Annotated in this window: 53 protein-coding genes and 10 pseudogenes (2 of these 63 only partly in view); 15 read left to right on the top strand and 48 right to left on the bottom strand. The window is 61.3% G+C overall.

The genetic code is table 11. The features are described from left to right. The 10 genes and pseudogenes from A2G06_11100 to A2G06_11145 all read right to left on the bottom strand — a co-directional run. A protein-coding gene (locus A2G06_11100) for a tyrosine--tRNA ligase (GenBank protein ANA40734.1) crosses the window boundary here: on the bottom strand, positions 1-350 show its start. It extends 862 nt beyond the left edge of the window; only the first 350 of its 1212 coding nucleotides appear in the window; its start codon is at positions 348-350; its stop codon lies off the left edge, out of view. Positions 351-367: 17 nt separating this feature from the next. After that, on the bottom strand, positions 368-1156 hold the full coding sequence (locus A2G06_11105; protein ID ANA40735.1) for a metallophosphoesterase: 789 nt from the start codon (positions 1154-1156) through the stop codon (positions 368-370). Beyond that, positions 1146-2708, bottom strand: coding sequence for a ribonuclease Y (locus A2G06_11110; GenBank protein ANA40736.1), 1563 nt, complete (start codon positions 2706-2708; stop codon positions 1146-1148). Before A2G06_11110 ends, A2G06_11105 begins: the two co-directional genes overlap by 11 nt. A 27-nt stretch (positions 2709-2735) precedes the next feature. Beyond that, positions 2736-3299 (bottom strand): 5-formyltetrahydrofolate cyclo-ligase, encoded by a 564-nt coding sequence (locus tag A2G06_11115; GenBank protein ANA40737.1) that lies wholly within the window; start codon positions 3297-3299, stop codon positions 2736-2738. A gap of 179 nt (positions 3300-3478) precedes the next feature. Continuing rightward, positions 3479-3582 (bottom strand): annotated as a pseudogene (locus A2G06_11120) (hypothetical protein). 97 nt (positions 3583-3679) lie between these two features. Continuing rightward, on the bottom strand, positions 3680-3967 hold the full coding sequence (locus A2G06_11125; protein ANA40738.1) for a cell division protein ZapA: 288 nt from the start codon (positions 3965-3967) through the stop codon (positions 3680-3682). Then, entirely contained in the window at positions 3967-4143 is a 177-nt protein-coding gene (locus A2G06_11130) for a cell division protein ZapB (protein ID ANA40739.1), read from the bottom strand. The genes A2G06_11125 and A2G06_11130 overlap by 1 nt, the downstream gene beginning before the upstream one ends. 61 nt (positions 4144-4204) lie before the next feature. Then, positions 4205-5256, bottom strand: a pseudogene (locus A2G06_11135) (signal recognition particle-docking protein FtsY). Between the two features lies 1 nt (position 5257). After that, positions 5258-5617: a GTPase gene (locus A2G06_11140; protein ID ANA40740.1), complete on the bottom strand. Its 360-nt coding sequence runs from the start codon at positions 5615-5617 to the stop codon at positions 5258-5260. Between the two features lie 20 nt (positions 5618-5637). Beyond that, positions 5638-9164 (bottom strand): annotated as a pseudogene (locus tag A2G06_11145) (chromosome segregation protein SMC). A gap of 149 nt (positions 9165-9313) precedes the next feature. Here A2G06_11145 and A2G06_11150 point away from each other — a divergent pair. Then, positions 9314-10675 carry a Fis family transcriptional regulator gene (locus A2G06_11150; protein ID ANA40741.1) on the top strand — a complete coding sequence of 454 codons (1362 nt, stop codon included), beginning with the start codon at positions 9314-9316 and terminating at the stop codon, positions 10673-10675. A gap of 155 nt (positions 10676-10830) precedes the next feature. Here the strand turns inward: A2G06_11150 and A2G06_11155 are convergent, their stop codons facing one another. The 3 genes from A2G06_11155 to A2G06_11165 all read right to left on the bottom strand — a co-directional run bounded on the left by A2G06_11155 (position 10831) and on the right by A2G06_11165 (position 12457). Beyond that, positions 10831-11274, bottom strand: a complete 444-nt coding sequence (locus tag A2G06_11155; GenBank protein ID ANA40742.1) for an acyl-CoA thioesterase — start codon at positions 11272-11274, stop codon at positions 10831-10833. A gap of 64 nt (positions 11275-11338) precedes the next feature. After that, positions 11339-11719 (bottom strand): hypothetical protein, encoded by a 381-nt coding sequence (locus A2G06_11160; GenBank protein ID ANA40743.1) that lies wholly within the window; start codon positions 11717-11719, stop codon positions 11339-11341. A gap of 6 nt (positions 11720-11725) precedes the next feature. After that, positions 11726-12457, bottom strand: a complete 732-nt coding sequence (locus A2G06_11165) for a uracil-DNA glycosylase (GenBank protein ANA40744.1) — start codon at positions 12455-12457, stop codon at positions 11726-11728. Between the two features lie 45 nt (positions 12458-12502). Here A2G06_11165 and A2G06_11170 point away from each other — a divergent pair, with 45 nt between their 5' ends. Beyond that, positions 12503-13408, top strand: coding sequence for a hypothetical protein (locus A2G06_11170; GenBank protein ID ANA40745.1), 906 nt, complete (start codon positions 12503-12505; stop codon positions 13406-13408). Positions 13409-13426: 18 nt separating this feature from the next. Here A2G06_11170 and A2G06_11175 read toward each other — a convergent pair. The 17 genes and pseudogenes from A2G06_11175 to A2G06_11255 form a co-directional block, all read right to left on the bottom strand. Continuing rightward, a pseudogene (locus tag A2G06_11175) lies at positions 13427-14625 on the bottom strand (phosphopantothenoylcysteine decarboxylase). 44 nt (positions 14626-14669) lie between these two features. Next, entirely contained in the window at positions 14670-15299 is a 630-nt protein-coding gene (locus A2G06_11180) for an MBL fold metallo-hydrolase (GenBank protein ID ANA40746.1), read from the bottom strand. 30 nt (positions 15300-15329) lie between these two features. Next, on the bottom strand, positions 15330-16457 hold the full coding sequence (locus A2G06_11185; protein ANA40747.1) for an HD family phosphohydrolase: 1128 nt from the start codon (positions 16455-16457) through the stop codon (positions 15330-15332). Then, positions 16454-18055, bottom strand: coding sequence for a hypothetical protein (locus A2G06_11190; GenBank protein ANA40748.1), 1602 nt, complete (start codon positions 18053-18055; stop codon positions 16454-16456). The genes A2G06_11185 and A2G06_11190 overlap by 4 nt, the downstream gene beginning before the upstream one ends. 9 nt (positions 18056-18064) lie before the next feature. After that, positions 18065-18469, bottom strand: coding sequence for a histidine kinase (locus A2G06_11195; protein ID ANA40749.1), 405 nt, complete (start codon positions 18467-18469; stop codon positions 18065-18067). A 76-nt stretch (positions 18470-18545) separates the two neighbouring features. Next, a complete protein-coding gene (locus tag A2G06_11200) occupies positions 18546-19733 on the bottom strand; it encodes a hybrid sensor histidine kinase/response regulator (GenBank protein ANA40750.1) in 1188 nt (395 codons plus the stop codon). 134 nt (positions 19734-19867) lie between these two features. Further along, positions 19868-20317: a universal stress protein gene (locus A2G06_11205; GenBank protein ANA40751.1), complete on the bottom strand. Its 450-nt coding sequence runs from the start codon at positions 20315-20317 to the stop codon at positions 19868-19870. A 25-nt stretch (positions 20318-20342) separates the two neighbouring features. Then, complete coding sequence (locus tag A2G06_11210; GenBank protein ANA40752.1) at positions 20343-20726, bottom strand: two-component system response regulator; 384 nt, start codon at positions 20724-20726, stop codon at positions 20343-20345. A 63-nt stretch (positions 20727-20789) separates the two neighbouring features. Beyond that, a complete protein-coding gene (locus A2G06_11215) occupies positions 20790-21527 on the bottom strand; it encodes a histidine kinase (protein ID ANA40753.1) in 738 nt (245 codons plus the stop codon). A 58-nt stretch (positions 21528-21585) separates the two neighbouring features. Then, positions 21586-22443, bottom strand: coding sequence for a DNA-binding protein (locus A2G06_11220; GenBank protein ANA40754.1), 858 nt, complete (start codon positions 22441-22443; stop codon positions 21586-21588). A 9-nt stretch (positions 22444-22452) separates the two neighbouring features. Next, complete coding sequence (locus A2G06_11225) at positions 22453-23196, bottom strand: hypothetical protein (GenBank protein ANA40755.1); 744 nt, start codon at positions 23194-23196, stop codon at positions 22453-22455. Between the two features lie 124 nt (positions 23197-23320). Beyond that, complete coding sequence (locus tag A2G06_11230; protein ANA40756.1) at positions 23321-24262, bottom strand: sugar kinase; 942 nt, start codon at positions 24260-24262, stop codon at positions 23321-23323. A gap of 10 nt (positions 24263-24272) precedes the next feature. Further along, positions 24273-25133, bottom strand: a complete 861-nt coding sequence (locus tag A2G06_11235) for an S-methyl-5'-thioadenosine phosphorylase (GenBank protein ID ANA40757.1) — start codon at positions 25131-25133, stop codon at positions 24273-24275. A 1-nt stretch (position 25134) separates the two neighbouring features. Continuing rightward, on the bottom strand, positions 25135-26217 hold the full coding sequence (locus A2G06_11240; GenBank protein ANA40758.1) for a 23S rRNA (adenine(2503)-C(2))-methyltransferase RlmN: 1083 nt from the start codon (positions 26215-26217) through the stop codon (positions 25135-25137). Positions 26218-26282: 65 nt separating this feature from the next. Beyond that, complete coding sequence (locus A2G06_11245; GenBank protein ID ANA40759.1) at positions 26283-26696, bottom strand: nucleoside-diphosphate kinase; 414 nt, start codon at positions 26694-26696, stop codon at positions 26283-26285. A gap of 140 nt (positions 26697-26836) precedes the next feature. Next, complete coding sequence (locus A2G06_11250; protein ID ANA41664.1) at positions 26837-27034, bottom strand: hypothetical protein; 198 nt, start codon at positions 27032-27034, stop codon at positions 26837-26839. A 185-nt stretch (positions 27035-27219) separates the two neighbouring features. Next, the gene (locus A2G06_11255) at positions 27220-28647 is read right to left on the bottom strand and encodes an aldehyde dehydrogenase (GenBank protein ANA40760.1); all 1428 of its coding nucleotides are present in this window, start codon (positions 28645-28647) and stop codon (positions 27220-27222) included. A 137-nt stretch (positions 28648-28784) separates the two neighbouring features. On the opposite strand from A2G06_11255, the gene A2G06_11260 reads away from it, so the two are divergent. Continuing rightward, positions 28785-29324, top strand: coding sequence for a hypothetical protein (locus tag A2G06_11260; GenBank protein ID ANA40761.1), 540 nt, complete (start codon positions 28785-28787; stop codon positions 29322-29324). Positions 29325-29449: 125 nt separating this feature from the next. Here the strand turns inward: A2G06_11260 and A2G06_11265 are convergent. The 4 genes and pseudogenes from A2G06_11265 to A2G06_11280 all read right to left on the bottom strand — a co-directional run bounded on the left by A2G06_11265 (position 29450) and on the right by A2G06_11280 (position 34197). Then, positions 29450-30774: pseudogene (locus A2G06_11265) on the bottom strand (type I citrate synthase). A 378-nt stretch (positions 30775-31152) separates the two neighbouring features. Continuing rightward, on the bottom strand, positions 31153-32346 hold the full coding sequence (locus tag A2G06_11270) for a peptidase M24 (protein ID ANA40762.1): 1194 nt from the start codon (positions 32344-32346) through the stop codon (positions 31153-31155). Between the two features lie 32 nt (positions 32347-32378). Further along, positions 32379-32525, bottom strand: a complete 147-nt coding sequence (locus tag A2G06_11275; GenBank protein ANA40763.1) for a hypothetical protein — start codon at positions 32523-32525, stop codon at positions 32379-32381. 13 nt (positions 32526-32538) lie between these two features. Then, positions 32539-34197 (bottom strand): AMP-binding protein, encoded by a 1659-nt coding sequence (locus tag A2G06_11280; GenBank protein ID ANA40764.1) that lies wholly within the window; start codon positions 34195-34197, stop codon positions 32539-32541. A gap of 453 nt (positions 34198-34650) precedes the next feature. Here A2G06_11280 and A2G06_11285 point away from each other — a divergent pair, with 453 nt between their 5' ends. The 11 genes and pseudogenes from A2G06_11285 to A2G06_11335 all read left to right on the top strand — a co-directional run bounded on the left by A2G06_11285 (position 34651) and on the right by A2G06_11335 (position 45516). Further along, positions 34651-35328, top strand: coding sequence for a DNA-binding response regulator (locus A2G06_11285; GenBank protein ID ANA40765.1), 678 nt, complete (start codon positions 34651-34653; stop codon positions 35326-35328). Further along, positions 35328-37097: a PAS domain-containing sensor histidine kinase gene (locus A2G06_11290; protein ID ANA40766.1), complete on the top strand. Its 1770-nt coding sequence runs from the start codon at positions 35328-35330 to the stop codon at positions 37095-37097. The genes A2G06_11285 and A2G06_11290 overlap by 1 nt, the downstream gene beginning before the upstream one ends. Positions 37098-37285: 188 nt before the next feature. Next, positions 37286-37723, top strand: coding sequence for a hypothetical protein (locus A2G06_11295; GenBank protein ANA40767.1), 438 nt, complete (start codon positions 37286-37288; stop codon positions 37721-37723). A 165-nt stretch (positions 37724-37888) separates the two neighbouring features. Then, a pseudogene (locus A2G06_11300) lies at positions 37889-38916 on the top strand (protein sphX). 123 nt (positions 38917-39039) lie between these two features. Next, the gene (locus A2G06_11305) at positions 39040-40017 is read left to right on the top strand and encodes a phosphate ABC transporter permease subunit PstC (protein ANA40768.1); all 978 of its coding nucleotides are present in this window, start codon (positions 39040-39042) and stop codon (positions 40015-40017) included. Next, a complete protein-coding gene (locus A2G06_11310; protein ANA40769.1) occupies positions 40017-40937 on the top strand; it encodes a phosphate ABC transporter, permease protein PstA in 921 nt (306 codons plus the stop codon). Before A2G06_11305 ends, A2G06_11310 begins: the two co-directional genes overlap by 1 nt. Before the next feature lie 56 nt (positions 40938-40993). Then, positions 40994-41773 carry a phosphate ABC transporter ATP-binding protein gene (locus A2G06_11315; GenBank protein ANA40770.1) on the top strand — a complete coding sequence of 260 codons (780 nt, stop codon included), beginning with the start codon at positions 40994-40996 and terminating at the stop codon, positions 41771-41773. Between the two features lie 31 nt (positions 41774-41804). Beyond that, positions 41805-42490: pseudogene (locus A2G06_11320) on the top strand (phosphate transport system regulatory protein PhoU). Positions 42491-42662: 172 nt separating this feature from the next. Further along, positions 42663-42794: a hypothetical protein gene (locus A2G06_11325; protein ANA40771.1), complete on the top strand. Its 132-nt coding sequence runs from the start codon at positions 42663-42665 to the stop codon at positions 42792-42794. A 30-nt stretch (positions 42795-42824) separates the two neighbouring features. Next, a pseudogene (locus A2G06_11330) lies at positions 42825-43909 on the top strand (hypothetical protein). Continuing rightward, positions 43906-45516, top strand: coding sequence for a hypothetical protein (locus tag A2G06_11335; protein ID ANA40772.1), 1611 nt, complete (start codon positions 43906-43908; stop codon positions 45514-45516). Before A2G06_11330 ends, A2G06_11335 begins: the two are co-directional and overlap by 4 nt. Here A2G06_11335 and A2G06_11340 read toward each other — a convergent pair. Next, complete coding sequence (locus A2G06_11340) at positions 45461-46408, bottom strand: transporter (GenBank protein ANA40773.1); 948 nt, start codon at positions 46406-46408, stop codon at positions 45461-45463. The two genes, A2G06_11335 and A2G06_11340, sit on opposite strands and share 56 nt — an antisense overlap. A 198-nt stretch (positions 46409-46606) precedes the next feature. Continuing rightward, positions 46607-47344: a histidine kinase gene (locus A2G06_11345; GenBank protein ANA40774.1), complete on the bottom strand. Its 738-nt coding sequence runs from the start codon at positions 47342-47344 to the stop codon at positions 46607-46609. 162 nt (positions 47345-47506) lie between these two features. On the opposite strand from A2G06_11345, the pseudogene A2G06_11350 reads away from it, so the two are divergent. Then, positions 47507-48612, top strand: a pseudogene (locus A2G06_11350) (4Fe-4S ferredoxin). A gap of 7 nt (positions 48613-48619) precedes the next feature. Here A2G06_11350 and A2G06_11355 read toward each other — a convergent pair. The 12 genes and pseudogenes from A2G06_11355 to A2G06_11410 form a co-directional block, all read right to left on the bottom strand. Then, positions 48620-50305 carry a ubiquinone biosynthesis protein UbiB gene (locus A2G06_11355; protein ID ANA40775.1) on the bottom strand — a complete coding sequence of 562 codons (1686 nt, stop codon included), beginning with the start codon at positions 50303-50305 and terminating at the stop codon, positions 48620-48622. Beyond that, positions 50299-50616 carry a phasin superfamily protein gene (locus A2G06_11360; protein ANA40776.1) on the bottom strand — a complete coding sequence of 106 codons (318 nt, stop codon included), beginning with the start codon at positions 50614-50616 and terminating at the stop codon, positions 50299-50301. The genes A2G06_11355 and A2G06_11360 overlap by 7 nt, the downstream gene beginning before the upstream one ends. Positions 50617-50699: 83 nt before the next feature. Next, positions 50700-51353: a hypothetical protein gene (locus A2G06_11365; GenBank protein ANA40777.1), complete on the bottom strand. Its 654-nt coding sequence runs from the start codon at positions 51351-51353 to the stop codon at positions 50700-50702. Further along, the gene (locus A2G06_11370) at positions 51346-52323 is read right to left on the bottom strand and encodes a hypothetical protein (GenBank protein ANA40778.1); all 978 of its coding nucleotides are present in this window, start codon (positions 52321-52323) and stop codon (positions 51346-51348) included. The genes A2G06_11365 and A2G06_11370 overlap by 8 nt, the downstream gene beginning before the upstream one ends. Next, positions 52324-53043: a hypothetical protein gene (locus A2G06_11375; protein ID ANA40779.1), complete on the bottom strand. Its 720-nt coding sequence runs from the start codon at positions 53041-53043 to the stop codon at positions 52324-52326. A gap of 3 nt (positions 53044-53046) precedes the next feature. Further along, positions 53047-54105, bottom strand: a complete 1059-nt coding sequence (locus tag A2G06_11380; GenBank protein ANA40780.1) for a virion core protein (lumpy skin disease virus) — start codon at positions 54103-54105, stop codon at positions 53047-53049. 115 nt (positions 54106-54220) lie between these two features. Then, complete coding sequence (locus A2G06_11385) at positions 54221-54433, bottom strand: hypothetical protein (GenBank protein ANA41665.1); 213 nt, start codon at positions 54431-54433, stop codon at positions 54221-54223. Next, positions 54433-54975, bottom strand: a complete 543-nt coding sequence (locus A2G06_11390; protein ID ANA40781.1) for a hypothetical protein — start codon at positions 54973-54975, stop codon at positions 54433-54435. The genes A2G06_11385 and A2G06_11390 overlap by 1 nt, the downstream gene beginning before the upstream one ends. Positions 54976-55023: 48 nt before the next feature. Continuing rightward, positions 55024-55155, bottom strand: coding sequence for a hypothetical protein (locus A2G06_11395; GenBank protein ID ANA40782.1), 132 nt, complete (start codon positions 55153-55155; stop codon positions 55024-55026). A gap of 10 nt (positions 55156-55165) precedes the next feature. Next, a pseudogene (locus A2G06_11400) lies at positions 55166-55881 on the bottom strand (PEP motif-containing protein exosortase substrate). A 288-nt stretch (positions 55882-56169) separates the two neighbouring features. Continuing rightward, positions 56170-56898: a DnaA regulatory inactivator Hda gene (locus A2G06_11405; protein ANA40783.1), complete on the bottom strand. Its 729-nt coding sequence runs from the start codon at positions 56896-56898 to the stop codon at positions 56170-56172. A gap of 13 nt (positions 56899-56911) precedes the next feature. Further along, positions 56912-57671 carry the 3' portion of a Holliday junction DNA helicase RuvB gene (locus tag A2G06_11410; GenBank protein ID ANA40784.1) on the bottom strand. 257 nt of this gene lie beyond the right edge of the window, so the window shows 760 of its 1017 coding nt (coding positions 258-1017); its start codon lies off the right edge, out of view; the stop codon is at positions 56912-56914.

Raw genomic sequence — 57671 nt, forward strand, 5'->3', positions numbered from 1 at the left:
GGATCGAGGATCTTGAACACCTGTTCTTTGTAGGTTTCGGCGTTGCGCAGAACATCCTCGCGGCTGAGCGCCTTGCGCGTTTCGGACTTGCCGGTCGGATCACCGATCATGCCGGTAAAATCGCCGATGAGGAAAATAACCTCGTGTCCGAGCTGCTGGAATTGACGCATCTTGTGCAGAAGAACCGTATGCCCCAAGTGAAGATCGGGCGCAGTGGGGTCGAAGCCGGCCTTTATCGTGAGGGGCACTCCGGTTCTGGCCGACTTCTCAAGTTTTTCCTCAAGTTCCTTCTCTACCAGTATCTCTACTGCGCCCCGCTTGATGAGCGCCATTTGATCGGCAACGGACATGGCCTGGGCAATCCTCCTCACGAACAGATTAGTGAAATGCGCTCAATGGAGAGTGCCCGACCACTGACCGGATCGACACCAATGACAACTCCGTTGAGTCGCACGTCCTTCTTTGCAACCTCGAACCTGACCGGCATCTGCGTGACAAACCGCTCCAAGGCCAGCTCTTTGCGAACCCCGATGACCGAGTCGAAGCTTCCCGTCATGCCCGCATCGGTAATATACGCCGTGCCGCCGGGCAAGATACGTTCATCGGCGGTCTGAACATGGGTATGCGTTCCAACGACCGCACTGACCTTGCCGTCGAGATGCCAGCCAAGGGCGATTTTTTCCGATGTGGCTTCTGCATGGAAGTCGACGAAAATGAGCGGCGTCGACTCCCTCAGCCTCTCGATTTCCTGGTCAGCGACACGGAACGGGCAATCCAGATTGTTCATGAATACCCGCCCCTCAAGGTTCAGGATGCCAACCGGAACTCCTCCGGCAGTGCGGACCACGGTTGCTCCGCGCCCCACGGTGCCGGGAGGGTAGTTTGCCGGGCGTACCAGCCGTTCTTCCCGGCCGATGAAGGAAAAGGAATCGCGCTTGTCCCAAATGTGGTTGCCGCTGGTCAGGACGTCGATCCCGAGCGAGAAGAGCTCCTTTGCCGTCTCCTCGGTAATCCCGAAGCCTCCGGCCGAATTTTCGCCATTGGCCACGACAAGATCCACCCGATAATGATCCACGAGCCGATGAAGTTCGCGGACAAGAGCCTGGCGCCCCGGGCTCCCGACAATGTCGCCGATAAAGAGGATGTTAACGGGCATACTCTATGGCGCGGGTTTCCCGGATGACATTCACCTTGATCTGGCCGGGATAGGTCATCTCGGCCTCGATTTTCTTGGCGATGTCCTTGGCCAGCAGAACGGCCCGCTCGTCGGACACCTCCTCGCTCGACACCATGACGCGGATTTCTCTGCCGGCCTGAATGGCAAAGGAGTTGTTTACACCGCCAAAGGAGCAGGCGATCCGCTCAAGGTCCTCGAGCCGCTTCACGTACGTTTCCATCATTTCCCGGCGCGCCCCCGGCCGTGCGCCGGAGAGGGCGTCGGCGGCCTGAACGAGAACGGCGAGGATCGAATTCGGCTTCTCATCCTCGTGATGGGCCATGATGGCGTGGACAATCTTGGGCGACTCGCCATATTTACGCGCAAGTTCGGCGCCGATGACCGCGTGGGATCCTTCGACCTCGTGGTCCACCGCCTTGCCCAAGTCGTGGAGCAGACCGGCGCGCTTTGCCTGCTTGACGTTGACGCCCAGTTCCGAGGCCATGATGCCGCAGAGAAAGGCGACCTCCAGCGAGTGCTGGTATACGTTCTGGCTGTAAGATGTACGGTATTTCAACCGACCGATGAGTTTGAGGATCTCAGGGTGGATGCCGTGCACGCCAAGGTCGAAGGCCGCCTGATCGCCAGCCTCCTTGACGGCCTGTTCCACTTCTTCCTCTGCCTTGGCCACCACCTCTTCAATGCGGCCGGGGTGAATCCGTCCGTCCGCGATGAGTTTTTCAAGGGCGATCTTTGCCACTTCGCGGCGAACCGGGTTGAAGCCTGAAAGGATGACCGCCTCGGGGGTATCGTCGATAATGAGGTCGATGCCGGTGGCAGCCTCAAGGGCGCGGATATTGCGACCTTCACGGCCGATGATCCGGCCCTTCATTTCGTCGGAGGGCAAGGCAACCACTGATACGGTCTTTTCGGCAACATACTCGCCCGCATACCGCTGGACGGCAAGTGATATGATTTCCTTGGACTTCTTGTCCGCGGTCTCGCGTGCCTCCTCTTCGATGGCCTTGATCCGCTTGGCGGCATCAAGCTTGGCCTCGCTCTCCATGGCATCCATAAGAATCTTTTTCGCTTCGGCCGAGGTCATGCCGGAGATTTGCTCCAGCTTGGTCCGCTGCTCGGCCGCGAGCGCATCAAGGGAGTCCTCTTTTTTTGCGAGCGACTGCTCGCGTGCGAGGATGCCCTGCTCCTTCTTGGTCAGGTCGGCATCGCGCTGATCGAAGAGGTTCATCTTTTTGTCGAGGTTCTCTTCCTTCTGCTGGAGGCGCTTTTCCAGGCTCTGAAGATCCTTGTGTTTTTCCTTTGCTTCCCGCTCGAAGTCGGCCTTGGCCTGATAGACGACATCCTTGGCCTGGAGAGCGGCTTCCTTGCTGATCGTCTCCGCTTCGCGCTTGGCATCGTCAACGATGCGGGAGGCGAGTTCTTCGGCCTTGCTTACCAGAGAATCAGAGAGTTTCTTGCGCAGCAGGTTTCCGATCAGAAATCCCGCTCCTGCCGCGAGGACGATGAAAATAATTGCCAGTTCTATCTTCAATGTTCCGGTACCTCCTCAGGTATATTTCTAACCGAGAGGACGAATGATCCTCTTCTCGGTAACGATCAGATCGAGCGCCACATCATGGGGCTCTCCCCGTATTTCATCAACAAGCTGGAAATCGTAACAAAAGCCGACAAGTCGGCCCGTTCCCTCCAGATGGTGGAGTGCCCGGTCATAAAACCCCTTTCCATAGCCGATCCGGCGGCCGGCCAGATCAAAGGCCACCCCCGGCACAACAATGATGTCCGCGCGGTCGGGAGCAACGGCAGTTCCCGTTAGACAGGGCTCCGGAATAGCGTATGAACCCGGGCGGAGTCCTGCCGGGTCTGTCACTTCGATGAAACGGAGCTCGTCGCCACACACGACGGGCAGGAGAACCGTCTTTCCCTGGTCGAGGGCAAGCCGAAGCACGTCACCCGTGTCGACCTCACCCCTGATGGGGGCGTAGAGAGCAACGACCCGTGACTTCCGGAAGCCGTCGCTGTCCGCAAACGAGCGCTGGATGGCCTCGGAAGCCCGCCTGGCCTCGGCAGGGGCCAGGGATCTTCGCAACGCGAGCATTGACTGTCTCAGGGCGCGCTTGGGCATTGGGTCGTGTGACCGTGACGCAGGGTCATCGGCCATTAACGGTACACGGGGACGGGGTCCGAGGAGGGAAGGATCCTGGAGAAGAATTGGAGAAGATATGCCGGCGTCAGACAGGAAGGAAGGCTATGCTTCGGGTAATGGCGTATGGCGTGACGAAGTATGAAACCGTAGCGTCGTGATTACCCTCTCCGCATCTCTGATAATTCCTGCAGGCCGTTATCAGTAAAAACAGCCAAAACCCCTATGGCTCCAACGACGAGGTTTTCTGTTGAAACTGATCAATCTTTCCGTAACCAACCCGAACCGCTTGTACCGCACTTTCTATTTATAAACTCTCCCGAAGGGAGTCGAGAACCGGCGACTGTCAGCCGGACAAGCCCTCACAGAAGGGCATCTTCGATACGCCGCATCAACCGCCGAAGCTTGTCGCTGCCGGCATGGCGCTGCTCTTCAAGCTCCCTGGCAAGGGAAAGAGACGTCTCGGCCAGATTCATGAGCGCCAGAATCACCGGAACCTGGGGGTCCCCCACCGGCACCTGTGCCCGTGCTTCCGCAAGTTTGCGGTTCACAAGGCCTTCGACCTCTCTCACGTGCTCCGCCGAGGAGGGACTTTTGACGGTCAACTCGCGCCCGAGAACCTTGATGCGGTGGGACTGCTTGTCGGACACTAGATACCTTCGAGTTTCCGCAGGATACCGTCAATTCGGGTCTTGACCCCCTCGCGCTCCTGCTGAAGCCTCGCATTGTCCGCTCGAAGCTGTTCGTTTTCCCGCTTCAGGGCGCCGTAGCGTTCGAGAAGCATGTCAAGACGCCGTTCCAGGTCCGAAAACAGTTCCGTATCCATGAGCAAATACCTTTTTAGGGATAAAATAATATATTCTGCCCTGTTGTTTAGTCAAGGCCATTTATTGAAAGAGGGCGTCCACGAATTGGGAGGGATCGAAATCCCGCAGGTCGTCGATTCCTTCGCCGACACCGATGTAACGGACGGGAATCCTGAACTCGTTGCAGATTGCAACCACGATTCCTCCCTTTGCCGTACCGTCGAGCTTTGTCAGGGCGATACCGGTAACCTGGGCTGCCTCCTTGAAGAGTTTCGCCTGCGAGAGGGCATTCTGTCCCGTTGCCGCGTCAAGGACCAGCAACGTTTCGTGGGGAGCGCCGGGAACCTCCCGTGACATGATGCGACGGACTTTTTTAAGTTCCTCCATGAGGTTTACCTTGGTATGGAGACGGCCGGCGGTGTCGACGATGAGGATGTCCGCGCCACGGGCCACGGCCGCCTTGATGCTGTCGAACACCACGGCCGACGGATCCGCCCCTTCCTTGTGGCGGATCACGTCGACACCGGTCCGCTCGCCCCATATCTGGAGCTGCTCGGCGGCAGCGGCGCGGAAGGTGTCGCCGGCGGCCAGAATCACTTTTTTCCCCTGGGCGGTAAACCGGGCCGCGAGCTTGCCGATGGTAGTGGTCTTGCCGACCCCGTTGACGCCGATGACCATGATGACGAAGGGGGAGGCACCCGTCACGTCCAGTTGATGGGCATCACGGGCAAGGCGGCCGTGGATATCCTCCTTGAGCGCCTCCCGGAGGCTTCGCCGTCCTTGAGCTCATTGCGGGAGAGACGTTGCTCCAGCCCCCTGATCAACTCCACAGTGGTCTGGACGCCCAGATCGGCAGTGATGAGTATCTCCTCCAGTTCCTCAAGGGTGTCGGCGTCAATCTCCTTCTTGCCGAGCACGAGGCGATCAATGCGCCCCACTAGGCTGTCGCGGGTCTTACTCAGCCCCTGTTTGAGCCGCTCGAACAATCCGGGGCGCCGATCCTCCTGCTCCGGCGGTGCGGCGGCATCCGCGGTGGCGGGAGTCGCTTCATTGACTGCCTCTTCCTGCTCACGCTCGCCACCGGTGACCTTACCCCAGAGTCCCTTGAAAAAGCCTTTCCGTTCTTCCGCCATCTCAGTATATCTCCTTGGCCAGACGTTCCACGGCCGATCTGAAGTCAATGAGCGCCCGGCCGGGAATGGCGCCACGCTCCAGTGTCATGACAAGTGAATAGTCATCCCCCACCGGGCCCACGATGGCGCGGACACCCGCCGTGGTGATGACCGCCTCAAGGACGGCTCCACCGGCAAGCCGCTCCTGGAGCTCCTTGAGGTGGGCGAGGAGGATGCCCTTATGGGCACCGATGATCTTGATTTCATAATCGTCCATGAGGGCATGCTGTGCAACAGCCTCCCCCTCCCAGTCGGCGAGGATTGCTCCGGTTGCGCCGGGAACGGCATCGACCAGTTCGGTCAGAATCCTTTTGAACGGCACGAATCACCTCGGACGTTTGGTTAGTTCAGTTTGACCGACACGCTCTTCGACACGCCGGGCTCCTCCATGGTCACGCCGTAGAGGGTGTCGGCAACGGCCATGGTTGCCTTGTTGTGGGTAATGATGATGAACTGCGACACCTCGCTCATCTCACGCACCATGTCGTTGAACCGGCCGATATTGGCGTCGTCGAGAGGGGCGTCGACCTCGTCCAGAAGACAGAAGGGCGTCGGCTTGATGAGGAAGATGGAAAAGATGAGCGCCACCGCGGTGAGGGCCTTCTCACCGCCCGAGAGCAGGGTCACGTTCTGGAGTTTTTTCCCTGGCGGCTGAACAATGATATCGATCCCGGTTTCCAGCAGGTCTTCCTCGTTGGTGAGCCGCAGTTCAGCCCGACCGCCGCAGAACAGCCGGGGAAACACCTCCTGGAACTTCCCGTTGACCAGGGTGAAGGTTTCCAAAAAACGCTTGCGGGTGGTCCGGTTGATCCGTTGGATAGCCTGCTGGAGCGACTGAAGCGACTCTTCCAGGTCTTCTTTCTGCGATGAAAGGAACGCGAACCGCTCCTCCAACTCCCGGTATTCCTCGATGGCCGTCAGGTTCACTTCGCCGATTTCGTCGATCAACCGGCCGAGCTCGGCCTGACGACGGGCAGCCGCTTCCTCGTCAAAGGGCCTGTCGGCGTAGGATGGCATGACCTCGCGCATCTCCAGCCGGTACTTATCCGCCAAGGAGGAAATCAGATGATTGAGTTCAAGGGTGAGCCCGGACAGGGTGAGCTTGTGGGCGGCAACTTCGTCCCGGGCAGCCTCGCACTGATGACGAAGCTCCCGCAGGCCCGACTCTTCCACCCGCACCGCCTCGGCCCGGGTATCGAATTCCGTGCGAAGGCTCCGGGATAATGACTCTGCTTCGGCATACGCCGCAAGATAGCCCTTGAGATCGTCCTCGGCGGCGGTAATCGCAACCGCCAGGCGTTCCCGCTCGGCGGCTGACGACTCCCCTTCTCCCCGTAGCCGGCCAATGCGTTCACGTAGGTCCCGGATCGACTCCTCGGTTCGTACCGTGGCCCGGGACGCGGCCTCCCGCTTTTCCCTGAGCTGGGCTCCCTTGACCTTGAGGGCCGTGACCGCATCACGGGCGGCCTCGATTGTACGGCGGCTAACCGTCAGGGCTTCCTGCGTTCTCGCCACTTCGGCATCAAGCGCTTCCCGCTTTGCCTCGCGCTCGGCGCGGCGGCCGTCGGCGTCGGCAACTTCTTCGTCCAGGGTCCTGCGTTCGTCCTGAAGCTGCTCGTCCTCAATCCCCGCAATGGCAATCCGCTCCTCGATCCGCTGGCACTCTTCGCGGGCCCGCTGGAGATCCTTCTCGGCATTGACGAACTGGATCTCCGTCTGGTGGAGGGTTTGCCGAAGGTCGCGCACTTCCTCTTCCAGCCGGGAACGCTCCCCCCGGAACTCCTCCCGGCGCGCCTCGGTTTCCCGCACTGCCGACTCGAGGCGCTCCACGGTTCCGGAAAGCTCCCTGATTTCCCTTTTCTTGTGAACAAGCCCCTGACCGGCGTTCTCGGCGGAACCGCCGTTCACGATCCCCCCGCCAAAGGCGAGGTCTCCCTGGAGGGTAACGAAGGTTGCCCGGGGATGCTGCCGTGACAGGGAAAGGGCCTGGGCCAGGGTATCCGCCAGATGGACGTCGGCCAACAACGGTTCGATCAGGGGACGCCAGGCTGCGACAATGGAAACCCGATCCAGCAGGGGCATGGCCCCGGCAACGGATGAACGGTCGTCGGCCGGGGTGCCCGCCACGATAATGCCGCAGCGGCCGCCGCCCGATTCCTTGAGATGGGCAATGGCGTCCAGGGCCGCCTCATCGCTCGCGCTGAGCACGTACTGGAGCCGCTCGGCGCAGACTGCCTCCAGGGCCGTCTCGTAATCGGCGCCGGTCTCCACCGCATCGGCGAGCACGCCGCCGAACCGGCCGGCAAAACGCTCGGACAGGAACAGGTTGCGAACCCCCTGGCCGTATCCGGCAAATTGGGCTTCCAGTTCTTGGAGCGAATGGAGACGAGAGGCCGCCCGCGAGAGTTCGTCCCGGCGGGCGACGAGTTCCCGCTCGGCCTCGGCCAGCCGCTGCCGGACCTCCTCTTCGCGGCGGGTCATGACCGGAAGGCGTTCCTGGAGGTCAGCCTTTGCCCGGCCAAGACCGGACACCGTGCCGTCGAGCTCGTGCACCTTGCCCGTGGCCTCAATCAGCCGCTCCTGAAACAGGGTTCCTTCCCGGCGGTTGCGGTCAGCACGCTCCGCGAGCCCCTCCAGGCGGCGGATGGCAGCGGTTCGCTGGTTGTTGAGCTGGGCGATCTCGGACAAGAGCGAGAAAAGCCCGCGGCGGGCTTCGTCCAGGTGGGCGGCGAGTTCCCGCTCGGCGCCGGTCATCTCTTCCAGCTCCATCTCCCGCGCTTGGAGGCTTTCCTCTTCCCCTGCCACCTCCACTGCAAAGGATCCGCTCTGCTCCACCAGCCGGGCGAGCTCTTCCTCGGCGGCCGCAAGCTGCGCCCCGGCGGTCGAGAGCTCGACGGCCACGCGCTCCTGCTGGCGCTCCAGGGAGGACAGCTCGCGGCGCTGGAACTCGATCCGGCTTTCGCATGCCTGGATATCCGCCTTCTGCCGGAAAAGCCCCTCCTGTGCGGCAACAACGTCCTTTTCCCGCTCGGCAAGGGCAAGCCGATGCTCGGCAAGCTCCAGGTCCCGTCGCTCAAGGTCGGCAGCAAGAGCACTCTCGCGGGAAACCGCCTCGCGCAGCAGGCCCTCGACCCGCTCTTTTTCCGCGTCAAGGGCAGTGAACCGCCGGACCGAGGCATGGATTTCGATCTCGCGGAGTTCCTCCCGGTATTCCCTGAACCGTTCCGCCTTTTTCACCTGCCGCTGGAGGGAGTTGAGCTGGCGCTTGATCTCGGAGAGGATGTCGCCGATGCGGAGCAGGTTCTGGCGGGTGAGGTCTATCTTTCTGAGCGCGACCTGTTTGCGGGCCTTGAACTTGGTGACCCCGGCCGCCTCTTCGATGATGAAGCGACGCTCTTCGGGTTTGGAGTGGAGGATCATCCCGATCTTGCCCTGCTCGATGATCGAGTAGCGCGGGCCCCGACGCCGGTGTCCATGAAGAGCTCGGTGATGTCCATGAGCCGGCAGGGGGTTTTGTTGAGAAAGTACTCGCTCTCCCCATCCCGGTAGAGGCGCCTGGTGATCTGTATTTCGCTGTAGTTCAGGTACTTGGCCGGCACCCGGCCGTCATCGGTGGCAAAGACCATGGAGACTTCGGCCATGCCGAGGGGCTTGCGGAACTCACTGCCGCCGAAGATGATGTCCTCCATGGACCGGCCGCGCAGGTTCCTGGCCGACTGTTCGCCCATGGCCCAGCGGATGGCGTCGACCACGTTCGACTTGCCGCAGCCGTTGGGCCCGACAATGCCGGTAATCCCCTGCTGAAAGTCGAAGGAGACCTTGTCGACGAATGATTTGAAACCAGCAATGTCCAGGCGTTTGATCTTCATAAACCGGGCTATAGTAGCAGAGGGCAGATGGCTTTGCAAAGGCAAAGCGGAACGGGTCCCAGAGCCCCTTCGCGCACTGCCGCGGTCACGGGATGCTTGCCAAGCATAGCCGATTGATGCTATTTTTCAGGCCTATCCGCGGAGGTGCCATGAAAGAGCGGACCAGGATCCTCCTGATCGACGACGAAGAAACCGGGCGCGAAGCCCTGACCCTCCTGCTGAAGGCGGCCGGCCATGCGGTGAAAAGCGCCGGGTCGGGCAACGAGGCCTTCCAGACCCTGACCCGCGACACCTTCGACATTGTCATTACCGATCTTTTCCTCCCCGATGCCAGCGGCATCGACATCCTTAAGAAAGTCAAGGAAGACGCCCCCCTCACCGAAGTGATCCTCATCACCGGCCATGCCTCGGCGGAAACGGCAGTGGAGGCCATGAAAGAGGGCGCCTTCGACTACATCACCAAGCCCCTCAACTTCGACGAACTGAAGATCATCATCGGCAAGGCAGTGGAGAAGCGGCAGCTCTTGTCCGAAAACGTCTACCTCCGGAAGCAGTTGCGCGACAAGTTCGAATTCGCCAACATCATCGGCAGCTCTCCCGCCATGCAGCACGTTTTCGCCCTCATGAAACGGATCGTCAAAACCGGCTCAACCGTCCTGATAGGGGGCGAATCGGGCACCGGCAAGGAGTTGGTGGCCAAGGCGATCCACTTCAATGGCGGGCGGCGCGACAAGCCGTTCATTGCCGTCCACTGCGGGGCAATCCCGGAAAACCTGCTGGAATCGGAACTGTTCGGCTACGTCAAGGGCGCGTTTACCGGTGCGATGCGGGACAAAATCGGCAAGTTCGAAGCGGCCCACGGCGGAACCATCTTCCTCGATGAAATCGGCACGATGCCGATGCAGTTGCAGACAAAGCTCCTGCGCGTGCTTCAGGAAGAGGAGGTGGAACGGGTGGGCTCCACCCGTCCCGTCAAGATCGATGTCCGGATCATTTCGGCCACCAACCTGGACTTGGCAGAGGAGGTCAGGAAAGGGAACTTCAGGGATGATCTCTTTTACCGGCTCAATGTGATCCCCCTGCAACTCCCTCCCCTGAGGGAACGGGTCGAGGATATCCTTCCCCTGGCCAAGCACTTTCTTGCCAAGTACTGCAAGGAGATGCAGCGGCGGAACATGTCGCTTGCCAGTGACACGCTCGAGGCACTGGAAAGCTACCAGTGGCCCGGCAACGTGCGGGAACTGGAGAACGTCATGGAGCGGGTGGCGGCTCTTACCGAAGACGATACCGTCACCCTGCAGGACCTGCCGCACAATGTCCGCGAAGAGGGATTGACCCGCCTGACCGGCAGGGGAGTCGACCTCGTAAAGGTGCTGGCTGAAATCGAGCGGGGGATGATCAGGGACGCACTGGCTCTGTCAGACGGCGTCAAGGCCCGGGCCGCGGCGCTGCTCAACCTGAACAGGACAACGCTGGTGGAAAAGATGCGGCGGCTCGGCATGCCGCTCTGACAGGATATGCCCGAATCTGAGGTTTCAGCAGATCTCGGCCGGAATTGTGACGGGAACGGCCGGGCTGATCGAGCAGCACCGCAGACATACAGCTCTTGAACGAGCGGCAGCAACGCGGAAAAATCCTGGAGACGCCATGGGATGATCTCAGCGCCTCACCGCCGCTTGACCCGGAAGATCGAGGTGAAGGTTGCCGCCTTTGTGCCGTTACCGTCGAACACCTCGGCAGTCCCCCTGATCGTCCTCTCATCCTCCCGTACCGCCTCCGCCACGGACTTGACGGTGCCGCCGCGGATCGGGGCGTGAAACTTCAGCGTCATCTCCATGGTCACAAAGTGGGATCCTTCGGGGAGAAGACTCTTGATGGCCATGGCAACCGCGGTGTCGGCCAGGGCCGTTACCGCACCGCCGTGCATGAGCCCTTTTCCCTGGGCGTGCTTCACGCGGAACGGCATGGTCAGCACTGCCCGGCCCCCGTCAGCCTCGTCGATGGTCATCCCCAGGTATTCCTCAAAGGGTGCGCAGGCGATCCACTCGGGCAGTTCGAACGGCAGCGCCGTCTCCTCGGTCATGGTTTCTTCGTAGAGATGCTCGTACATATCCTTCCACCTCCGGGGCGCCTGTCAGACATGCCCCTCTTCCCGCGCGCCGGCGGTCGGCCCCTCAGGTCCCCAGTATCTCCGCCTTTACCGTCTCGTCAATAAGACTCTCCTCAATGGCTTCACGCACCCAGGGCTCCCTGCTCGTGGCCAGGACCCGGGCAGCCCCCTCGGCAACGGCCGGCACCTGGCTCCACAGGGCATTACGGATTCCACGCAGCTCATGGGCATCCCCCCTGCGGCCTTCGGCGAGCGCCCTGCACCGGCCGCAGAGAAGCGCCAGGGTCTCCTCCGACGGGTCGTCGTCAGGACGATAGTCCCACGGACGCAGGTCATCCTTCCCCTCGCACCATTCGCAGGCGAAGCCGGCCCGCTTGGCGAGAGCCTTGCCCAGTAAGCCTATCTGCTCCAGCCGTTCCCTGTTTGCCTGATACCCCTTAGCCATTCCCCGTCACCTCCTGGTCCCCTTGCCGGAAACCTCCTTGCCCAGAAGCCCCATGACCTGCCGGACATCGTCCCACACCTCCCTCTTCCTTTCCGGGTTGCGCAGCAGGAAAGCCGGATGGAACGTCGGCATGAGAGGGATGCCGTGGTAGTCGTGGAACCGCCCCCGCAGCCGCGAAATGGGCTCCTTGGTACCGAGGATGGCCTGAACCGCGAAGGTGCCCAGCGCCAGAATGGCCTCGGGCGCCACGGCCTTCACCTGGCGGAACATGAGGGATGAGCACGCCTCGATCTCGACGGGCGCCGGATCGCGGTTGTGCGGCGGCCGGCATTTAAGCACATTGCAGATGTAGACATCCTCGCGGGCGAAGCCCATGGCCTCGATTATTTTGGTCAGGAGTTGCCCCGCCTCCCCCACGAAGGGTTCGCCGCGCAAATCCTCGTCGCGGCCGGGCGCCTCGCCGATGATCATGAGACGCGCGGCAGGATTGCCGGTCCCGAACACGAGGTTGGTCCGGCCGGCGCCAAGGGCGCACCGGCGGCATTCGCCCATCTCGCGCCGGATATCGTCGAGGGTTTCCCGCACGCCAGCGGAAGCCGCAGGAGCGGGGGACATCTCTGCCGCAGGGGCGCTCAACGCGGGAGCGGCCAGAGGAAGACCCTCCACGCCCGTCTCCCGGACTTCCTCCAGATAGCGGCGCAGGGACGCGATCACCTCACGCGGGGTGTCACCGGTCACGGCAAACTCCTTTACTTTTTTCTAAGGGTTCAATACGATTATGCTATGCTCTTCGCCGCCATTCTGCTCATCATCATCGCCGCGCCCGTTGATGCCTTTGCCTGGGGAGCCGGCATCCACCTCCAGCTGGGAACGGCGGTCATAAACAACCTCTCCGCCGTAACCCCCGCCGTGGCCGCAGTCATCGGCCAGTACCCCCACGACTTTCTCTACGGGTGCATCGCGGCGGACATCACCATCGGCAAGAAGTTCACCCACTATCTTCAGCACTGCCACCGCTGGCGGATCGGCATGAAGGTCCTGGAATACGCCTGGAATCCGCCCCAGAAGGCGTGCGCGTACGGCTATCTGGCGCACCTGGCGGCGGATACGGTCGCCCACAACTACTTTGTTCCGTACAAGATCATGGGCAGCTTTTCCACGCTCACCCTCAAGCACGCCTACTGGGAGATGCGGTTCGAAACCTTCGTGGACCGGGATATCTGGGAAACGGCCCGCACGGTCTGCCTCGAGAACTACAAGGCAAACGACACCCTGCTGCGCAACGTGCTGTCGGACACCATCTTTTCCTTTGGCACCAACAAGCGGATCTTCAACTCGATCCTTCTGGTTTCGCGGCTGGAAAAATGGCAGCAGGTAATCAAAACCATGTCGGATTCATCGAGCTACGTGCTGGAAAATGGCGACCGGGCAGAGTTCATGACCCTTGCCGAGGAAGCGGTATTCGATTTTCTGGCCAGGATGGAGGAGTCACGCTTCTACCAGGCAGACCCAACCGGTGAACGGGCATTGACCGCGGCGGAGGCGGTGAGGAGGAACCTGCGCCTGCTCTACCGGAGCGGCAAGCTCTCCAGGGATGATGCCTTTGCCCAGGTGGCATCCCTCAAGGGGCGCCTCCGCCAGGCCATCTGGGAGCCGGAGAAACTTCTCCAGATCCTCTCCTCGGCCTGACGCCCCTGCCCCGCTCCGTTACCCCGTCTTTTTCCTCAATTCCGCCACCCGGCCAAGAATGAGGGCCGCCATGTCGTCCTTGGTCATGAGCGGCAGCTCCTCGCTGGCCCCGTCACGATAGAGAAGGCGGGCAATGTTGGTGTCGCCGTGGAATCCGGCGCCCTCCAGGCTCACGTCGTTGGCGACCATCATGTCCACATTCTTGGCAACCAGTTTCTTCCGGGCGTTTTCCAGCAGATCGGCAGTTTCGGCGGCGAACCCCACCAGCAGGCGGTCCCCCTTGATTCCTCCAAGTTCGGCAAGGATGTCGGGGTTCTTCTCCAGCTCGATCACCAGCGAGTCGGCATTTTTCTTGATCTTTCCCGCCGCGCGCACTACAGGGCGATAATCGGCCACGGCAGCCGCCTTGATCACAACCGTGGCCGCCGGCAGGGCAGCCATGACGGCAGCGCGCATCTCCACGGCCGACGCCACCCGCACCGTTTCCACCCCCCAGGGGGCATCGAGGCAGGTGGGGCCCGAGACCAGCGTCACCTCCGCCCCGCGGCGCCGGGCGGCCCGGGCAATGGCGTATCCCATCTTGCCCGACGAGTGGTTGCTCACGAAGCGGACCGGATCGATCTCCTCCTGGGTCGGCCCGGCGGTCACCAGCAGGTGCTCGCCGGCCAGATCCTTCGGCGTGAGGGCGGTGACCGCCTCCTCGAAGATGATATCGGGGGACTGGAGCTTCCCTTCTCCCTCCCAGCCGCAGGCGAGCATTCCCCGTACCGGGTCCGCGAACAGGTAGCCGTGGCGCCTCAGCCGCGCCTCGTTTTCCTGGTAGAGGGGATTGCGGTACATGTTGCAGTTCATGGCAGGGGCGATCAGGACCGGTGCCTGGTGGCCATGACCGTGGTGGTGAGCATGTCGTCGGCGATGCCGTGGGCGATCTTGCCGATCACGTTGGCCGTGGCCGGGGCGATGACGAAGAGATCGGCCCGGTCCGCCAGGGAGATATGGCCGATCTCCCGTTCGGCGATGAGATTGAAGAGTTCCGTGTGCACGGGGTTGGAGGTAAGGGTCTGGAACGTGAGCGGAGCCACGAACTCCGTGGCCGCTCGCGTCATGATGACATGGACGTTCGCACCAGCCCCCGTGAGCAGCCGTACGAGCTCAACGGCTTTGTAGACTGCGATGCCGCCGCAAACACCGAGGACGATCTCTTTTCCCTTGAGCATTGAGCCTCCGCCGCGCACTGTTTCCCAGAGGTTACGCGTGCGCGCTAATCCGTCAGGTAGGGGTTGTACCGCCGCTCCCGGCCGATGGACGTTGCCGGGCCATGGCCCGGATAGACTTCAGTCTCGTCCGGCAGGGTCAGAAGCTTCTCGCGGATGGATGTGATGAGGGCCTCGTGGGACGAGCCCGGAAAATCGGTGCGCCCCACCGACTCCTCGAACAGGGTGTCACCGGTGAGCACTTTCCCCTCCCCCTCCAGGAGCAGACAGCACCCCCCCGGCGTGTGGCCGGGCGTATGGAGAACGCGGAGGGTAAGAGCCCCCGCGGAAAGGGTCATACCGTCCTCCAGAAGCATGTCGGGGCCCGGCGAATTCTCCGTGTCGAGGCCGTACATGGCAGCCACGTCCGCGGCGCGGCCGAGGAAGTGGACGTCGTCCCGGTGGACCAGCAGCTTCGCCCCCGTGGCTTCCAGCACCTTCCGGTTGCCCCCCACGTGATCGAAGTGGCCGTGGGTGTTTATCACCATGCCAACCTTGAGCCCCAGTTCGCCGACCCGTTCGAGAATCCGCCCGGATTCCGCTCCCGGATCCACGATTACCCCTTCGCGGCTCTGCTCGCAGCCGAGTATGAAACAATTGACCCCCAGCGGGCCGACGACAACGGTTTCAAAGATCATGACACACCCTCTCTCAGTGGAAGTATATGCTCAGAACAGATCCAGATTCTTTTGCAAACCCTCGAACGGATTGTTGCTGAACCCCTTTCTGACGGTGTCGCCGCTTTTGCGCTCGGCCTCCGCGGCCCGGGGGGCAACCGGCAGCGGTACCGGCTCCGGCTCGGGCACCATCAACTCATCCGCCACTTCCCGGCATTCCTCCTCGCCGCTGTAGCTCTCCTTGTAGAAATAGCGGTCATAGAGCCGGTGATAAGAGGTCCATCGCCCCTGGTTCTCGCCTTCCTTGCGGATATGGGTCCTGATCCCGTTGATCTTGGAGTCCAGATCATCCAGGTAGTTGAGAATCGTTGCTTCAACGGTCTTGGGGCGCTTGGGGGAACCGTATTCGTACTGGCCATGGTGGGACAGCAGCATGTGCTTGAGCAGCATCCCCAGCTCCGGCGGGAAGCCGGGGATGGTCGAAATCCGCTCCTGGAGCATTTCCACGCCGATGGTAATGTGTCCGATGAGTTTACCCTCGTCGGTGTAGTCGAAGGAACGCAGGTATGTCATCTCCCGCACCTTGCCCACGTCGTGCAACAGGGCGCCTGCCACCAGCAGGTCGCGGTTGAGATCCGCGTAGAGGGGGACGATGGCGTCAACCAGTCGTGACACGGCCAGCGAGTGCTCCAGCAGCCCCCCCAGGTAGACGTGGTGCATCCCCTTGGCGGCCGGCGCGGTCCGATAGAGCGCCATAAAGGAAGGATCGTCGAAAAAGGCCTTCATCAGCGCTTTCAGGTGCTGATCGGAAAAGGTTTCCACCAGGGCCTCGAGTTCGGCCTCCATCTCGGCAATGGTACGGTCCGACTCGGGGAGAAAGTCTGCCAGGTTGACCTTGTCTTCGGAAATCCTCACCAGTTCGGAAATGATGAGTTGCATCTTGCCCAGGTAGACCGAGGCCTTGGACCGGATTGCAACGAAGTCATCCTTGTCGAAGGAGGCCGACAACTGGTCGACATTGTCCCAGACGCGCCCCTCGATCTCGCCGCTCTTGTCCATGAGCCGAAGCGTCATGTAGGGCTTGCCGTTCTTGGCCATGGCCATGATCTTTTCCTTCACGAGAAACACGGAATCGACCAGATCGCGGTCACGGATGCTCGCTATGAAAACCTTGCTCAAAGTGCTCTCCTTGTGTCTGCGGATATGCTCCGCGCAATGGCGTCGGCCACGCGAATGCCGTCCAGTGCGGCGCTCATGATTCCCCCGGCATAGCCGGCACCTTCCCCTGCCGGATAAAGGCCGGGGAGCCCCACTGATTGCAGGTTCTCTCCCCGCACGATGCGAACGGGTGCCGACGTACGGGTCTCCGGTGCGGTGAGGGTTGCTTCGGCGGTCAGGAAGCCCCGCATCTTCCGGTCGAAATGGCGGACCCCCTCCCGCAACGCGTCTGTCACAGGGGTGGGGAGCACCCGATCCAGTTCCGCCTCGCGAACGCCAGGACAATAGCTCGACGACACCGGCCCCGCCCCCTTCATGCCGAGAAACGCAAGCAGGTTCTGAGCCGGCGCCCGGTACTCCCCGCCGCCCGCCTCAAAGGCACGCCGCTCCAGGCTACGCTGGAATCCGATCCCGGCCAGGGGAGACGGATCTCCGAAATCCTCCGGCCCGACGGTAACCACCAGGGCACTGTTCGCATACGGAGAATTCCGCAGATAGGCGCTCATGCCGTTGGTCACCACCCCTTCCGTCTCGGAGCTTCCCGCCACCACCACGCCGCCAGGACACATGCAGAAGGAATAGGCGGAGCGTCCGGTACGGGGATCGTTCCATGCCAGGGCATAGTCAGCCGGCGGCAGGGCGGGATGGTGGCCCGCGCCGTACTGGATCCGGTTGACGAGCTGCTGGGGATGCTCAACCCGCACCCCCACGGCGAAGGGTTTGGGCTGGAGGAGCGCCCCCCGGCGCAGCAGCATCTCGTAGGTATCGCGGGCGCTGTTGCCCGGAGCGAGAATAAGCGCATCGCAGGGAAGCTCATCGGCTCCGTTGATCACCGCGGCCCCCACCGATCCGCCGGAGAGTGTCAGATCGGTCAGCCTGTTGCGGAACCGGATGTCGAACCCCGCGGACAGCAGCCACCGGCGAATGGAGGCAACCACCAGGCGCAGGCGGTCAGTGCCGATGTGCGGTTTGGCAAGACAGCCGATCTCGGGCGGAGCGCCGAAGCCGATCAGTTTGTCGAGCACGTACCTGATGTTCGGGTCATTCACCCTCGTGGTCAGTTTGCCGTCGGAAAAGGTCCCGGCGCCCCCTTCGCCGAACTGGACGTTACTCTCCGGATCGAGCGCTCCCTGAGACCAGAAGGCCTGGACATCCCTGCTCCGCTCCTCCACGGGCCGGCCGCGTTCGATGATGGTGGCGACAAGGCCGTATTCCGCCAGGCGCAGTGCCGCAAAAAGCCCGGCGGGCCCCATGCCGACGATAACGATGCGCTGGGAAGATTCAAGAGATGGAAAGGCCGGCTGTTCTGGCGGAGCATGTACGGCGACATCGGGGTCATGGCCGTGGCGGGCCAGGAATGCGGCCTCATTGAGGAGCGAGCATTCAACAGTGCAGACGAACTTGATCCGTGGCTTGCGGCGGGCATCGATACTCTTGCGGACGAGCCGGAAATCGACGATCTCCCGTTCATCCAGGGAAAACCGCCGGGCGAACATCCCGCGCAGCAGCTCATCCCCCTGGTTCGGGGCGAGAATGAGGTTGCGTACCAACAGAGGCATCGATCTCTTTCAGTTCCCGCTCCGGCCGCGTTTTTTCCGGTCCAGTAGCTGTTCCACGATAATCACGATGTCGACCGGCCTGGTCGATTTGGACACGTGAACCCGCGCGCCCATCTCGGGCTCGTCGTGCTCGTGGGGCGGATCCTTGAACATGGAGGTGAGCAGCACCATGACCGGCTCCTCGTCCCCGGCAAGACGCCTGATCTCGAGACAGGTGCTCACCCCTCCCATGGCGGGCATGATGAGATCGGAGATGACGGCATCGGGCCGATGGGTGATGAATGCCTGAACTCCGTCCGTTCCGTTGGATGCCTGCACGACCCTGAAGCCGCTCTCGGTGAATGCATCCGAAAGGACTTTCAGGAAAAAGGCATCGTCATCGATAATAAGGATCGTTCCCCGGCCGGCGTCCATGCGCCCTCCGTCGTGCGTTGAAAGTGTGGGCAATCATACAAAATCACCCGCGAAAAGAAAAGGGCAAAGGGCAGGCTCACACTTCGGCCAAGGGGAGCCGGATGGCGAAGACCGTGCCGCTGTCGTCGCTCTTCTCAACCTCGATCCGCCCGTTGTAGGTCTTGACGATCCTGAGCACCACAGCAAGACCGAGACCGCTGCCGCTTGTCTTGGTGGAGAAGAACGGATCGAATATCTTTGCCACGTGCTCCCGGGGGATACCGGGGCCCGTGTCGGCAATCCTGATGACCATGTTCCGCTCGTCCTGGTCGAGCACTACCGTCAGGGTTCCCCCGCCGTTCATCTCGTGGATGGAGTTGAGGAAGAGGTTGGTAAAGATCTGCTCGATCTCGGCCGGGTCAGCCTGGAACGGAGGCGGTATCCGGCGGAACTCCTTGACCACCGCGATGCCGTGGAGCGATATCTGGGGGCGAAACGCTTCGAGAGTCGCCTCGATGACCCGGTCGAGCCGGACCTCGCTCAACTGGAAGCGGGGCCGCTTCGAAGCATCCAGAAGCTTGCGCATGATGTCGTCTATCCGGTCGGCTTCCTTGAGAATCTTATCGACATAGCCCGCTTTTTCAGGATCATCGAGCGTGCTCTTGAGCAGTTGGGCGAACAGTGAAATGGAGTTGAGGGGGTTGCGGATCTCATGGGCCATGCCCGCGGAGAGATAGCCGAGGGATGCGAGTTTTTCGGACTGCACGATCTCGGCCTGGGCCTGCTGGAGGGCCTCGCTCTTCTGCTGGACGCGACGTTCGAGCTCTTGGTTCCAGGCTTCGATCTCCGCCAGGAGCAACTCACGCTCCTGAAGAAGCTCCTGGTTTCTGAGTTCGACCTCCCTGATCCGGAGCACATTCTCGATCCGCTCGACCAGGTTCTGGTTGTTGAACGGCTTGACGATGTAGTCGGAGGCTCCCGCCTTCATCAGCTCTACGGCCAGTTCCTCGTTTCCCTTGCCGGTGAAGATGATCACATAGGTATCGGGATGACGCTGCCGGATCTGCTTGAGTGCGGTGAGACCATCCACCATCGGCATCATGTAGTCGAGGAGCACCATCTGCGGCCGGCACTCTTCCAGCGCAACCATGCCGGACGTGGCATCGGGCGCGGTATGGACCGTGTAGCCTCGATTCCTGAGGACGATGGAGGTCAGATCGAGAATGACTTTTTCGTCATCGATAATGAGGATGGTGCCCTTGGATTCCTTTTTCTCCGTCATCATGGCTGTATGGCGTACCTTCAGGGGGAAGTGGACTGCGGGTCGTGCGATCTTGGCAACTGACGGACCGGCGGGCAAGAAAAAACGAGGGGCAGCACGGTGGCTGCCCCTGTCTGCTGCCCTGTGAGGGAGATGTCTCAGGCTTCGGGCGGGCGTACGGTCATGACCGGGCACTTGGCATTGCGGACAACGCGTTCCGCCGTGCTGCCAAACAGGAAGTGGTCGATCCCCTTGCGGCCGTGGGTTCCCATGACGATCAGGGAGGCATCCTCCTCTGCCGCCTTCTTCAGAACCTCGTCATAGGGAATCCCCGAGACGATGTAACTGGTGTAATTCTCATGATCCTTGATCTTTGTCCGGCAGAATTTGTCCATCATCTTTTCGGCGGCGGCCACGATTTCTTCCTCCAGCTTCTCGAAGGAAACGTGGGGGACATAAAAGCCTCGCAGGTCGACCGGCTCATTGATCACGTGGATGACCACGAGCCTGGCACTGAACTGCTTGGCAAGCGTAAGGGCATAGTCAAAGGCATACTCCGAATTTTCGGAAAAATCGGTCGGAAACACAATGGTGCTGAACGGCTTCATCTCATCCCCCTTGACGTTGAAGAGTTTAATGACAGCTTTCCTTGAAAATTTTCGTCAGGATTGACTTGAGTTCGTCAAGTTTCACCGGCTTGTTGATGTATTCGAAGGCCCCCAGGTTCATGGCCTCGATATAGGATTCAACCCCGCCATAGGCGGTAATCATGATTACGTTGCTGCGGGGAAAGCTCTTGTTGAGCTCTCTCAGGAACGTGATGCCGTTCATTTCCGGCATATTGATGTCGGTAACGATAACGTTGACTTCCCGCTGCTGAAGATAATTGAGCGCTTCAAAACCGTTGGAAACGCTCGCGACCTCGAATCCCTCCCGCTCCAGGAGCTTGGTCAGACCGATCCGCGCATTCTCCTCGTCATCAACCACTAGAATTTTCTTTTTTATCTGCAGAGCCAAAGAAGTGAACTCCCCGGAATATGTGCATATCTCTGATTGAGTCTAGCATGGGGCCCCCCACTGTCAAGCAGACGCCTCCGTGGCCTTCCGGGACGAAGCCACCTGCTGCCGCAGCTTTATGGCGGTAAGAATGAGGTTCGCGATGATCGAGACGAAATAGATCTCGTCCTCATGGAACGACCGGATGGACGTGGTATTGAGATTGATGACCCCGTAGACCTCCTTCTTGTCGCCGATGGGAAAGGAGAGCATGGAGTTGTACTTTTCCTCCTGGAGCTCGGGGAAATAGCGGTAGCGGGGATCCTGGGAGGCACGATTCAGGGAGATGTACTGGCCATCCCGGGCAACCGCGCCCGTTATCCCTTCCCCTATTTTGATCCTGATCTTGCCGATGAAGGCCGGGTCGAAGCCATGGGTTGCCGCGAGCACGACCTCATCTCCCTCGCGCAGGTAAATATTGCAGACGCTCACCTTGAGCTGCGTCGCCACCTTGGCGGTCACATGCTGGAGCACCTGGGGAAGATCAAAGTCGGAAGAGACGAGCATGCTGATCTCCTCCAGTGAAATGATCTCAAGATGCTCCCGGTTGGCCCGCTGCATGGTGAGCACCATCTTACCCCGCTCACTTTCCAGCAGGGGGCTGAAGCCTCCCCTCTGGAAAAAGGGATTCACGGTTTTCACCTTTTCGGTCATGGTGCGGAAGTCGGAGAAACCGCACGAGCAGGTCAACTTGACGCGGTACTGATCGATCCGCTCGCCCTTCATCACTCTCCCGCACTTCCGGCAACGCGACAAATACATGATTCACTCCTTGTGCGAAAAAAAGGATAGCATCCCACACCGCCATTGCGGCGAGACGTTAATCGCCCCCGCCATCGACCGACAAAACCAGATGGGTCGGCCTCCCCTCGTCACCGAGCACGCCGAGGGGCTTCCCGTTGAACTCTCCCTCGACCCCCCCGGCATTGCCGATATCAAGCGCAAAGACGCGTTCGCCTTTCCACTCGATGAGGTCACCCGCCTTGAGATCGTATTGCTGGGACACCGACTCGTCAATGGTTATATTGAGCCACGAGTCCCTGTTGATTTTGAGTTTGAGAATGATCCCGCGCGCAGGAGATGAGACCGCAACGCCCTCGGCAGGTTGCTGTTCGGACACAGTGTCGTCGACAGGAACTGGGGAGGATACTTCAGGCTGCCGTGCCGTGGATAGCTGAAGCTGGGGGGACGGCGTCGCGGCCGGATGCCCGGCCCCGGGGGCAGATGCGGTCGACTGTCCGGCCCCGATCGGACTGCCTGGCTCCTCATCCTGCAGCCTCAGCATGAGAGCCAGGGCAATAACCAGCAACAGCAGCACCAGCGGCAGGGACCAGCGGTTACGAAGCAAAACCGCGTCCGCCACCTTTCCCTGAGTGGCTGGCATGGCTTCTTCCGCCGGAGGACAACATCCGCCATCATCGTCAACCGCATCGTAACGGCTGAGCAACTCATCGGCTGAAATCCCCAGGAATCCGGCATACGCCCGGATAAATCCGCGTGCATAGGCAAGACTGGGAAGCTTGCCGAAATCGTCGGTCTCAAGAGCGACCAGATAGTTTTTCCCAAGGCGGGTAACCCGGGCCGCCTCGTCAAGGGACAGACCTCTGGCCTCCCGCGCTTCCCGGAGCAGCGTTCCGACCGAGGCGTCCCCTCTTGCGGCATGTACGGCGTCAGCCACTGAAGCCCCTCACTTCAACGAGTCCAGGTATTCACGCGAGAGCCGCCCTTTTTCGGAATCGGGGGCTATACGGATCGCTTCGCGAAACGCATCCGCCGCTGCCACGTAGTCCTTCTGCTTCACATGGGCCAAGGCAAGGTAGTAATGGGCGTTCTGATAATTCTTGTTGATCTCGATGGCTTTCTTGTATTCCTCAATGGCCATCTCGGCCCTGTCCATGGCAAAGTAGACCCTGCCGATGGCAACACGGGCGATTATATTCCGGGAATTATAAGAGACGGCAGTGCGGAGCGTATCGAGAGACTGGGGCAAGTCCCCCTTGCCCAGGTATGCGAGGCCGAGATTGATGCGAGCGTCTTCCTGGTTGAGAAAGAGAAGGTCCGCCATTACCAGCTTGAACTGCGAGATGGCGTCATCCCAACGCTGCATCTCCAGATAGTTCACCCCGAGATTATTCCTGGCATCGGAGTAATCGGGCTTCAGGGAAATGGCCTTTCTGAACTTCAACTCAGCCAGATCGAATCGCTTCTTGTAAAAATAGGCAAGCCCCAGGCTGTTGAGGAGAATGGGGTCATTCGGCGTGATTTTCTCTGCTTCGATGAACTCGATAAGGGCGCGGGTCGTATCGTGTTCGCCCAGATGGGACAACCCCATCTGATAGTGGTAGGACGCCTGGTTGCGGGAGGCGTCATTCGCGGCGCAGGCGGCCACGAGTAAGCAGAGAACCATGGGGAGTATGTGCGTGAATCTCACAGGCAACCTCGGAACCGTCAGTGAGTGTCCAAACGGGGCCGGTGCATCGCCAAAAGGCGCTCCACACGGCCCCGCACACCCTGAACCCTACCAGAGTCGACGGTTATTGTCAACGCAGGCGCCGTCAGGCAGGAGCCAGAGCCCCCCCGCGCCCATCGGCGATCCCCTCGAAATGGGTCAGCGATTTGAAACTCCGGTACCGCTCCTCGATCTCGCGGTAACCAAGACCCTTCAGGCGATTCAGGCTGAAATCCTCCACATTGAACGATGCCATGACGCTTCCGAAGATGATGGCCTGGCGAAGGCCCGCCTCGGAGGTATCCCCGGTGTTGGCCAAGTATCCCATAAAGCCGCCCGCAAAAGTATCTCCGGCGCCGGTGGGATCGAACACCCCTTCCAGAGGATATGCGGGTGCGGCAAAGACCGAGTTGTCGCTGAACATGAGGACGCCATATTCTCCGCGCTTGATGATCAGCGTCTTGACCCCCATATCGAGGATCTGGCGCGCAGCCTTGACGAGATTCGCCTGCCCCGTGAACTGACGGGCTTCTCCCTCGTTAATGATGAAAATATCGACCTTCGCAACGACCCGCCGAAGCGCCTCGGGCTTGGAGGATATCCAAAAATTCATCGTGTCGCACGCCACGACGCGAGGACGTTCCACCTGGTTGAGCACCTCCATCTGCAGTTCGGGATCGATGTTGGCGAGGAACAGATACTCGGCATCACGGTATGCATCGGGAATACGGGGCCTGAAGCTCTCGAAGACGTTCAGATGTGTCTCCAGGGTCTGCGCCTCGTTCAGGTCGTAGCCATACGTTCCCTTCCAGTGAAAGGTCTTCCCCTGTTCGCGGGAAAGCCCGCGAAGATCCACGTTTCGCGACCGGAGAAACGCCACGTGCTCTTCCGGGAAATCCTCGCCCACTACCGCCACCAGGCTGACATCGGTGAAAAAGCTGGCCGAGGTCGAGAAGTAGGTGGCTGAGCCGCCCAGTACATGATCTCCCTTGCCGAAAGGGGTTTCAACCGAATCGAATGCAACCGAACCCACAACGAGAATGCCCATGTATCCCTCCCTAGACGTACGAGCCGATGATGAGATCGAGCCGCTCCCTCGTCTCGTCAGGAATCGCGGCCTTGTCGGTGATGATGGCATAGCGGAGCGCCGACGCACAGGGGCAATCCCGCTCCCGGCCAATCCGGCGGACCGCATTGCGGATGATCGACTTGGCCATGGCCACGTTCTGCTTGATGATGGCAATAATGGCATCCACGGACACGTCATCATGGGACTCGTGCCAGCAGTCGTAATCGGTGGCCAGGGCGATGACGCCGTAGCAGATCTCCGCCTCACGGGCAAGCTTTGCTTCGGGGATGTTGGTCATGCCGATGACCGATACGCCGAAAGAGCGGTAGAGGTTTGACTCCGCCCGGGTGGAAAAGGCCGGCCCTTCCATGCAGATATAGGTCCCGCCCCGGTGGACCGTTGCCCCTGCCTCCTGCGCCGCCGCATAGAGATCGGCGGAAAGGTCGGCGCAGACCGGGTCGGCAAACTGTATGTGCGCAACCACCCCGTTGCCGAAGAACGTACTTGACCTGGTGGCATTGGTCCGGTCGATGAACTGGTCCGGGATCACGATATGCCCCGGCACGATCTCCTCCCGCATGCTGCCCACGGCGGAAACGGAAATGATCCGGGTGACGCCGAGCTTCTTCATGCCGTAGATGTTTGCCCGGTAGTTGACCTCAGTCGGCAGGAGCCGATGGCCCCGGCCGTGGCGCGGAAGGAACACCATGGGCACACCGTCCAGCACGCCGGTCACGAACTCATCCGAGGGTGCGCCGAAGGGGGTTTCAACGACAATGCTCCGAACGTCCTGAAGCCCTTCCATCTCGTAGAGCCCGCTTCCGCCGATAACGCCGATTACCTGTTCCATGTCATGTCACCTCGTTAGTGGAGTCTGCACCTTCTATCTGTCTGCCTGCGCCGGACGGCTTCATGGCGTCCAGCTTGCCCTTGAGCTGACCGCAGGCGGCCGAAATATCGGCACCACGGCTGGAGCGCGTTATGACCGTGAAATGCTTGTCCAGCAGATATTTGTGAAAACGGTCGATCGCATCCTGGCTGGGGCTCCGGTAGGAGCACCCCCCATGCTCGTTAAACGGGATCAGGTTGATCTTAGAGGGAATGTCGCTCAACAGCCTGACCAGCCGTTTGGCATCATCGAGGGTGTCGTTCACCCCGCCGAGCAGTACGTACTCGATCGTTATCTTCCGGCGGCCCGGCAGCGGGAACCTCCGGCAGGCGTCAAGGAGCACGGCAAGGGGATATTTCCGGTTGATCGGCATGATCCGGTCACGCAACTCGTCCGTGGTGGCATTGAGCGAAACCGCAAGGTTCACCGTTACCGATCGGCCGAGCCGCTCCATTTCCGGCACCAAACCGGCGGTCGAAACGGTTATGCGACGGCTTGAGAACTGAAGACCGTCATCGTGCAGCATGATCTGCAGCGCTCTGATCACGTTGTCGAGATTGGCCAGAGGTTCTCCCATGCCCATGAAGACGATATTGCGAACGGGCACATCCCTCTGAACCGCACAGACCTGGTTTACGATCTCGGCGGTGGTCAGGTTGCGCGTCAGCCGGAACGTTCCCGTGAGACAGAACTCACAGGCCATGGCACACCCCACCTGACTCGAAATACAGAGGGTATTCCTGTCCTCTTCGGGGATGAGCACCGACTCCACCGAGCACCCGTCATCGAGGCGGAAGAGGTATTTCCGCGTCCCATCCCGGGAAATCTCCAGGGCCTCGGGGGAAAGCGTGCTGATGCGTGCCGTCTCCTCCAGGTCCCGACGCAGTTCCTTTGCCAGGTCAGTCATCTCGGCAAAGGATGTGGCACCCCGTTGATACAGCCACTTGAATATCTGGCGTGCCCGGTAACGCTCCTTTCCTTTTCCCATAAGGAAACGTTCCAGATCGTCGATGCTCAGTCCCTTGATGTCAATCATTGTATCCATGGCAACATGCTATAAAAAAAGCCCTTCACGGGAGAAGGGCTTTGCTGGCACAGGCGCATTCAGCGTCAGAGCAGCTCGAGTTGGCTGAAGAAATACGGGATCTCGAAGGCGGCCGACTCGGGGGAGTCGGATCCGTGCACGGAATTCTCCTCAATGCTCAGGCCGAAATCCTTGCGAATGGTGCCTGCTTCGGCGTTGGCCGGGTTTGTGGCCCCCATCACTTCGCGCCAGGCGCTGATGGCGTTATCACGCTCAAGCACCATGACCACCACCGGGCTGCGCGACATGAACGAACAGAGATCATTGAAGAAAGGCCGCTCCTTGTGCACATAGTAGAAGCCTTCGGCCTCGCACGTGGAAAGCAGGATCTTCTTCATGCCCACAATCCGGAAGCCGGCTGTTTCCACCTTTTCAAGTATCTTTCCGATGATGTTCCGTTCGACCGCATCAGGCTTGATAATCGCAAACGTTCTTTCCATCTCTACCTCCACATACACGCGTAAATAAAAAGACCGTATCGTTTACCACGTACGGAATTTGAAGTCAACACCTTTCATCAGACAAAAAAAGACCCATGAACAGAGTCCATGGGTCTTTTGGAGGAGAAAAAAGTAACTAATTACTTTTTCTCAGCCGGAGCAGCTTGGTCAGCCGGAGCCGGAGCTTGGGCCGAAGTCATGGGGGCCTGGGCCGGAGCCGGGGCCGGAGCAGCCTGCTCGGCCGGAGCCGGAGCCGGAGCTTCTTCTTTCTTCTTGCAGCCAGCAGCAAAAGCCACGGCCATAGCAAGGCACAGTGTCAGAGAAAGCAGTTTTTTCATTGACGTTTTCACCTCTTTTCCTTTGGAGTTGCCATTCTCGCGCGGGGCGCATGGTTACTTAACACAACGGATGAGGAATATACTCGCTTTAGAGATAAAGTCAAGATTTTTTTATACTACATACGATTTTGTTTTTTCAGAAATTCAACAAGTTAGCGATATAGAACTTAAATCCATTCTTATTTTCACAGGTTCAGGCACACAAATTTTATGTTTGTCATCTCCTCCATGGCGTAGCGAATGCCCTCACGCCCGAGACCACTCTGCTTGTTGCCACCATAGGGCATATGATCGACCCTGAACGTCGGGACATCATTAATGATCACCCCTCCCACATCGAGGCGGCGGATGGCCTGGAACGCTTTATTGATGTCGCTGGTGTAAACCCCGGCCTGCAGACCATAGATCGAGTCATCGGCCATGTCGAGGGCCTGGTCGAAGGTTTCATAGGGGATCACGGATACTATCGGCGCAAACACCTCGGAGCAAACCACCTTCATGTCAGGAGTTACACCGCTCAGAATTGCCGGGGTGAGACAGTTGCCGACAACCGTACCCCCGGTTTCAAGCCTCGCCCCCAGAGACGTGGCCTCCTCCAGCCACTCCACGGCACGCTGCAGTTCATCGCGGGAAATCATCGGTCCGATATCGCAGTCACGGTCCATGGGATCACCGACCTTGAGCTTTTGGGTCGCGGCTACGAACTTGTCGACAAATTCGCGATAACGCCGCTGGTGTACAAAAATACGCTGAACAGAGATACAGACCTGCCCCGAGTTGGCGAAACTGCCCACTACACAGCGGGCGACCGCCGCATCCACGTCACCATCGTCTTCAATAATGGTGGGCGAATTGGACCCGAGCTCGAGCGTTACCCTCTTGAGCCCGCTCCGCTCCTTGATTTGAACGCCAACAGGCGGGCTTCCGGTGAACGTCACCATTGCCAGGCGATCATCCTCTACCAGGCGGTTGCCAACCGTCCGCCCGCTCCCGATGACCAGATTGAGCGCGCCGGCAGGGAGCCCCGCTTCCACCATGAGCTCCGCAAGCTTTATGGACGAAAGGGGGGTCTTTGTGGCGGGTTTCAGCACGAGCGCGTTGCCGGCCGCTATGGCGGGCGCCACCTTGTGCGCTACCAGATTAAGAGGAAAGTTGAAGGGTGCGATGGCTCCGATCACGCCGATGGGGGTTCGGATGTAGAACCCGAAGCGACCCGCCGACACAGGAGACGCGTCCATGGGGACAAGCTCACCATGGGCATTGCGCGCCTCCAGTGAGGCGAAGCGGAAGGTTTCCGCGCTTCTATCCGCTTCCGCAAGGGCAAATTTCCACGACTTGCCCGCTTCGCGCGCTATTATTTCGGCGATCTCCTCCCGGTCTCGCGTGATCAGCTCCGAAGTACGCTCAAGTATGTCGGAACGTCGATGCGCCGGAAGAGCGGCCATTTCGGCGAAGCCCGCCTGTGCTGCATGTATGGCGCGATCCACATCCTCGTTCGTCGCCTCGGGCACAACGCCTATGACCGAGCCGTCGTAGGGGTTTACGACCTCGATACCCGGCCGGTCGTCCCCTGTCCACTCACCACCGACAAGAACCTTATAGCGCTTTGCCATGGATACTCCCTCTCTAGCACGCAAATGCTCTTTTTCCTGAAGGACGTTCATAGTATAGTTCACAAGACGTCACTGCATGGGCAGGTTCGTTCGCAACCGTACCGCCATCAACCCGATGCTCCAACTGAAGGAGAGACATGCCGAAACTAAGCGACGACGACAAGAAACTCTTACTCGCACTAGCCAGGGAAGCCATAGTTACCTATGTCAGGGAGGGTGTTATTCCGACCTCGGAGCTCTCCGTACCAAGTCTGCGCGATCACTATGGTTGTTTTGTCTGCATCAAAAAAGACGGGAAATTGCGCGGCTGCATCGGCAATTTCACGTCCAGCCAGCCACTGTACCAACTGGTCAGGGAGATGGCTGTGTCCGCCGCAACCCGTGATCCGCGCTTTTATCCGATGACCAGCAAAGACATCGCAAATTTTTCTCTGGAAATTTCCGTTTTGAGCCCCTTGGAAAAAATAACCTCACCAGAACAGATTATAGTGGGAACCCACGGCATCTACATCGAGAAAAATGTCTGTCGGGGGATACTCCTGCCCCAGGTCGCCACGGAATACGGCTGGGACCGCGATACGTTCCTCATGCAAACCTGTGTTAAGGCCGGTCTCAAGCCTGACGATTGGCGGGATGGGGCTGACATTTACATTTTCAGCGCAGAGGTGTTCAACTGATCTCGACAGCCGAGACACCTGAAGCGGGAACGTTTAGAAAAAATGGGGAGATGCGGTGACATCTCCCCATTTTCTATTTACTTGCAGCAAAGGTGCCGGGGACGTCATCCCCGGCACCTGTACGGCTAAAACTTGCGGCCGCCTTCTTCAGCCCACTTCTCGAGCATCGGAGTGGTGACGGACTTGGGACGCTCGATGGCGTAACCGAGGCCACGGTCCCACGTGATGTTCGCCATGCAGCCGAGCGCACGGCCCACACCGAAGAGAACGGTGTAGAAGTCCCACTCTTTGACGCCGTAGTACCACTGAATGACACCGGACTGGGCATCGACGTTGGGCCAGGGGTTCTTGGCCTTGCCGTGCTCCATGAGTACGCCCGGGGCGACTTCGAAGATCATGGCAACCAGCTTGAACAGCGGATCATCCTTGAGCCCCGGAGTCTTGAGACAGAACTCGCGCTGCGAGGTGTACCGCGGGTCGGTCTTGCGGAGAACGGCGTGGCCGTAGCCCGGAATGACCTGACCGGAGTTGAGCGTATCCCACAGGGCCTTGGTGACCAGTTCCTTGGTGGGCTCAACATCCTTGCAGTACTTCTCCTGGAACTTGATGGTCCAGTCGAGAACTTCCTGGTTGGCAAGGCCGTGCAGCGGACCGGCGAGGCCGTTCAGACCGGCGGAGTAGGCATAGTAGGGGTCGGACAGGGCCGAGTGCACCAAGTGGGTGGTGTGGGCCGACACGTTGCCGGACTCGTGGTCGGAGTGAAGGATGAAGTACATCCGGGCAACATCCTCGTACTCCTTGCACTGACCGATCATGCGGGCGAAGTTCGCGCCGCAGTCAGCGCCCTTGTCGATGCCAATCTGCTTGTCACCCCTGTACTTGAGGTTGTAGATGAATGCGGCAATGACCGGGATACGGGCGACGAGATCATAGGCATCTTCGTAGACGTATTCCCAGGCGTTCATTTTGTTGAATTTGCCCGAATTGTAGAACCCGCAGAACTTGGAGTCCTTCTGGAGGGCAAGGATGCCGACGGAGAGCATGACCATGGGGTGGCTTTCCTTCGGCAGGGCACGGATGGCGTCAAACACGTACTGGGGAACTTCCTGGCGGACCTTCCACTCGGCAACCACTTCGTCAACCTGGGCCTGGGTCGGAACTTCTCCGGTCAGGAGGAAGTACCAGAAGGATTCAACGGTCGGATAGTCTGAACCGGGAGCCTTGGGGAGGGCCTCAAAGGTCTCGGGAATGGTCTTGCCGCGGAACCGGATCCTTCCTGGGGGTCGAGATAGGAGATGTCGGTTACCAGGCAGCGGATGTCACGGGCACCGCCGATGCATTGATCAATGGTCACCTGGTCGATGATGACCTTGCCGAACTCTTTCACGAGCCGGGTGGTGCGGGGACGGTGCTCCTCAATTTTCTGCTTAAGGGTTTCCTTGAGTGCCATGTTACGTGCTCTCCTTTCCAAGCTGTGATGTTTTAATAAACAAAAACAAACTATCAACCTCGCCTGCCTTCTTCCCCCCTCCTTTCCGCTGGTGGTGTCACGGTACTGGAAATTTCAGTCGGTTATACCTCCGATACCACAAAATACGGCATAAAATCGAGGTACCGATCATCGTGAAAACGGCAGAAATCTCTTTTTAGTATACTGTATACAATTTTACTGTAAAGCCTTATACCATTCAATCTGATTAAACTCAACAAAATTTTACATGATAACGGGCAACAAGGGGCGCGGCGGCCGGCGTGAATCCGGAGGTGTGGAGCGGGACGTTTCACCTCGGTCAAGGCGACGTCCCGCCGGAGGGGTGAGTGGCTGCGGTCAGAGAATGACCAGTTCCTGGTCCGAGAATGTCAGTTGCTTGAGCCCTTCATAGTTTGAGATGTAAAAGGTATTTTCGATCCCGATGGCCCCTTCGCCCGGGAAGACGACCTTCGGCTCGAACGCGAACACCATGCCCGGCTCAAGGACCATCTCGGTGAAGCCGCGCGCAATGAACGGATACTCGTCGATCTCGATGCCGATGCCGTGGCCGATAAAGGAAACCTGGGCGCCGCGGGCGCCCATGAAACTGTCGGCGTATCCCAGTTCTTCGGCCAGGGCACGGCATCCCTCATAGACATCGCCCCACGGCGTGCCGGGAAGAGCCAGTTCGGTCATCCGCTCCTGAACCCTGATCATGTCGTCATAGGCACGACGCAACCGATCGGAAATCCCCCCGATGGCCAGGACGCGTGTCTGGTCCACCAGGTAGCCGTCAACGCAACCCGCGAAATCGACGATGATCGGCTCGTTGCGCTCGATCCGCTTGAGCCCGGCTCCCTGACCGAACGAGGGATTGAGCCCCAGGCCCCCAAGGGGGGTATCCACATAGGCAGGGACCGCCGTATCGGCTCCGGAGAAGATATGGGCATAAAACAGCTCGGAGTTGAAGGAGCGCATCCGGACGAGCCCCTGGTGGCCTTCCTTCCGGGCAGTGAACTCCAACTCCGCCGCCAGCGCCAGGTCGGTCATTCCCTCACGGATGACCGACCTGGCGCGGCGGTGGACCTTGTCGACCTGGACTGCGGCATCCTGAAGGAGATGGATCTCGTACTTGCTCTTGATCATCCTGACCCGCCGGATGAGAGGCGTTGCATCGCTGAAGTCGGCGGCGGGAAAGACGGCGCGGTAGCGCTCGAAGAAGGCTACCGGCACCACATCGAGCTCCATGCCGATCCGGGCGGGCAGAGAATAGCCGTGGTCCGCCAGGATTCCGGGGATGTTCTTCATGGAGGAAAACGGGACGACCAACTTGAGCCCCGACTCCATCCGCGCCCGGGAATGCTCTTTGCGGACCATGTAGATGGGGTCGCCCTCAATGGGCACATAGAGGTTGCCGCTCTGGATGGTGCCGGTGAAATAAAACAAGTCGGCATTCTGAACGATGATGACCGCATCGAGGCCGGCCCCGGCCATGTATGTCTGAAGCCGGGAAATGCGGTGGTCCAGCTCTTCCCTCGGAGTGATGCGCATGGAAACCTCTCTTTGTGTACGTGACCCGGGCGTCATTCTCCGCCGGATTGACGGCGAAGCCGCGCCTCCTTTTCCAGGCGCCGACGCTTGCGGCCCCCCAGGAAAGCCTCTTCGATGAAGATCGCCGCGAAACAGACGACGAACAACACCATGAGAACGCCGAGAATCTTTTCCCTCATGCCAGTGCTCCGGTCAGGCGGTTTCCCCCGGCCCTTCGAGGCCGAGTTCCTTGATGGCCATTTCCCGCAGCTTGAACTTCTGGATCTTGCCCGAGGCGGTCATGGGGTAGGAATCTACGAATTTGACATACTTGGGAATCTTGTAGTTGGCAATCTTGCCCCTGCAGAAATTCCGCACATCTTCCTCGGTCATGATCTCGCCCTTCTTGAGAATGACCGCGGCCATGACCTGCTCCCCGTACTTGCGGTCGGGGACGCCATAGATCTGAACATCCGATATTTTCGGGTGAGTATAGAGAAACTCCTCTATCTCGCGAGGATAGACATTCTCGCCGCCGCGAATGATCATGTTTTTGATCCGGCCGGTGATCTTGCAGTAGCCGTTCTCATCCATTACGGCCAGGTCACCCGTGTGGAGCCAGCCGTCGGCATCGATTGCCCGTGCGGTCTCCTCGGGCATCTTGTAGTACCCCTTCATGACCAGGTAGCCGCGGGTGCACAGCTCGCCCTGCTTGCCCGGCGGCAGCTCGGCACCGGTTTCGATGTCGACGATCTTGACCTCCACGTCGGGAAGCGCCCGGCCCACCGTGGCCACCCGAAGCTCGATGGCATCGTCGGTGCGGGTCTGGGTGATCACCGGCGACGATTCGGTCTGGCCGTAGGCGATGGTGATCTCGCTGGCGTGCATCTGGCTGATGACCTTTTTCATGACCTCGATGGGACAGTTGGAGCCGGCCATGATCCCGGTGCGGAGGCTCGTGAGATCGAACTTCGGGAAATCCGGGTGCTCCAGTTCCGCGATGAACATGGTGGGAACGCCGTGGACCGCGGTACAGCGCTCCTTCTCGATGGTGCGCAGCACCGCGAGGGGGTCGAAAATCTCAACCGGCACCATGGTCGTGCCATGGGTGACGCAGGCCATGACGGCGAGCACGCAACCGAAGCAGTGGAAAAAGGGGACTGGGATACAGAGACGGTCCTTCTCGGTGAACTTCATGCATTCGCCGATATTGAAGCCGTTGTTGACAATGTTGGAGTGGGTCAGCATGACCCCCTTGGGAAAGCCGGTGGTGCCCGAGGTGTACTGCATGTTGATGACGTCGTGGCGATCAAGGGTCCCCTCCACTGCCGCCAGTTCGTCGTCGGAGACATGCTCGCCCATGGCGGCGATGGCCTCGAAGTTGAGCATGCCGGCCGGAGTCTCGCTGCCGATGAAGACGACATTCCTGAGGAAGGGAAGTTTCGCGCTGGAAAGGGCGCCGGCTTCCGATCCGGCCAGTTCGGGCACCACCTCGTTCACGGTGGCCACATAATCGGTATCCTTGAACGACTTTACCAGAAAGAGCGTCGAGGAGTCGGACTGGTTGAGGATGTACTCCAGCTCCGCCGATTTGTAGTTGGTGTTGACCGTTACGAGCACCGCGCCGATCTTGGCCGTGGCGAACTGGAGGACCACCCATTCGGGCACATTGTATGCCCAGATGGCAACATGATCGCCCTTCTTTACCCCGAGCCGCAGCAGCCCCTTGGCCACCTTGCGGCAGACTTCGTTGAACTGGCGATAGGAGTAACGGAGACCGCGATCCACATAGACGAGAGCGTCATTGTCGGGATAGCGGGCCGCAATGTGATCGAGCAGTCCTCCCACCGTAAATTCAAGCAGTTGCGCCATGGACTCCCCCTGTGTGTTCCGTCAATTCAAACATGCGTTTCAGCTCGTTAACTCATTGAATCGATGAAGATTTACTGAACTAGCACGCCGCTCGGTACAAGTCAAGATGTTAGAACATGGTATGATTGGAGCGTGAGCAGGGCTGGTGCCGCGGCATGAACGTCATGGCCGGCATGAAACACGTCTGTTGCGAGACACGCACCGCAACGCGCGGTTATGCGACCCTGCTGACGATATAGTGATTTCAGCACGTTCCGACCTGCCCATTTCTTGGGCAATTTGCTATTTACATTTGTTTTAATATGCCTTTGCAAACGTGTTACGATCTTATCCACAAGGGTATCCACAATTTGTGTGGAAACGAGTTTCGCTGCCCGTTTTTACAGGTATTTTTCACAGTTGTAACATAAATGCAATAGTGTGACGCTACCCTCGCACGAGGGAGAGAATTTCATGAAAACGATTCTTATCATTGAAGACGAGCGTGACCTGGCCGATCTGGTGGCCTTCAACCTTGAGAAGGAGGGGTACCGGACCCTCACGGCACTGGATGGCGCGAACGGCCTGGAATTGGCCCGTAGCCAACCCCCCGACCTGATCCTGCTGGACCTGATGCTGCCGGGAATGATGGGGATGGAGGTCTGCAAAATCCTCAAGAAGTCGGAAAAGACCGCCCACATCCCGGTCATCATGCTGACGGCGCGCGGCGAGGAGATCGACCGTGTGGTCGGTTTCGAGGTCGGGGCCGACGATTACGTGGTAAAACCCTTCTCCACCCGCGAGTTGCTGCTCAGGGTGAAAGCGGTGCTACGCCGCTCCCTCCCCGACAAGCCGGAAGGAAAGGTCATCAATGTCGGGCCGGTGACGATCGACACGGAGCGGCACATGGTGGCCGTGGAGGGAGATGATGTCACCCTGACCACGACCGAGTTCAAGCTGCTGCTGAACCTTGCCGAACGGCTCGGCCGGGTCCAGAGCCGCGACCTCCTCCTCAAGAATGTGTGGGGGTATAATTACGTGGGAGACACCCGCACGGTGGATACCCACATCACCCGCCTGCGGACGAAGCTTGGACCGGCCGGAGAGTTGATCAAGACCGTTCGCGGCTTCGGCTACAAGATGGAGGAATAGTGAAGCTCACCATCCAGTGGAAGCTGATGGCTTCCTATCTATGCTTGCTCCTCTTTATCGGGGGAGCTTTTTTCGTCTACCTCAACCATACTCTCACCACGCACCTGGCCCACGAGATCCAGGAGAATCTCAAGAGCGAATCGCGGCTGGCGCGGATGGTTGCCGCCAGGGAGATTCGTGATATGCGGCGGGATGCGCCCGCAGCGGCAGCGGCCATTTCGCGCGAGACCCGGGCACGCGTGACCGTGGTCCTTGAGGGGGGCGAGGTGGTGGCCGACTCGGATATCGCCCCCCAGTACCTGGGGACCCTGGAAAACCACGCGAACCGCCCCGAAGTCCGGCAGGCGCTGGAACAGGGAGGGGGCGCCGCGGTCCGCTATTCAGCTACCATCAAGACCCCCATGCTCTACGTGGCAACCGTGCTCAACACCACGGAGGGAGAACGCGGCGTGCTGCGCCTGTCTCTCCCCCTCACTGCGGTGGAAAAGGCAAAACAGAGCATCCGGACCCTACTGGGGGCATCTCTTGTGGTATCGCTGGTGGTGGCGCTGCTCCTGAGCTATCTGCTCTCGCGGTTCACGTCCCGTTCGCTGCGCACCATCACGACCCTGGCCACCCAACTGGGCCGGGGAGACTACGGCCGGCGGATCCCGGTCATCACCCGCGATGAAGTCGGCGAGCTCGCCCGCGTCATGAACGAGATGGCTTCGCAGATCGAACGGAACCTGGCGCGGATCTCGGCTGAGAAAAACCGGCTCGACACCATTCTGCGCGGAATGGGTGAGGGGCTCATGGTGAGCGATGCCGGTGGGACCGTGACGCTCGTGAATCCGGCCTTTCTTGAGCTCTTCGGTCTCACCCAGAGCGTGGAAGGGAGACAGATCATCGAAATCGCCCGGTTCCCCGAGCTGAACGAAACCTTCAGGGCCGTGGTGTCGTCCCGCAGCGAACACGTGGAGGAGATGACGCTCCCCCTGGGGGAGGGAAAAGAGGTGCTGACCCACTGGGTGCCGCTCATGGAAGAGGATGAACTGCGCGGCGTGGTGGCGGTGTTCCACGACATTTCGGACCTGAAACGCCTGGAGGTTGTCCGCCGGGACTTCGTGGCCAATGTATCCCATGAGCTCAGGACGCCGGTCACGGTCATCAAGGGATATGCCGAGGCCCTGGCCGGCGGGCTCGTGAAAGAAGACCCGGAACGGGCCGGACGGTTCCTGGAGATCATTTACAGCCACTCGGAACGGCTCGCTGATCTGATCCGCGATCTCCTCACCCTTTCGCAACTGGAATCGGGAGGACTCCAGCTGGAGCTGGCCCAGATCCATCTGGACCGTGCGGTCGCCCATGCGGCGGGACTGCTGGAGCAGAAGGCCGCAAAGAAGGAGATCGCCATCGACATGTCGGCCCTGGCTGGCGCCCCACCGGTGCTGGCCGACCCGGGGCGGCTGGAACAGGTCCTCATCAACCTCATGGACAATGCCCTCAAGTACACGCCGCCCGGAGGCGCCATCACCCTCAGCGCCGATGAAGCGGGCGGAATGGTGAGGGTGTCGGTTCACGACACCGGCATCGGCATCCCCCCCAGGGACCTGCCGCGCATCTTCGAGCGGTTCTACCGGGTGGATGCCGCCCGCAGCCGCGACGAGGGGGGGACTGGCCTCGGCCTTTCCATCGTGAAGCACATCATCCAGCTCCACGGCGGCGGCATCACTGTCGAGAGCGAGCACGGCAGAGGCACGACGTTCCGGTTCACCCTGCGCAAGGCCTGATCGATACGCACTACCAACCAAGGGGGGCGGTCAACGACCGTCCCCCTTGGTTGTGCGCGGATCACCCCGGTTAGTCCTGAAGCGTTCTGCAAAAGAGAAAGTTTCCTTCCCCTTACCTCCCCTTAACACACCTGTAGCCTTCCCATCCTATCCTCTTCCCGTAATCAGCACACAGAACGGGAGGTTCCATGTGGAAAGAGGATGTCATAGACCTGAAGCTCACGAAGTTTTTCGAGGTGTCGGCGCGGGTTCTTCTCAGCCTGCTCATCGTGGCCGTACTGCTGGCGATCCTGGGAGGGATCATCCGGACCTTCTACGACATGAGGCTGGTGGTTTTTCACGATTTCCACGAGGCGTTCAGGACCATCCTGGTGGATGTCCTGACCGTACTCGCCGTTGTGGAGGTACTGCGTACCGCCCTGGCCTATTTCTCTGAAGGACGCGTGAAAGTGACCTACATCATCGATACGGTGCTCGTCACGGTCCTCACCGAGATCATGGCATTCTGGTACCGGGACATGTCCTGGGACAAGGTGGCCATGGTGATCGCTCTGGTTCTGGCCCTGGCTGGCGTCAGGGTCGTGGCGGTGCGCTTTTCGCCCCGCCGCAGCCGCGAAGAGCTGTAACCGCCCGGGAATGTTACAGCAGGGGCACAGGCACATCGTCCTGCGCCCATGGATCCAATGTTCAGCGGATCTTTGCACAGCCGTAACTCGGACGTAACAAACCACTTCTATGATGACACCATGCGTTTGCAGGGCACAGATCACCAACTATCAAGGAGAATCAGCATGAAAAAACTCACGTTGGGCGGAAAGATCGGCCGGATTACCCCTGCCTTGGCTGCTGCCGTCATGGGCCTCACGATTGCGGCGAGTCCGGTCCTTGCGGCGGACAAGCTCGTGAAGATCGACGGATCAAGCACCGTCTACCCCATTACCGAGGCGGTTGCCGAGGAGTTCCAGAAGGCCAAGAGAGGCGCCGTCAAGGTAACGGTCGGCATCTCCGGCACCGGCGGCGGGTTCAAGAAGTTCTGCCGCGGCGAAATCGACCTGTCCGGAGCCTCCCGTCCCATCCTCAAGAAAGAGATGGAAGCGTGCAAGCAGGCGGGCATCCAGTACATCGAGCTGCCCGTGGCCTATGACGCCCTCACCGTGGTGGTGAACCCCCAGAACACCTGGGTCAAGAGCATGACCGTGGACGAGCTCAAGAAAATCTGGGAACCCGCAGCCCAAGGGAAGATCACAAAGTGGAACCAGGTCAACCCCGCCTGGCCGAACCAGCCCCTCAAGCTCTTCGGGCCGGGCGCGGACTCGGGCACCTTCGACTACTTCACCGAGGCGGTGGTGGGCAAGGCCAAATCCAGCCGCGGCGACTTCACCGCCAGCGAGGACGACAACGTGCTGGTGCAGGGCGTGTCCCGCGACAGGGGCGGCCTGGGCTACTTCGGCTATGCTACTACGCCGAGAACAGCAAGAAGCTCAAGGCGGTTCCCATCGTGGAGAAGGCCGGCAAGCCGGCGGTCTCCCCGTCCGTTGACACCGTCAAGAACGGCAGCTACCAGCCCCTGTCCCGTCCCATCTTCATCTACGTGAACGCCAAGTCGGTGGACAAACCCGAGGTGAAGGAATTCGTGGACTTCTACCTGAATCAGGCGCCGAAACTCACCAAGGCGGTCAAGTACGTGCCGCTGCCCGACAAGGCCTATGCCCTTGCCAAGTCGAACTTCGCCAAGAAGAAGACCGGCACCGGCTTCGGCGGCGAGCCCGAGGTGGGCGTCTCGGTGGAGGAACTCCTCCAGCGTGAAGGGAAGCACTGATCCGACGGCCTGAGCTCCATCCGGGGGAGAGGCGCCGGGGCGGGGCCTCTCCCCTTTTATGTGCCCGGGCAATTGTTACAACCGTCAAACGGTTGCACCATCCGTATCGCGGTGGACCGAACCATGGATAACAAACACATGAACACTTCATCTCCCGACACGACCCTCAGCCTGACGGAGTGCGTCTCCTCCGCCGAGGCATCCAGACGACTCGCCCACAAGCGGAGCCGTCACCTGAAGGAGCGGCTGGTAGAGTTCATCCTCTTCCTGGCGGCCTTTTCCTCGGTGGCGACCACCTTCGCCATCGTGGCGATCCTGGTCTACGAGTCGATCCCGCTCTTCAAGCATGTCTCACTGGTGGAGTTTCTCACCGATCCCCAATGGACGCCGCTGTTCGACGATGCCCACTTCGGCATCATGCCGCTGGTTTCGGGCACCCTGGTGACGACCGGCGTGGCCCTGTCGGTCTGTATCCCCATGGGGACCATCATCGCCATCTACCTGAGCGAGTTCGCGCCCCACAAGGTCCGCGAGACGGTAAAGCCCTTTCTGGAACTCCTGGGAGCGGTACCGACGGTGGTCTTCGGTTACTTCGCCCTGATCGTGGTGACCCCCCTGCTCCAGAAGGTGATGCCCGACCTGCCCGGCTTCAACATGCTCTCGGCTGGCCTCGTCATGGGGATCATGATCATCCCCTACGTGAGCTCCGTGAGCGAGGATGCCATGCGGGCGGTGCCGATGCACCTGCGGGAAGGTTCCTACGCCATGGGGGCCACCCGGTTCCAGACCGCGGTGAGGGTGGTGGTGCCGAGCGCCTTCTCCGGCATAGCCGCGGCCTATATCCTGGGTATCTCCCGGGCCGTGGGCGAGACCATGATCGTGGCCATTGCCGCGGGCATGCAGCCGACCCTCACCTGGAAACCGACCGAGTCCGCCTCCACCATCAGCTCCTATATCGTGCAGGTGGCCCTGGGCGATCTTCCCCACGGCAGCATCGGCTACCAGTCGATCTTCGCCGCCGGACTCACCCTGATGGTGATGACCCTGGTCTTCAACATCATTGGCTACTGGCTCAAGAAGCGGTTCCGGGAGGTCTACTGATGCAGCAGTCCGTTACGGAAATAAGGCGGCTCATCGCCCGCCACAAGTTCTGGGATTACGTGTTCGCCATCGTGGGCCTCATCTGCCTGCTGGTGGGGATTCTCACCCTCATGGGGCTGTTCGCCCAACTGGTGGCGGACGGCGCGCCGCGGCTGAAGCCCCACTTCTTCACCTCCTTTCCCTCGCGCTTTCCCGAAGAGGCGGGGATCCTCTCGGCCTGGGTCGGCACTATCCTGGTCATGCTGGTGACCGCCTTCGTGGCGGTGCCGCTGGGAGTCGCCGCCGGCGTCTACCTGGAAGAGTACGCTCCCAAGAACTGGCTCACGGCCATCATCGAGATCAACGTGACGAACCTGGCCGGGGTCCCCTCCATCGTCTTCGGCCTGCTGGCCCTCGGCCTCTTCGTCTATCAGTTGAACTTCGGCCAGAGCATCCTGTCCGCCGGACTCACCCTGGCGCTGCTGATCCTGCCGATCGTGATCGTGGCCACCCGGGAATCGCTGCGCGCCGTGCCCGGCAGCATCCGCGAGGCGGCCTACGCCCTGGGCGCAACCCGCTGGCAGATGGTTTCCAACCATGTGCTCCCCTACTCATCCTCCGGCATCCTCACCGGCGTGATCATCGGCCTGTCGCGGGCCATCGGCGAGACGGCGCCGGTCATCACCATCGGGGCGCTGACCTTCATCGCGTTCCTGCCCCATTCACCGGTTTCCGGCCAGTTTCCCTTCATCAGCTTCGAATGGCTCAAGGACCCGTTCACGGTCATGCCGATCCAGATGTTCAACTGGACCTCCCGACCGGAGGAGGAGTTCCAGCTCAACGCGGCGGCAGCCGGCGTGGTGCTCCTGGCCATGACCCTGGCCATGAACGCGGTGGCGATCTTTCTCCGCTACCATATCCGCAAGAAGGTCAAGTGGTGAACGGCCGGGACCGCCCAGAGCGCCTTTACCGTACTATAGATACCCAAGGAGCAACGATGTCAGCATCTGTACAGCCTGTGCTCAAGGCCGAATCGAAAAATCTGAACTTCTACTACGGCGACTTCAAGGCCCTGACGGGAATCTCCCTTCCGGTCCACGACAAGAAAATCACTGCCCTGATCGGTCCGTCCGGGTGCGGCAAGTCGACGTTTCTGCGGTGCTTCAACCGGATGCACGATCTCTACCCCGGCAACCGCTACGACGGTGAAATCACCCTCAACCCCGACGGGGTGAACATCCTCTCCCCCAAGGTGGACCCCATCGAGGTCAGGATGCGGATCAGCATGGTGTTCCAGAAGCCGAACCCGTTCCCCAAGTCGATCTTCGAGAACGTGGCCTACGGCCTGCGGGTGCGCGGCATCTCCAAGCGGAGCGTGCTGGAGGAGAAGGTGGAGGAGGCCCTCACCAACGCCGCCATCTGGAACGAGGTGAAGGACCGGCTGAACGACCTGGCCTTCAACCTTTCGGGGGGCCAGCAGCAGCGGCTCTGCATCGCCCGGGCACTGGCCATCGACCCGGAGATCATGCTGTTCGACGAGCCCACCTCGGCGCTGGACCCCATTGCCACGGCAAATATCGAAGAATTGATGGCCGAGCTCAAGAAGCGGTTCACGATCCTCATCGTGACCCACAACATGCAGCAGGCCGCCCGGGTATCCGATTACACCGCATTTCTGTACCTGGGAGAAGTCGTGGAATTCAACGACACGAAGAAGATCTTCACCACCCCCGACAATCCCCGCACCGAGGATTACATTACCGGACGGTTCGGATAGAGGGAACGACAGCTCACCAATGGGGATTTCAATGGAAAAAGAACATATCTTCAAGCAGTACGATGCAGAACTGAACGAGATCCGCACCCGCCTCCTGGAGATGGGGGGCAAGGTGGAGAAGATGATCACCGACGCCATGAAGGCCCTGGTGGACCGGGATTCCGACCTGGCGCGCCGGATCATCGTCATGGATCACGAGATCAATCACCTGGAAATGGACATCGACGAGAAGTGCCTCCAGGTCCTTGCCCGGCGCCAGCCGGCCGGCCGCGATCTCCGCTTCCTCACCCTGGCGCTCAAGATCGTCACGGACCTGGAGCGAATCGGCGACCAGTGCACCAACGTGGCCAAGCGGGCCGTGGAATTGAACGAGGAGCCGCCCCTCAAGCCCTACATCGACCTGCCCCGCATGGCCAACTGGGCCGGGGTGATGGTGAAGGAGTCGCTGGACGCTTCGTGACCGGCGATGAAAAGCTGGCCATCAAGGTCTGCCGCGACGACGAATTCGTGGACGGCCTCAACGACCAAATCCAGCGGGAACTGCTCACCTTCATGATCGAGGATCCGACAACCATCAGCCGGGCCCTGAAGATCAGCCACATCTCCAGGTACCTGGAACGGATCGCCGACCACGCCACCAACGTGGCCGAGATGGTCATCTTCATGATCAAGGGGAAGGACATCCGCCACACGACGCCTCCCACGGCCCCCCAGTGACAGCAATCAAACCGGGGGGCTGCCCGGCCCCCCATACCCGCTTCCGTTTTCACCCTCAATTCACCCCCCTGTAACCCCTCGGCAATACTGGACTGCTACCATCCTGGCATAGACGAGTGACTGGCACTCCGGGAATCCCCCCGGTGGCCGTCTCGCCCACAGGAGGCAGCCCATGTCCCGATTCAATCTGCCGATCCCAGGCCTGGGAGAACTCGACCGCCAGATAGCCAAGATCAGGGAGCTGCGCGATGCGCTCCAGCGCCTGAACACGCCCGCTGCCGGACCTGCCCGCGGCGCAGCCTGAAACCTGGACGTATCACCGGAGGAACGAACCATGCTCACCAACACCGTCATTCCCCTTGCTCAGCGAACTGTTGCCAGACACCCCGCGCTCCTCTCGGTGGCCTCTGCGGCCACGGGGCTCCTGCGGCACATGGCGATCAAACCCCACACCCCGTCATCCCGGCCGCGCGAGCTGGCCCTGCGCCGGCGCCTGCCCAGCGTTCACGCGGTGCGCAGCCAGATCTTCCGGGAAAAGGGAACGGGCACCCAGCCCACCATCGTGATCGGCGGGTTCGTCCCGGACGCCACTGAAGCGGTGGAGTTCCAGCGGGAACTGTTCCGCCGGCACGGTTCGGTCTACTATCTGAATTACGCGCGGCACGGCTTTTCCGTTGAGATGTTCTTTGCCCAACTGGCCGACCTGGTGGAAGATCTGAACCGGCGGGGCGAGAAACCGGTCATCTTTGCCATCAGCTTCGGCTGCTCGCTCCTCTCCCGGTTCCTGCGGGAGCGCTACTCCGACGAGGGCCTGACCGTGGGCGGCATCGTAATGACGAGCCCGGTCCTCTGCACCCAGGACTTGGTACGGCCCGAGCGGGAAAAGGGGGGCGGCGTCCGGATGCTGGAGAGCAGCCTCAGGCGCATCCTCAGGCAGAGGCCACGAAGGAGGATGAACTCGAGCGCCAGATCGAGCGGGCCCGGCGCTGCTTCCAGGCCCTGTTCGAAGCCGGCGCCGTGAACCGCATCCTCTCCCACCGGCACCTTTCCATCCGCAAAAAAATCATGTCGGTGCTGCAGACCACGTCATGTCTCGGGGGATACGAGCGGGTGCTGGCGCTCAAGGATGCCGCGTTCACCGCGGTCGGGCCGCTGTTCGCCGGGCCGGCGCTGGTCATGCTCGCCGAGGACGAGGAGAACGTCCTGGCCCCCTCCTCCCCCACCCTGGCGGCCCTGCGCGACACCGGCGTCCGGGGAGAGCTCTTCCCCCGGGGCAAGGTCAGGACGGTGGCCTCGCCCATGAGCGGCGACACGGTTCCCCATGCCTCGCTCATCTTTCACCACCACTGCTACAACCCCCTGATCGAGGCATGGTACGACCGTCTGGCGTCCCCCCTGCGCATCGCGGTGGTTTCATGATCAGGTCAAGCATCGACCTGATGCTCAAGGCAGGGGCCGCGGCCCTGGCAAAGAACTTCGAAAGCAGGGACCCGATTGCCAGCCAGCGGGAAATCCTCGCCCGACTCGTGGTAACGGCCGCCGTCACCCGCTTCGGCCGCGACCATGGCTTCGCGGAACTGGCAGGAGAGCCCTTCGACCGTCTCTATGCGGAATTCCGGCGCCGGGTGCCGATCCGCACCTATGCCGACTTCTGGCGCGACTATTTCTCGGCGTGGCAGAGCGATGCCAACGGCAGCCAACGGCTCCTGCTGGAGGACGTGACCTGGCCCGGCCGGATTCCCTTTTTCTGCGAGACCTCCGGCACCACGGCACCCACCAAGTACATCCCCTTTTCCCGGGAGATGTTCGCCGCCAACAAGCGGGCCGCCCTGGATCTCACCGCCTGCTACCTGCACCGCACCCCCCGCAGCCGCCTGTTCCAGGGAAAGCTCCTCTACATGGCCGGCAATACCCGGCTCACCGATCTGGGCAACGGGGTGCAAAGCGGCGACATGAGCGGCATCACCCTGCGCCATCGCCCCTTTTACCTGCGCCCCTTCGTGGCGCCGGGCATGGCGGTGTCGGCCCTGCCCTGGGAAGAAAAAGTGGTGGAACTGGCGGGGCTTCTGTTGTCGGACCGCTCCATCCGGGGCATCTCCGGCGTTCCTCCCTGGATCATCCTCCTCCTGCAGCGGGTGGAAGAGATGGGGCACCGCCCCATTGCCGAGCTCCTTCCCAACCTGGAACTGATCATCCACGGGGGAACGAGCATGAAACCGTACCGCCGCGAATTCGACGGCCTCTTTCCCCGACGCCGGCCCCATTTCCTGGAGGTGCTCCCCTCCTCCGAGGCGTTCATGGCCTTCCAACTGCCGGGCGAGGACCGGATGCGGCTCGTGCCCCACTACGGCGCCTTCTTCGAGTTCATCCCCATCGAGGACCTCGACGAGGGGGGGACACCGGCTCCCGACGCGCCGGCGGTTCCCCTGGAGGCAGTGGAGACCGGCCGGCGCTACGCCGTGCTCCTCACCACCTGTGCGGGACTGTGGCGTTACCACATCGGCGACACCCTGCGTTTCACCGCCCTGTCCCCCCACTTCATCGAATTCACGGGACGGGACCGGTTTCTGGACCGGTTCGAGGAAAAGGTGACCCAGGGGGAGGTGGAGGAAGCGGTGGCCCGGCTCAACCAACTGGACGGGATCGAGGTAAGGGAGTTCATGGTGGGCCCCGATATCGGGGAGCGGCGCCACCTGTGGGTACTGGCGGTGGGCGAAATGAACGAGCGGAGCGACGACGTCCTGGGGAGACACCTGGACGCCACGCTCCGCTCGCTGAATGCCGATTACGCCACGTTCCGGAGCCAGGGACGGATCGCCGGGCCCCGGGTCGTGACGGTGAGCGGGGATGTCATTTACCGTTGGTCCAAAGAGGTGCGCGGCAAGCTGGGGGGACAGAGCAAGATCCCCCACGTGGACCCCACGGCGGAAGGTGAGATGGTGGCAAGCCTTGCGGCCTTTGCCGACGGTTTCAGGCCTGCTGGATCGCCGACAGCTTCCAGGAATTCGGCCCCACGGGACGGGTAAAGGTCCAGAACTCCTCGAACTTCACCGGCTCCCGGTCGCTGCCGGAGACAACCCGTCCCTCTTCGTCCGTGGTGTAGTCGAGAAGATTCGCCAGGAAACGGACCGTGATGAAATCACAGCCCTCCTCTTGCCAGGCCTCCACGATCTCCACCTGGCGCACGGCGATATTCTCCAGCCGATTCACCCGGCCCTGCGCCTTGAGTTCAGCCACGTCGTTCTGGAGCGCCCGCTCCATCTCGGAGGCGAGAACCTCCCGCGCCGACGAGAGGTCGCGCCGCGTCCACGCCCCCTGGACCCGAAAAAAGACATCCTGGGCCAGTTGACGGAACTGCTCCTCGCTGAACGATCCGTCCATCTGGCGGACGTGGGCCAGCCCCGAGTCGGCCCCGGCTGCGGGGACGGGTTCCGCGGGGTGCCCGTAGCGGTACTGCTGGGGCGCCACAGGCTCCTCACGCCCCCAATCGGGTGCGCGGCCAAGCGTGGCTGCGGCTTCACGGCGCCGGGACGCCACGAAACGATAGATCAGATAGAGAACGCCGCCGATCAGCAGGATATCGAAGAGCCCCACGCCGCCCGTACCGGGGCCCGCGAAACCGAGACTGCGGAAGAGCATCCCGCCGAGCAGGCCCCCCACGATACCGCCGGCCATGCTGCGGAGGAAACTGCCGCCCTGCCGCTGCTGGGGAAAAGTCTGGGGAACAGCGGGAGCCGGCTGGGGCCGGGAGGCGGGAGCCGGGTCCACCGTCCGGGCCGGAGGACGGTAGGTGCGCGTGCCGCGGCTGCCGAAGGAACGGCCGCCGCCCGCCCGTGCCTCGGCCTCGTAACAGGCAGCCGCCACCAGCGACAGGGCAAAGGCCACCGTAACCACTCGAACCATCATGCGTGAAATCATCATTGCCACCTTTTCTGGTATTGAATATGCCGGCCACTGTACTCCAAACCGGCGCCGTTTCCCAGAGGCGCGGAAAAAACCCAGCCACGGAGCCGGGTTGACCGGCATCGAGCGTTCCGTATCCCGGACACGAAACAGCCGGCTCCCCTCTCCGGGAAACCGGCAGTCATGGCACCCGGGGACCGGGTTCGGGCTCCGCTACCCCCGCCTGCGCAGATAGGCCAGAAACTCATCCCGCGACAGTTCTTTCTTCCTCACCAGGTGGTCCATCTGGCGGGACAGGGCCAGCCGTTCCCCCTCCTTCATGGCATCTTTCACAAGCACGAAGAACGGAACGTTGCGGACCTGCGGATAGAGCCGGAAGCGCTCGAGCAGCTCGAAGGCGTGCATATCCGGCAGCGTGACCGAACAAAAGATCATATAGGCGCGGCCCGTGGTGGCAAGGGCCACGGCCTCCTTGCCCGTGTAGGCGTTGACCACCTCGAAGCCGAGGGAGGTGATGGCCTTGGCAACGTTCTCCTCCCCCTTCTTGGAGACCACCATCACCTGGAGGTCCCAGGTATCCGCCTCATCGGTCAGCCCCAGGACCGTGAGCTTCTTCATGATGTAATCAGTCTCGATGGGGAGGGTGAAAAAGCCAGCGGCCGGGAAAACGCCCCCGATCTTCCCCTCCTGGCTCAGGTAGACCGGCAGGACCGGCACATCGCGGGTGGCCGGGTTGTTCTTGATATCCAGCAGGATCCCCCAGCCGTCGTGGGAGAACGGAGATACGTCGAGGACCACGCCAAGGGGCTTGGCGTCGCCGAAATCGTCCCTCCCCCTGCACACTACCGAGTAGCCCGCATGCCTGAGATAGTCGAGCACCGTGGCCGCGCGCTCTTCCTCACATCCCAATCCCATCAGCCAGAGTTCCGGCTGCTTCGCTGAATCACTCATGGCATCCCCCGATCTGTGGCGGCTGTTTTATTAATTAACAACATAACAAAATTTATCCCGACCGCAAGGAAAAGTTAGCAATAACTGGCTGTTGACGTTGAAAATGCCGCGCCCCTGTGCTAGCGTCCATCTCACCAACATTCACTACAAAGGAGATGCGTCATGCCGAGCACCGTTTACTTCAGCGACATGCGGGCGGGACACAAGGAAAACCTCTTCGCCAAGATCGGCAAGCTCATGATCCTGGCTGGCGCCAGGGAACGGATCGCCACGGGCGACCTGGTGGCGGTAAAGGTCCACTTCGGCGAGCGGGGAAATCATGCGTTCATCCGCCCCATTTTTATCCGGCGCGTGGTGGACGACATCAAGGGGTGCGGCGGAAAGCCTTTCTCACCGACTCCTCCACCCTCTATCCGGGCGAGCGCAAGGAAGCGGTCTCCGCGCTGATCTGTGCCATCGAGAACGGCTTCGACTTTGCGGTTGCCGGCGCTCCCCTCGTCATGTGCGACGGACTCCGGGGCAACTCGGCCACTGTCGTTGAGGTGAACGGCGAACTGCTGAAAAAGGTCCCCATCGGCTCCGCCATCGTCGAGGCCGACGCACTGGTGGCCGTCTCCCACTTCAAGTGCCATGAGCTGACCGGCTTCGGCGGCGCCCTGAAGAACCTGGGCATGGGCTGCTCAAGCCGCGAGGGAAAGCTGACCCAGCACTCCACCGTGGCGCCAAAGGTGGCTGAAAAATACTGCACCGGCTGCGGGCTCTGCCTGAAGGCCTGTGCCCATGACGCCATCGCCATCATCGAGGGGAAGGCCAAAATCGACCCGAAGGCGTGCGCCGGCTGTAGCCGCTGCATCACCGTCTGCCCCACCAAGGCCATCACCATCCAGTGGAACGAGGCCGCCGACCTGGTCATGAAGAAGATGGCAGAATTCGCCAAGGGAGCCGTAACGGGCAAGCAGCACAAGACCCTCTTCCTCAACTTCATCACCCAGGTCTCCCCGGCCTGTGATTGCTACGGCCACGCCGACGCCCCCATCGTGAACGACATCGGCATCTGCGCCTCCACCGACCCCGTCGCCCTGGACCAGGCCTGTGCCGACCTGGTCAATGACGCCGTGGGGAACCAAAATACGGCATTGGCCACCGGCCATGAGCCGGGGGGCGACAAGTTCCGCGGGGTTCACCCGGATATCGATTGGGAAATCCAACTGGAGCATGCCGAGAAGATCGGCGTGGGGACACGCGAGTACGATCTGGTGAGAATCTGAGGTTTCGTTACAGCCGTCCTGACCGGATGATCGCCACGACCCACCAGAGGCCGATGAAGCCGGCAATGGTGTAGCCCATGAAGGCGAACACCGGGAAATCGAGAAACTTCGGCCCCTTGTCGGTCTGCATGACAATGGACGAGCCAACGATCAGGGCGGCAATGATCAGGCTGGAGGAAAGGCGGTTCACGGACTTGTCGAACTCCCGCATGGCCCGGTCGAGGCCCCGGTGTTCCAGGTCGATCTTGAATTTGTTCCGGTTGATCCGGTTGAGGAGCTCCTTCAGGTCCCGCGGCAGGTTGCGGGCCAGGGTGAAGTAGGAGAGAAAGTTCGAATTCATCTCCCGGATCAACTGGCGGGGAGAGAAGCGGTCGCGCACGGCCTGCTTCATGAAGGGGCGCAGGTGCTCCACCATATCGAAGGTGGGATCCAGCTCGCGCCCCATCCCCTCGATGGCCACCAGGGCCTTGGCCAGCAGCATGAGGTCGGGCTGGAACTTGATGTGATAGGTGGTAATGACCTCCAGAAACTCCAGCAGCACCCGCCCCACCTCGATCTCCTGGAGCGGGGTCTCGTAGTAGTTGTCGATCAGGCCGGCCAGGTCCCGCTTGAGGGCCCGGGTATCCAGGGTGTCGGCGATCTCCCCCGAGTAGAGCAGCAGCGAAATCACCTCGTCCACGTCCCGCTGGACGATGGCCAGCAGGATGTCGGTGAGGTACCCCTTGAGCTGGGCGTCGAGCCGCCCCACCATGCCGTAGTCCAGCAGGCAGATGACGTTGTCCGGCAGGATGAGAACATTGCCCGGATGGGGATCGCCATGGAAGAAGCCGTGGGTGAGGACCATCTTGAGGAAGGCATCGGCCCCGCGCCGGGCGATGAGCCGGCGGTCCATGCCCGCGCGTTCCAGGGCCGCCGTGTCCGACACCTTGATCCCGTTGATGAACTCCATGGTAAGGAGTCCCCGGGCGGTACAGTCCCAGTGGACCGTGGGGAAGTAAAGGGTCGGGTCCCCCGCGAAGTTCTCGGCAAAGCGCTCGATGGTATGCCCTTCCCGCGCGAAGTCCATCTCGCGGCGGATCGTCCGGGCGAACTCCTTCACGAGCCCCACCGGGTCGTAGATGTCGCTGCGGGGAAGGTGACGCTCGGCCAGGACCGCCAGCCCCATCATGGCGTCGATGTCGGTCTCCACGGCCTCCACCACGCCGGGACGGCGGACCTTGATCACCACCTCCTGGCCGGAAACGAGCCGGGCACGGTGCACCTGGGCGATGGAGGCTGCCGCCAGGGGCTCGGGGTCGATGAAGGAGAAACGCTCCTCCGGGTCGCGACCAAGCTCGCGGCTGATCTGGTCCAGGGCGTCCTCGAAGGGGAACGATGGCACCTGATCCTGGAGCCGGGCGAACTCCAGCACGAAGCTGCGGGGGATCACGTCCGGGCGGGTGGAAAGGATCTGGCCCAGCTTGACGAAGGTGGGGCCCAATTCTTCCAGGGCAAGCCTCATCCGCTCCGCGGGCGAAAGCCGGGTCAGCTCCGGTTCGGGCTTGCGGAAGAGCCGGCGTCCCCGGGCAACGAACCGGGAAAGCCCCATGAGCGACAGGGCGTGCTCGAAGCCGTACTTGACCAGTACCCGCACGATCTGCCGGTAGCGGCGCAGGCTCCGGATGTTGCGGTTGAACTGGAAAACGCTCAGCATTCGGTGCTCGGGTCTCCGATGCCGGCTTTTGCCTCAAGGGCCTCAACCCGCTTGGCAAGCCGGTCGTACTCCTCGCGGGGGACGAGCCCAAGACGGTCAATGGCCCGTTTGACCTCCACGTCGGCCATCTCCTCGATGCGCTCCCTGACATCCTTGGCCATGGTCTGGATCTTCTCCAGGATCGCCTTCCCTTCGTCCTCACCCACCTTGTATTTTTCCTTCAGATCAACGAGACACTCCTCCACCTTTTTCTGGGACAGGGACACGACCCCCAGGCCGGTCAGAAATACCTTCTCGAACAGTTCGATCATGGGGTGCTCCTCCTTTCATGGACATCACACGGAACAAAAGTACCAGAAATCACGTAAAAAACAAGCGGCCCGCCACCCGCGCCTCACATCTCCAGGTCCAGGTCGGGCTGGAACAGCCGCCCGTCCCGGAGGTCGAAGGGGATGGTGATGAGCCTGCCGGTGCCGCAACGGACGAGAAATGCCTCCAGAAACCGCTGGTTCCCGCGCCGCTCCCCTGCCACGGTGGCCAGTACCACCGGCTCGGCCAGGGTCAGGGCATCAGCCTCGCGAAAAACAATGGGAGCCACCGCGGCGGGACTTCCGGCGGAACGGCCGAACGCGGGAGCACGGAGCGTCAAGAGCCGCCCCGCCCGCAGGATGGATGCCGGCCTGGCGGCAAAAGCGGGCACGAAGACGAACGGCGGCTTCTCCGCCCGGGCAGGGTCAGGCGTCATGATGGCGCCCGTCAGGGACAGGTAGTCGCGCAGGGTTGCCGCCTCGCCGCCGGCGTTCACGGCACGGAACGGGAAGACCCAGAACGGGAGCCGCGCCATGGTGCGCCGCGCCCCGGGCGGAGCATCCAGGTCGGGCCCGGCCGCGTGAACGACCTGGCGCAGGACCAGGGTTTCCCCCTCCAGTTCCCGGAACGTGCCGCACCCCTGGCAGGGGAAGATGACGTCCGCTCCCGTGGCTGAAAGGCCAGCGCCGCAATCGGGGCAGCGGAGCGGGATTACCCGCAGATCGTGCCGGTCAGCCAAGCTCCACCTCCCCTCTCTGTTCCACCAGGCCGAAGAACCAGATGGCCAGACGTTCGATCGACAACCCGCCGTTGGCGGCGTGCCAGGCCAGGAAAGCGCCGGCGGCCATAAACCCGACCAGCGGATGGAGCGTGAAGGCATAGATCAGGAGCGTGACCGTCGCCAGGGGGCGCAGCACCGTAATCCGCACGGCGGACGGAAGGCGCCCGGCGAGGACGCGGCCGTTGACCCCGTCCACGGTCACGTGATAGAGCCGCTCGCCGCGGGAAAACGTGAGGTTCCAGACCGGATACGAAATAAGGGCGAGGCGCTCCCCGCAGAGGGCGAGACGGCCGGCCGAGCGGAGCACTCCCTTTCCTCCGCCCCGGGACCGGGCCTGGGCCAGTGCTTCCCGCCGCACCTGCTCCGGCGTCGTGACCGGGTCAAAGACCGTGCCCCGGCGGGAGACCTCGGCGAAATCCATCCCCGCAAGCGGCAGGACCGCGCTTGCCACGGCGATGCCCCGCAGGCCGAAGCGTGACGTATCGCTGGCGGGAGAGCTGTAGTCCACGGCAATCATGACCGCCTCGGTGCCGCTTTCCGCGGGCCCGCGCACCTCCCGAACCGTGCGCATGCCGTTCCCGTCGTACTCTTCCTGCCGAACCCGAGTCTCCCGCTCGGCCCAGAGCCAGCCGGCCGCATGGCCCCGCAGCCGCCAGAAGGGGAGGAAGCAGAGCTCGCTCCCTTCGAACCGGAGCAGTTCCACCATCTTCGGGTCGCCATCGGCAGCCGCCGCGGCCTTGCGGGCAGCAGCGCGGGCCTGGGCACTATCAATCCGCTCATCAATAACAAATCGGGGAATGCCCGCCTCGCCGGAAACCGCCAGAGAGGTTCCGCAGGAGGGACAGGGAGCATTGCGGTTTCCTTCGCTGAACGAAAAGGGGCTTGCACACTGGGGACAGGATATGGTGACCGTCTGCGGCGCGCCCATTCACTCCCCCCGCCGGAGCAATGCGGTGCAGGCCGGCCAGGCAACGGCCAGCACGGCAGCGAAGACGGCGGCCCTGAAAAGGTGGCTCTTCACGGCCGGGCCGGCGACAATCAGCACGAGGGCGAAACCGGACACCAGCGCCGCGTGGCGAAACGGCACCGGCACGGACCGGGCCGGCAGGGGCGTCAGGAGCGCAACTCGCCGGTCCACCGCCGAGACCAGTGCCCGGCAGTCGTGGCCGGCAAGACGGAAGGAAAGGAGATAGAGAGGGAGATAGACGAGGCTGAGGGAGGTGCCGCCACGGCCGGCCCCTTCCCCCAACGCTTCGTCGACCGGGATGTCCGGCAGGATGAAGTCGTTCTCCGACGGGACGAAGAGGAGGTCGCCGCCGGGCAGGACCGGGACCGGCCCCTGAGGCCAGGGATGGCGCAGGGCCGGCACGAGCCGCGTCCCCCCGTTTTCCGGCCGCGAGAGCCAGAAGGGCGCAACCAGATACTCGCAGCCGGTCCGCTCCACGGCCTGTCCGGAACCATCCCGCTCAAGGGAGGCGGCCAGGGCGCTCCACGCCACCCGATCGTCCCGCTCGTGGGCCAGGTGATATTCGGCAATGCCGATGCCCCGCTCCGCCATGAAGGATGAACCGCAGAAGGCACAGCCGTGGAAGCGGGTATCGGTGCGGGCCTCCGCCGGAGCGCCGCACTGGGGGCAGGCGACGGTCACCGCCTATGCTCCGGCCTGTCGTCCGCAGCCAGGACAGAAACGGGCCTCCGCCGGCAGCGGCTTGCCGCAGCCGGAGCAAAAGCCGGATTCGACCGGGGCGCCGCACTGATGGCAGAACTTTCCACCCGCCACCAACGGCGCCATGCAGCGGGAACAGTTGCCCGTGCCAACAGGAGTGGGCGCACCAGCACCCTGTGCCATGGCATTCGCCACCATGCCGGGGAGGATCATGCCGAGACCGGCGCCGACCCCGATTCCCATCCCCTGGGCGGCCTCGCCGCCCCCCTCGGCCGAGGCCGCCGCTTCCAGACTCCGGGCCGCCTTGAACTTCAGGTAGCGGTCCACATCGCCGGCCGCCTCCATGGAGGTGCGCTCGTCGATGGCCTTCTGGACCTCCGGCGGAGGAGTGATCGCATTCACGTAGAGTTCGGCCAGCTCCACGCCGAATCCGCCGAAGTCTCCGGCCAGACGCGCCTTGAGCGCCGCGGAGGTCTCATCGTAGCGGGCTGGCAGATCCAGAACCGAGTCGATGGTTTCGCCCAGATAGTCGTTGAGCCGCGCCACGATGATGTCGCGGAACAGCTCCTCCAGCTCGCTGCTGGTGTAAAGCCCCCGGGTTCCCACCAGAGCGTTCACCAGGAGCTGCGGGTCGACCACTCGCAGGGTGTAGGTGCCGAAGGCCCGCAGCCGCACCATGCCAAAGCGGCTGTCCTGGAACGCCACGGGTTCCTTGGTGCCCCAGCGCAGATCGGTGAAGGTCTGCATCCCCACGAAACAGACTTCACAGCGGAAGGGAGAGGTGCCCCCCCAGGGGAGCGACAGGAGCTTGGTCAGGATCGGCAGGTTGGCGCTGGTCAGGGTATGCCGGCCGGGGCCAAAGCAGTCGGCGACCGTGCCGTCCCTGAAAAAGACCGCCCGCTGACTCTCCCGCACCACCAGTTGGGCGCCGAACTTGATCTCGGCGGAACCCGCGGGCGGAATGCGGCGCACCACCTCCCGGCCGCTGTCGTCAAACCACTCGATTACCTCGAGAACTACCGCGTTCATGCTGTTGATCGCCACGGGGCCCTCCGTTCGCGTGATGACACTCCCGACAACGACCGTTTTTCGATCGAAGCAAGTTGTAGCATTTATCGGTCTTCAGAGGCAAAACTTAAGGAATTTCAGCAGGAACGGCTTATTTTCTCAGCAGCCAGAGGATGAGGGAGAGCACCAGGGATATGAGAATACTGGTGGCAAGGGGGAAATAAAAGGTGAAATTGTCCCGTTTCACGTAGATATCACCGGGCAGGCGGCCGATCCACGGAATTTTGCCGGCAACGGTGAGGAGCACGCCCACGGCCGCAATGACCAGCCCCATGACGATGAGCGACTTGCCGAAGCCCTGCATCATTTTTTCCCCTGCCGGGGATGGTAACGGTCCTTTTCGCTGTAGATGCAGCCACAGTACTGCTGGCGGTAGAGCCCCATCTCCTTGGAGACGCGGATGCCGTCCTGCCAGCCCCGGCGATAGTCGTCGTAGGCAAAGGTGACGCCGTGGCGCGCTGCGGCCCGCTCGGCAGCGATCCTGATGTCGTCGTGCTTCTGGTAGCGGCTGTAGAGGAGCGATGAGGTGAACCCGTCGAAGCCGCCCGCCGCCGCTGCGGCCGCTGCCGCATCCAGGCGCGAGAAATAGCAGTACCAGCAGCGCTCCGCCGGATTGCCGGCCACGGCGGCCAGAAATTCCTCCAGGCGATACTCGTCCCGCACCTCCAGCGGCAACTCGATCCGGTCCGCATATTCCAGGACCGTGTCGAGCCGGCGGCGGTACTCCTGGTAGGGGTGTATGTTGTGGTTGAAAAAGAAACCGGTGACATCCGCCCCGCTGTCGCGGAGCCGGCTTACCGGATAGATGGCGCAGGGGGCACAGCAGATGTGAAGCAGTAGTTTCATGGGGCAACGACCTCCTGATCGGCATACCAGTTTAGTCGTTATGGAGCGTCAGCTCAACCACCTTTTTGGCAGATGCCTGCCGAAGAAGGCCGGTACGCCGTCACTGCCCGCGGCCTGCACCGCAACGAAAAGAGGGGAACGCACCCCGCGCTCCCCCCTGTCCTTCCAACAGTCGGTCATTCTTTTCCGGCTAGCCGCGCTTCATCCGGTAGAGTCCAAGACCTGCGATTCCGATCCCCAGCAGCAGGATCGTACCGGGTTCGGGCACCGGAGCATGATTGCCGTCCTCCGATTTGCCGGCCAGGAACAGGCTGCCGCCGTTGATGTCATTGGAAAGCCCCATCAACCGGACAGCGGTCAGTTCCACGAACGACTGAAGGTCCGCGAGCGAGAATGCCAGAAAATCGACTGCGGAGGAGTTGAAGTCCATGTAAAACACGTCACTCTGGCCGCTTTCACGCCGGAGGAATTGATGGACCGCCCGTCGCCCTCGGTGGCCGCGAACTCAAACACGTACTTGTTGTCGATCACGGGAGTGAACTCATCACCGTTCTGGGGAGGAGGGAGGGTACTGAGTTTCTTTTCGAAGGCCACCCACTTGAGAGAGTCCTGATCGTCGCTGAAGGCGCCCCGGGACGGATTGTAGATCGCGGTGGGGAGAACACCCGAGAACGTGAACGCAAAGGCCGTTGCCGTGCTGCCCGCCCCTATTACCGACGCCGGCGCCGCGGTGTACCTGATCCCCAGGGTGTTGGCGTCCTCCACGTAGGCGGTCATGGTTCCCCAGGAAGCGCCGCCGAGATAATCCTTGTCGGAGTAGGTGTACGTGAGGCTTATCGCATGGGCCGTGGTTACGGTCAGCATGACGATCAGCAAGGAGAGTATGAACATATGTTGTGTTTTCATGGCTGTCCCCTCTCTTTGTGATGGGTGGTAGTGCTTCATACTAGCTTATTGCAATTAGCAGGCCAGCCATATAACTATTGAATCTACAAAGAAATAGGCCTCAATCCCGGAAAAAGTACGCCATAAAACCGTAAACAGTTCCGACGGTTTTTCCGTCCCAGGGACAACCTTGCCGGTAACACGTTAAAATCATTATTCAATTTTGTCGCAAAAACTTACATTTCGCTGTCGTGGCAAGCAAATGAAACCTTACAGGAGACTACCGGGGCAGGCGGTGGAAGACAAAACCTAGAGAAACGCCAGTGCCTCGCGCGCCAGCCGCAGGGTAATCTTCCGCTTGGCGCTGAAGGCGTAGCGGGTGATCGCGTCCAGCGCCGCAACGAGGGACGGCACGTCGCGGCGCACATGCACCAGGAGGTAGTCGACCACGTCGGTGGGAAGGATGATTTGACGGTCATCGGCCAGCTTCTGCATGATGCGGCGACGGGAATCGTCGTCCGAGATGTCGGTTTTGGCCACGAGACCCCAGAGCAGGCGCGAAGTCAGGTGACCATCGAGGGTAGGAAGTTCGTTGGGGGGATGGAGTCCGGTGATGGCTATGGGCCTGCCTGCCTGATAGAAATCGTTGAACAACTGCCAGAGCTCCACCCGGACACTCTGCTGGTCGGGAATCAGGTGAAGATCGTCCACAAGCAGGGCCGGTGCGCCGCGAAAACGTTCGGCCAGCCTGGAAACGTTCTCAACCGGGTACTCGCCGTGGTAGATCTCGTCAACATCCTTGAAAGAGATGCATGGCACCGCCGCAAGCCCCGCCCGGCCCGCGAAGCAGGCCCCCATTGCCATGAGCAGATGAGTCTTGCCCGAACCGGAGGGCCCATGGAGGTAGAGGAGATTTTCCGAGCCGCTTTCGTCCGTCAGGCGCCGGGCGAAACGGCAGGCAGTCTCATTGCCGGCACAGATCACGAAATTGTCAAACGAGTATTTGGGGGTGACGGGAAAGTCAAAGACGAGTTGCATGACGGGAAACGGCCTAGAAGAGCGCGCCTTGCCCGGGCGCGGGCGCAATGCGGCCGAAGTGCTCATAGGCGGACTTCGTGGCCACGCGGCCCCGGGGGGTGCGGTTGATGAAGCCGTGCTGGATCAAAAACGGCTCGTAGACATCCTCGATAGTATCGCGCTCCTCGCCGATGGCGGCGGCTATGGTGTCGAGCCCCACGGGCCCGCCGCCGAACTTGTCGATGATGGTCAGCATGATGGTGCGGTCCATCTGATCGAACCCCTTTTCGTCGATCTCCAGGAGCTTGAGGGATTCGTCCACCACCTGAGCGGAGATGACGCCATCGGCCCGGACCTGGGCAAAGTCCCTGACCCGGCGCAGGAGACGGTTGGCGATCCGGGGCGTTCCCCGGCTGCGGCGGGCCAGCTCCCGGGCACCGGCGGGTTCGATCTGGATATCGAGGATGTGCGCCGACCGGGTGACGATGGTGGAGAGCTCCGCATCGGTGTAGAACTCCAGGCGCGAGATGACTCCAAAACGATCCCGCAGCGGCGACGAGAGGAGGCCTGCGCGGGTGGTGGCCCCCACCAGGGTGAACCGGGGAAGGTCCAGCTTGATGGTGCGGGCACTGGGGCCCTGGCCGATGATGATGTCGAGCTGGAAATCCTCCATGGCCGGGTAGAGGATCTCCTCCACCACGTGGGAGAGGCGGTGGATCTCATCGATGAAGAGGACGTCGTGGGGCTCCAGGTTGGTGAGGATGGCGGCCAGATCGCCCGGGCGCTCGATGACC

Origin of the sequence: Geobacter anodireducens, from assembly GCA_001628815.1 — a bacterium.
Lineage (GTDB): Bacteria > Desulfobacterota > Desulfuromonadia > Geobacterales > Geobacteraceae > Geobacter > Geobacter anodireducens.

Bases quoted from the DNA above. Each gene is read 5' to 3' on its own strand.
- A2G06_11105 (ANA40735.1), bottom strand. From the start codon at position 1,156: ATGCCCGTTAACATCCTCTTTATCGGCGACATTGTCGGGAGCCCGGGG.
- A2G06_11115 (ANA40737.1), bottom strand. From the start codon at position 3,299: ATGCCCAAGCGCGCCCTGAGACAGTCAATGCTCGCGTTGCGAAGATCC.
- A2G06_11130 (ANA40739.1), bottom strand. From the start codon at position 4,143: ATGGATACGGAACTGTTTTCGGACCTGGAACGGCGTCTTGACATGCTT.
- A2G06_11150 (ANA40741.1), top strand. From the start codon at position 9,314: ATGAAAGAGCGGACCAGGATCCTCCTGATCGACGACGAAGAAACCGGG.
- A2G06_11155 (ANA40742.1), bottom strand. From the start codon at position 11,274: ATGTACGAGCATCTCTACGAAGAAACCATGACCGAGGAGACGGCGCTG.
- A2G06_11160 (ANA40743.1), bottom strand. From the start codon at position 11,719: ATGGCTAAGGGGTATCAGGCAAACAGGGAACGGCTGGAGCAGATAGGC.
- A2G06_11170 (ANA40745.1), top strand. From the start codon at position 12,503: ATGCTCTTCGCCGCCATTCTGCTCATCATCATCGCCGCGCCCGTTGAT.
- A2G06_11180 (ANA40746.1), bottom strand. From the start codon at position 15,299: ATGATCTTTGAAACCGTTGTCGTCGGCCCGCTGGGGGTCAATTGTTTC.
- A2G06_11190 (ANA40748.1), bottom strand. From the start codon at position 18,055: ATGCCTCTGTTGGTACGCAACCTCATTCTCGCCCCGAACCAGGGGGAT.
- A2G06_11195 (ANA40749.1), bottom strand. From the start codon at position 18,469: ATGGACGCCGGCCGGGGAACGATCCTTATTATCGATGACGATGCCTTT.
- A2G06_11200 (ANA40750.1), bottom strand. From the start codon at position 19,733: ATGATGACGGAGAAAAAGGAATCCAAGGGCACCATCCTCATTATCGAT.
- A2G06_11205 (ANA40751.1), bottom strand. From the start codon at position 20,317: ATGAAGCCGTTCAGCACCATTGTGTTTCCGACCGATTTTTCCGAAAAT.
- A2G06_11215 (ANA40753.1), bottom strand. From the start codon at position 21,527: ATGTATTTGTCGCGTTGCCGGAAGTGCGGGAGAGTGATGAAGGGCGAG.
- A2G06_11230 (ANA40756.1), bottom strand. From the start codon at position 24,262: ATGGGCATTCTCGTTGTGGGTTCGGTTGCATTCGATTCGGTTGAAACC.
- A2G06_11235 (ANA40757.1), bottom strand. From the start codon at position 25,133: ATGGAACAGGTAATCGGCGTTATCGGCGGAAGCGGGCTCTACGAGATG.
- A2G06_11240 (ANA40758.1), bottom strand. From the start codon at position 26,217: ATGGATACAATGATTGACATCAAGGGACTGAGCATCGACGATCTGGAA.
- A2G06_11245 (ANA40759.1), bottom strand. From the start codon at position 26,696: ATGGAAAGAACGTTTGCGATTATCAAGCCTGATGCGGTCGAACGGAAC.
- A2G06_11250 (ANA41664.1), bottom strand. From the start codon at position 27,034: ATGAAAAAACTGCTTTCTCTGACACTGTGCCTTGCTATGGCCGTGGCT.
- A2G06_11255 (ANA40760.1), bottom strand. From the start codon at position 28,647: ATGGCAAAGCGCTATAAGGTTCTTGTCGGTGGTGAGTGGACAGGGGAC.
- A2G06_11260 (ANA40761.1), top strand. From the start codon at position 28,785: ATGCCGAAACTAAGCGACGACGACAAGAAACTCTTACTCGCACTAGCC.
- A2G06_11270 (ANA40762.1), bottom strand. From the start codon at position 32,346: ATGCGCATCACTCCGAGGGAAGAGCTGGACCACCGCATTTCCCGGCTT.
- A2G06_11275 (ANA40763.1), bottom strand. From the start codon at position 32,525: ATGAGGGAAAAGATTCTCGGCGTTCTCATGGTGTTGTTCGTCGTCTGT.
- A2G06_11280 (ANA40764.1), bottom strand. From the start codon at position 34,197: ATGGCGCAACTGCTTGAATTTACGGTGGGAGGACTGCTCGATCACATT.
- A2G06_11285 (ANA40765.1), top strand. From the start codon at position 34,651: ATGAAAACGATTCTTATCATTGAAGACGAGCGTGACCTGGCCGATCTG.
- A2G06_11295 (ANA40767.1), top strand. From the start codon at position 37,286: ATGTGGAAAGAGGATGTCATAGACCTGAAGCTCACGAAGTTTTTCGAG.
- A2G06_11305 (ANA40768.1), top strand. From the start codon at position 39,040: ATGGATAACAAACACATGAACACTTCATCTCCCGACACGACCCTCAGC.
- A2G06_11310 (ANA40769.1), top strand. From the start codon at position 40,017: ATGCAGCAGTCCGTTACGGAAATAAGGCGGCTCATCGCCCGCCACAAG.
- A2G06_11315 (ANA40770.1), top strand. From the start codon at position 40,994: ATGTCAGCATCTGTACAGCCTGTGCTCAAGGCCGAATCGAAAAATCTG.
- A2G06_11325 (ANA40771.1), top strand. From the start codon at position 42,663: ATGTCCCGATTCAATCTGCCGATCCCAGGCCTGGGAGAACTCGACCGC.
- A2G06_11335 (ANA40772.1), top strand. From the start codon at position 43,906: ATGATCAGGTCAAGCATCGACCTGATGCTCAAGGCAGGGGCCGCGGCC.
- A2G06_11340 (ANA40773.1), bottom strand. From the start codon at position 46,408: ATGATTTCACGCATGATGGTTCGAGTGGTTACGGTGGCCTTTGCCCTG.
- A2G06_11345 (ANA40774.1), bottom strand. From the start codon at position 47,344: ATGAGTGATTCAGCGAAGCAGCCGGAACTCTGGCTGATGGGATTGGGA.
- A2G06_11355 (ANA40775.1), bottom strand. From the start codon at position 50,305: ATGCTGAGCGTTTTCCAGTTCAACCGCAACATCCGGAGCCTGCGCCGC.
- A2G06_11360 (ANA40776.1), bottom strand. From the start codon at position 50,616: ATGATCGAACTGTTCGAGAAGGTATTTCTGACCGGCCTGGGGGTCGTG.
- A2G06_11370 (ANA40778.1), bottom strand. From the start codon at position 52,323: ATGGGCGCGCCGCAGACGGTCACCATATCCTGTCCCCAGTGTGCAAGC.
- A2G06_11385 (ANA41665.1), bottom strand. From the start codon at position 54,433: ATGCAGGGCTTCGGCAAGTCGCTCATCGTCATGGGGCTGGTCATTGCG.
- A2G06_11390 (ANA40781.1), bottom strand. From the start codon at position 54,975: ATGAAACTACTGCTTCACATCTGCTGTGCCCCCTGCGCCATCTATCCG.
- A2G06_11395 (ANA40782.1), bottom strand. From the start codon at position 55,155: ATGACCGACTGTTGGAAGGACAGGGGGGAGCGCGGGGTGCGTTCCCCT.
- A2G06_11405 (ANA40783.1), bottom strand. From the start codon at position 56,898: ATGCAACTCGTCTTTGACTTTCCCGTCACCCCCAAATACTCGTTTGAC.